This window comes from Enterobacter cloacae complex sp. IR5418 (assembly GCF_049238105.1).
Taxonomy (GTDB): Bacteria; Pseudomonadota; Gammaproteobacteria; order Enterobacterales; family Enterobacteriaceae; genus Enterobacter; species Enterobacter hormaechei.
Genome location: NZ_JBMKHS010000014.1, coordinates 57,672 through 103,551, shown reverse-complemented (window position 1 = coordinate 103,551; position 45,880 = coordinate 57,672). Strand labels below are relative to the sequence as shown.

Sequence of the window (45,880 nt, the reverse complement as noted above, 5' to 3'; positions counted from 1 at the left end):
TTTCCTCTTTCAGAGTCAACCCGTTATTTCAGGATTTTTTCTCTTCAACCGACCGGGTTGTCTGTGAAGTGATTCACATCCGCCGTGTCGATGGAGGCGCATTATAGGGAGTTCACGAGCGACCGCAACAGAAAAGTTGCAAAAAAATGACTGACTGCTGTATTCCCCAGCAAAACCCCGCTTTATACCTTTTTACGCACAGACTTATCCACAATTCATTGACGATCCCGGTGTGATCCACCCAATTGAACACTATACTAGCGGCAAATATTTCTCTCGCGGGCCAACCTCATGACGACACAACGACTTCAACGTGACTGGCGTATCCCAACCGCCGGGCTGACCGTGCTGGTGTTACTTATGGCAGGTTTTGCGCTGCATACGCACTGGAATGCTTTTATTCAGTGGTGCCTCGCCACCCAGATCACCCTACACCGATATCTGGTGATGTATCTCCTGCAACTTAATAATCATCAGTACAGCGGTGGGCTGTGGTTGTTAACCGGTGCGTTTCTTTATGGTGTACTCCATGCCGTTGGACCGGGACACGGCAAATTTATCGTCGCCACTTATCTCACCACCAATAAAGAGAGCCAGCTCGCGGCGCGCGTCGTACCGTTTATCGGTAGCCTGATGCAGGGCGTCAGCGCGATCCTCTTTGTCTTTATCCTGGCGGTTGGCTTAAACCTCGCGTCAGGGGATATCAGCACCAGCCGTTGGTATGTCGAGAAAATCAGCGCCGTACTGATTGCCGCCTTCGGTGCGTTTATCATTTATCAGGCGCTCAGCAGCCTGCGCCCACGCAAAATGGCGATTAACGCCATCAAGCCGCTTCACCAGCATAATGAACAGTGTGGCTGCGGCCATCACGGCGTTGGGGTGGATCTAACCAGAAGCGACTGGAAAACCCGCCTGGGCGTGGTGCTGGCCATTGGCGCGCGCCCGTGCAGCGGGGCAATTATGATCCTGATGTTCTCGAATGCGCTCGGCATTATTAGCTGGGGGATAGCTGCGGTGATGACAATGTCGCTGGGCACGGCGCTGTCGATTATGGGGCTGTCGCTGGCGGTACGTTACGCGCGTGAACGCACAGTAGCCTGGTTTGGTGGCGGCACGTCTCTGAACTGGGTAATGCCGATGGTCAAAATTGCCGGAGGGGTTGTTCTGATCCTGTTCGCGACGGTCCTGTTCCTGACGGTGATCCCCGTCAGCGCGGGCGGCGACTATATCGCCGCAGGATGCTAATAAAAGAAAACCCGCCAGCGGCGGGTTTTTTATCATTCGTTGATTCGCGGATGCTGATCAACAAGGCGAGAACGTTTTTTCTGAAGCGCCTCAATCTCTGCGTCAATATCTTCAATCTTCTGCTCTACATTATCGTAGTGCTCACGCAGGATCTCTTTCGCTTCCTGAATATCAGACGCCGCAGGCGTTGCCCCTTTCAGCGGACGATTCGCCGTCTCCTTCATGGTAATACCGGTAATCAGGCCGATCACCGCAATGACCATCAGATAGTAAGCAGGCATCATCAGGTTCTGCGTGCTCTCCACCAGTGAAGCAGCAAGCGTCGGCGTCAGGCCCGCAATCAGTACGGAGATATTAAAGGCCGCGGCCAGCGCGCTGTAGCGAATATGCGTCGGGAACATTGCCGGCAGCGTAGAAGCCATCACCCCGATAAAGCAGTTGAGGATCACCGCCAGCATCAGCAGACCGGCGAAAATCAGCCCCAGCACGTTACTGTTAATCAGAATAAAGGCCGGGATTGCCAGTGCGAACAGGGCGACGCTGCCAAGAATAATGAATGGCTTACGGCCAAAGCGGTCGCTCAGCAGACCCATAATCGGCTGCACAAACAGCATACCTACCATGATGGCGATAATAATCAGCACGCCGTGGTCTTCCGAGTAGTGCAGGTTATGCGACAGGTAGCTCGGCATATAGGTCAACAGCATGTAATAGGTGACGTTGGTGGAAATCACCAGACCAATACAGGTCAGCAGGCTGCGCCAGTGTTTAGTCGCGATCTCTTTAAACGACACTTTCGGGCCATCCTGCAACCCTTCACGGTCACCCTGCTCCAGCTTATCAACGTGCTGCTGGAACGCAGGCGTCTCTTCCAGGGCGTGACGCAGGTAAAGGCCAATAATGCCCAGCGGCAGCGCCAGGAAGAATGGAATACGCCAGCCCCAGTCAAGGAAGTTCTCTTCACCCACGACGGTTGAGATCAGAACGACAATCCCTGCACCCATGACGAACCCGGCAATCGAGCCAAAGTCCAGCCAGCTGCCCATAAAGCCGCGTTTACGGTCCGGAGAATATTCGGCGACAAATATCGATGCGCCGGTATATTCGCCGCCAACCGAGAAGCCCTGCGCCATCTTACAGATCAACAGCAGAATCGGCGCCCATATACCAATGGTCGCATACGACGGAATAAGGCCGATACAGAATGTACTTATCGACATGATGACAATGGTAATAGCCAGGATTTTCTGGCGACCATATTTATCACCCAACATGCCGAAGAAAAGACCACCGAGAGGGCGAATCAGGAAGGGAACAGAGAACGTACCCAGCGCGGCAATCATCTGCAAGCTGGGATCGGCACCGGGGAAGAACACTTTACCAAGTGCATAGGCCACAAAGCCATAAACACCAAAATCGAACCACTCCATCGCATTACCGAGCGAGGCCGCTGTAATCGCTTTGCGCAGTTTCGCGTCATCAATAATGGTGACATCGCGCAGCGTGATGGGTTTTACTTTTTTCCTTCTAAGCATAGCTTTCCTCGTAGACTCAGCCCCGTCCGTTTCACAGCGCCTTTTGCAAGCTGTGAACCAGAAATTCGCTCCATGCGAATCTCCTTATTCAAGCGTAGCAGGTTTACTTACATTGACGTTTTACCTCAATACAACCGAACCTGTTGACGCCTGTCTGGGCAGTTAAAGACCTTTTTACCCTACCAGCGTTTATATATGTGATCAACTTCACATATATTTTTCCTGTTTGTAAGTTGCCTTCAGCTTTTGTCAATTCACGATAAATAAGCTCATTCTCAATACCCCTTATCAAACCGATTTTAACGCCCGTTATTATTCCGCTCAAAACAAAAAAGAATCACATTTCTTCACACGGAATTTACACAAAATTTAATTATTAACAGTGAGAAATCCTGTTTACATTCAATATGTGACGAAGATAACTAAAACACTGTTTTATTTTGATTGAATCACAATTCCAAAGATCGCATGATAAATCCGAACACGATATCCCAGCGGCTTTCAAATGAAGGGAAACTGAACGTCAGAATTTCGCTTTACAGCATAAGTAACGAATCTATTGGTTCCGTTAAAAGGCAATCCATTGAATTTGCTGATCTAATTTTTAAGATTTCCGCCAGCCACGCGGGCGAGATGTGAGGGTTAATGATGAAAATTAAAGCTACAATAGAACGCATCCCTGGCGGGATGATGCTGGTCCCGCTGGTACTTGGTGCGATATTAAATACGCTGGCACCGAATACCGGTGCTTATTTTGGCGGTTTTACAAAAGGTATGATTACCGGAACGGTACCGATTCTGGCAGTCTGGTTCTTTTGCATCGGTGCGTCTATTAACTTGCGTGCAACAGGTACGGTATTACGTAAATCAGGGACGCTGGTCATTACCAAAATAGCGGTCGCCTGGGTTGTTGCCATGATCTGCGCGATGTTCATTCCGGAGAATGGAATTCAGACCGGTTTCTTCGCCGGATTATCCGTTCTGGCCATAGTCTCAGCAATGGATATGACCAACGGCGGTCTCTATGCCAGCCTGATGAATCAATATGGCACCAAAGAAGAATCAGGCGCATTCGTGCTGATGTCCCTGGAGTCGGGTCCGCTGATGACCATGTTGATTCTGGGGTCTGCTGGCCTTGCCTCCTTTGAACCGCACCACTTTGTCGGGGCGATCCTGCCGTTCCTGATTGGTTTTGCGCTGGGCAACCTCGATCACGATCTGCGCGATTTCTTCAGCAAAGCCACCCCGGTACTGATCCCGTTCTTCGGCTTCGCGCTGGGCAATACCATCAACCTGAACGTGATTCTCGAAACCGGCCTGCTGGGTATTGTGCTGGGTGTTGCCGTCATCGTCATCACGGGTATTCCGCTGATTATTGCAGACCGCGTCATCGGGGGCGGCAACGGAACCGCGGGTGTAGCCGCCTCTTCGGCCGCAGGTGCTGCGGTAGCCAACCCGGTGATTATCGCCCAGATTAACCCGGCCTTTGAACCCGTGGCCGCTTCCGCTACGGCTCTGGTTGCCGCCAGCGTGATTGTGACGGCAATTCTGGTCCCCATCATCACGGCACTGTACGCCAGACGCTTTGGGCATGTGCCTGAGTCCCGGACAGAACCTGAAGCGGTCGAAATGCACCACTAACCTGTTCGCCCCCTCCTTAAAACGAGGGGGCAATCACGCACCAAACATCTCTTCCACCATGCCATCTACCAGCCGTTTTGCCGAACAGAGCCTCGGCATCCCCAGCGCGACCGTTTGCCAGCTCTGCGTCACTGACCAGCTCACCGGATGTTTATCCGCCTGACACCAGTCCCCCAGCCAGCCCAGCATATCTTTATAATCAATCAGACCGGGAGAGGAGGGCGTCGTCAGCCACTGATGATAAAAATGCCGGGTCGTGGGAGAAGCATTAATCCCCTGTGCCAGATAGTTTGCGGCCATGCTGCGCAGATTGTCTTTCAGCATGGCCGCGACGTCACTGTTCGCCAGACGACAGGCATCGCCAAAAGCGCCCCAGCGCAACTCTTCCAGCGCAATAAAGCAGCGGCCAGCCAGCGACCAGCCGTCATACTGCCCGGCTCGCCAGCGGGTAAAAATTTGCTCGCTGTGCTCACCCGCCTGCACCGTAAGGCCGCGCTGCGCGAGCGCTTTCTCTTTATAAGCGGCACGCTGGTTGAAATGCACGGAGAGCGCCTCGTACTGTTGCAATAATCCGGGAGGGTGTGGGATGCGTGGGTTAACCTGCTGGCGCAGGGCTACCAGCTTATCGGTCATACGGGTCAGCGCAAGGTGTCCGGGGTCAAGCATCCCGGCCAGTTTCTCCGCCAGCCCCAGCCGTAGCGCTGCATTTTCGTTGAGCATTCCCGCCATTGCCCACGGCCGCAGCCGGGTCTGCGTAATGATCTCCTGCGTCAAACGCTCACGAAATTGCAGCTGCTGTGGCCCCAGGAGGGAGTGACGTGCAGCATCCGCCCCCTGGACCAAATCGACCATAAATTTTGGATGAATACACTCCAGCGTCCGCCCGGGACCGTCCAGTAGCTGTGTTGTCATGGTTGCTCTGCCGCGAATAAGGTTTGAATATCATCGCGTAACAGTCGGGTATCTTCCTGAATCCACGCCGCAGTGGTCATACTTTGCTTCAACAACTGGCTAAGCGCCCGGGTTGAATGCTCATTCTGCTGCCGCACGGCAAGGCTATCACGCAAGCTTTCCTGTAACCCGGTCAGGCATAACGAAAACTCTGCAAAGAACGTTGCCATACCTGCCGTAACAGAGACATCGACCTGCGCGGCCAAAGCTTTACGAATTTGATCGCAAAACTGATCGGTATGATGCGTAAATTTGCCATGAAGTTGAGCGATGTCGATGACATAGCGTGTGCGCGTCACCACATACTCTTCCCAGCCCCAGCCAGGATTATTGAGCCAGCGCGAGACGGTATCACGTACGCTGCCCGCCCCTGCTGGCTGACTGGCAGGAGGAGTGTCCTGCACAATGGCATCATTAAATAAACTGCGGGTATTGAAATTAAGCTGGTTTGCCTGGAACGCCGGGAAGCTAATCCGCGCCCGAAATCCGGCATGACTAAGCTGTTCCTTGATTCGCGTCTCGATGGGGCGCATCGCCTCATTCAACGATCGGGCGAGCGTAGACTCCAGTTGATCGAAACGTAACGCCAGCTCCCGGCCAATTCTGCTCTGCGCACTCAGCAAAATCTGTTCGCATGACGATCGGATCTTGCTCAGGACAATCTGCGCCTGCCCTTCATCGTCAAGCACCAGCTGCTGGATCGTATCCGCGTCGTCTGTACGCAAACTGGATGGCTCGCGCCCTGCTAAATCAAGAATAAACGGACGGCTGAAAATGTCGCCCAGCGCCTGGTGAAGTTCACCTTTCTGGCGAAGCAGGAATGAGTCCGTTGCGTTGAGCGCCTCTTCAACTTCATGTTGAACCTCATCGCTCACCACGCTTTGCCGCTGACGCAGCATCGTCATATCCTCTTCCAGACGCGCAATATTCAGTTCCAGCTCATCAAAAGCGACCGTCAGTCCCTGATGGCGAAAATCCAGGTATTCTCTGGCATTTTGCGCATAGTTCAGCAGCTTATGTGATGCCGACCGCAGAGCGAACAGCGAAGCGTTGGCGTAAGCCGCGTAAATCAGTTTGCGGATGGGCTGTTCAAACAGCGAATCCTCCCACAGCAGATCCGCCGCATGGCGAATATGGTCAATATCGTCCAGGTCGGCCGTTCGCCAGCGGCGACCCAGCGCGGCCTCGGCAAAATCCTGTACCCAACGCTGATCCTGATGATCGGGAAGCCGCCCATGGACGTTCATCTCATAGCGGGCGCGGTTTGCCAGATAAGCCCACATGGAAGAGACCGGATAAATTTGCCCCGGCGAAATATTCCCTTTCATCAGCGTGCCGGAAATCATCGCCCGCACCTGCTCTTCATCATCGCTGTTACGATCTTTCTGATCGAATTTATTGACCAGGGCGTAAAGCGGCACGGATTTCCCCGCCGCCGAAATTGCCTGACGAACCTCCGCATCAGAAATAGATTTAAGCTGGGTATAGTCCATCACCGCCAGCACGGCGGAGGCGCGCGCCAGCTGCTCGCTGAGCATTTTTTGCAGGTGCGGCTGCCCAGCCTCGTTCGGCCCCGGCGTGTCGAGCAGCGTCAGTTGCCCCAGGTGCGCGTCCAGACCGGCGAGATGCACAAACTCCACCTCAATCACCGGAATATGTTCAATCGCGGCATACTCAGAGAATGGAAACTCCACGCCCAGCGCCTGAGAAAGCCGCACCAGATCGTTCAGGCTTTTCAGACAATGAAAGATGGGCTCCGCGCCCAGGTGATGTTTTTCAAACGCCTCACCTCTTTCGATGCGCTCCAGCAGCGTAGTCATGTCCTTGTCTATTTCCAGTCGCCGCGCCAGCTTACCGCGATCTTTTTCGCACAGTTTTTTTTGCAACTGAGCAATCAGGGTATCAATGGGCGCAACGTGCAAAAAATGCAGCACCGGCTCCTTCTGGCCCGGCGTATGGCGGATCAGCGTGGGAAGCGCCGTCATCGGACGATTGCGGTTCGGCAGCACTTCAGTGCCCACAATCGCATTAATGGTGGTCGATTTTCCCGCTTTCATGGTACCCACAATCGCCAGTACCATTTCGAGCCGGGTTATTTTGCGTAATTCGTTATTCAGCATCGCCTGCTGAGCATCGACTCCCCGCGCGCTAAAATGTAATGGCAAAACGTTGTTATTAACGCTGCTCATGGCAGCGGCTGTGCTATCCAGCTTTGCAATCGGCATCGATTTTAATGAATCAAGATTGTTCAGTGCGAGCTGTAACAAACGTTCAGCTTCCTGGCTTAATTCAAATATGGTCTGTGTGTGCATGATAAAAGCCTTCCCTTAACGCAAATTTATTACTTTTATTAAGCCACGATGTTTTAATTATACTTTTCAGGCTTATATGATCACGTATGGAAAACATGTTCATTTAATACAACTGATTGAAGCCAATGAGAATTTAACAACCGCCCTCGTAATGCGTGTAAAACAACCCCTGGCCAGAAAGCCAAAAGTGAATAGACAAAACGCATTTTCAGGAAACATCAGGATATATCATCGTTATTTACCCACCAAAAAAGAGAGGTATTCCCTGGCACCAAAAGATGTATAGCATCAGAGGGGATAGATAAATAACGGCTTGTTCCTTCACCTTATCCGAAATGGCACAGCGTAGCAATTTGCGGTAATAAAATATTCGATACATTTAACATGATGACGATCGCTACCGTTCAGGGCACAACCCTCCCTTAATTCATTGACCGTTCGTGTCATCGCTTGCGCTTTTATGCGCTATTTTTATAAAACAATATCACCGACAAATGTGGGGATTTGCGTTATACTCGCTGCCTTTTTCGGCACACTGCCGTCATTTAGCTGGCGTTTTCCAGCGTGTTAACACTTTTGAGGATACCAACATGCAACTTCCACACTGCCCGAAATGCAATTCTGAATACACTTATGAAGACAATGGCATGTTCGTTTGCCCGGAATGCGCCCATGAATGGAACGATGCGGAGCCTGCGCAGGACAGCGATACGCTGATCGTGAAAGACGCGAACGGCAACCTGCTGGCAGACGGCGACAGCGTTACCGTTGTGAAAGATCTGAAGGTAAAAGGCAGCTCCTCCATGCTGAAGATCGGCACGAAAGTCAAAAATATCCGTCTGGTTGAAGGCGATCATAATATCGACTGCAAAATTGACGGCTTCGGTCCGATGAAACTGAAATCTGAGTTCGTGAAAAAGAACTGATTGACCCGCCCGGTGACGCTTCGCTTACCGGGCGTCCGGGAACTACACTTAACGGGCTTTTCTTACGTGAGGTAAAGATTATGCCGTTAAGTCCCTATATCTCTTTCGCTGGCAACTGTGCGGAGGCTACCGCCTTCTATCAGCAGGCCGTCGGCGCAGAACTCCTCTACAAAATCACCTTCGGCGAAATGCCTAAAGACGAAAACAGCGAAGAAGGCTGTCCGTCAGGCATGAACTTCCCGGATTCCGCCATCGCCCACTCGAACGTCCGCATTGCTGGCAGCGATATCATGATGAGCGACGGTCTGCCGCCCGGCAGCAGCGCGCAATACGCAGGCTTCACGCTGGTGCTCGACACACAGGACGTGAATGAAGGCAAACGCTGGTTCGACAACCTCTCTGATGGCGGCAATATCGAAATGGCCTGGCAGGAGACTTTCTGGGCGCACGGATTCGGTAAAGTCACCGACAAATACGGTGTGCCGTGGATGATTAACGTCGTTAAATCGTAGGCCGGTTAAGCGCAGCGCATCCGGCAACAGCGCCCGGTGGCGCTGCGCTGACCGTGCCTACGGTGATTGTCATCAAACTCACCTCAACTCTTCAAACTCCCGCAACCAACACTTAACCTGAATGTCATATTGATGCGCCAGCATGAGGCCACATTTATCGTGAGGCCCGGCACATGCAAACTGTCATTCGCGTCGAGAAACTGAGCAAAACCTTCCATCACAACAAGGCGCTGCATGCCGTTGATCTGACCGTCCAGCAGGGCGAAATGGTGGCGCTGTTGGGGCCGTCTGGTTCAGGTAAATCCACCCTTCTTCGTCACTTAAGCGGCCTGATTACCTGCGACACAACGCCGGAAAGCCGCGTCGAACTGCTGGGTAACACCGTGCAACACGCGGGCCGTCTGGCGAGCGATATTCGCAAAAGCCGCGCTCAGACGGGCTATATCTTTCAGCAGTTCAACCTGGTAAACCGCCTGACCGTGCTCGAGAACGTGCTGATTGGCGCGCTCGGCAGCACCCCGTTCTGGCGCACCTGCCTGCGCTGGTTCTCCCCATCCCAGAAGCAGGAAGCCTTACAGGCGCTGACCCGCGTCGGCATGGCGCATTTTGCCCACCAGCGCGTCTCCACGCTGTCCGGCGGACAGCAGCAGCGTGTCGCCATCGCCCGCGCCCTGATGCAGAAAGCCAAAATCATTCTGGCCGACGAACCTATCGCCTCGCTGGATCCGGAGTCCGCCCGCATCGTGATGGAAACCCTGCGCGACATCAACCAGAACGATGGCATCACCGTGGTAGTGACGCTGCACCAGGTAGATTACGCCCTGCGCTACTGCGAGCGCATCGTCGCCCTGCGTCAGGGCCATGTGTTCTTTGATGGCGCAAGCCACCAGTTTGATAACGAACGTTTTGATCATCTCTACCGCAGCGTAAACCGCGTCGAAGAACGCGCGCAGGCTGCTTAACGTCCCCATAACGAGGAATGGACATGAACTACAAAGCCGTTGCCGCGCTGGCCTTCACCAGCATGTTCAGCATCAGCACGCTGTTAAGCCCGGCCCACGCCGAGGAGCAGGAAAAAGCGCTGAACTTTGGCATTATTTCAACGGAATCACAGCAAAACCTGAAGCCGCAGTGGGAACCGTTCCTGAAAGATATGGAAACCAAACTGGGGATCAAAGTGAACGCGTTCTTCGCTCCGGACTACGCGGGCATCATCCAGGGAATGCGCTTCAACAAAGTGGACATCGCATGGTACGGCAACCTCTCTGCGATGGAAGCAGTGGATCGTGCCAACGGTCAGGTCTTTGCCCAGACCGTTGCGGCAGACGGCTCCCCGGGCTACTGGAGCGTACTGATCGTTAACAAAGACAGCCCGATCAACAACCTCAACGACATGCTCGCCAGACGCAAAGAGCTGACCTTTGGTAATGGCGATCCGAATTCTACGTCTGGCTTCCTTGTACCGGGTTACTACGTCTTCGCGAAAAACAACGCCTCCGCCAGCGACTTCAAACGCACGGTCAACGCCAGTCACGAAACCAACGCCCTGGCCGTGGCGAATAAACAGGTGGATGTTGCCACCAACAACACCGAAAACCTCGACAAGCTGAAGACCTCCGCGCCGGACAAGCTCAAGGAAATCAAGGTGATCTGGAAATCGCCGCTGATCCCGGGCGACCCAATCGTGTGGCGTAAAAATCTCTCCGAGAGCACCAAGGACAAGGTCTACGACTTCTTTATGAACTACGGCAAAACGCCGGAAGAGAAAGCGGTTCTGACGCGTCTGGGCTGGGCACCGTTCCGCGCATCCAGCGATTTGCAGCTGGTGCCGATTCGCCAGCTGGCGCTGTTTAAGCAGATGCAGGGCGTGAAGGACAACAAAGGTCTGAAGGAAGAAGAGAAGACCAGCAAAGTGTCGGAAATTCAGGCGCAGCTGGACGATCTCGACCGCCTGACCGCCGCGCTGGGCGCCATGACCAGCGTGAACAAAGCGGTGCAGTAACTTAAGTCCCCTCTCCCTTGAGGGAGAGGGTTAGGGTGAGGGGGAAATGCGCACGCTGATGCCCTCACCCCGGCCCTCTCCCACAGGGAGAGGGAGAACAGATCGTAGGCCGGATAAGCGTAGCGCCATCCGGCACACAAAGAGCCACGGAGTAAAACATGCAAACCATCACCCTCCCGCCGCCAAAGCGCAGCTGGTTCTCGCTCATAAGCTGGGCCATCCTGCTGGCGGTGCTGGTCATCTCCTGGAAAGGCGCGGAAATGGATCCGCTGCTGCTCGTCAAAGATTCCGGCAACATGGCGACCTTCGCCGCCGACTTCTTCCCGCCGGACTTCAGCCAGTGGCCGGATTACCTCAGCGAAATGGCGATCACTCTGCAAATTGCCGTCTGGGGCACCGCCCTTGCTGTCGTTCTCTCCATTCCGTTTGGCCTGATGAGCGCCGAGAACATCGTACCGTGGTGGGTTTACCAGCCGATGCGTCGTCTGATGGACGCCTGCCGCGCCATCAACGAGATGGTGTTCGCCATGCTGTTCGTGGTCGCCGTCGGCCTGGGTCCGTTCGCGGGCGTGATGGCGCTGTTCATCCACACCACCGGCGTGCTCTCCAAGCTACTCTCCGAAGCGGTTGAGGCCATCGAGCCTGGCCCGGTGGAAGGCATCCGCGCAACCGGGGCCAACAAAATCGAAGAGATCCTCTACGGCGTCCTGCCGCAGGTGATGCCGCTGCTCATTTCCTACTCCCTGTATCGCTTCGAGTCTAACGTTCGCTCCGCCACCGTGGTCGGCATGGTCGGCGCAGGCGGGATTGGCGTCACCCTGTGGGAAGCGATTCGCGGTTTCCAGTTCCAGCAAACCTGCGCCCTGATGGTGCTCATCATCATCACCGTCAGCCTGCTGGATTTCCTCTCTCAACGTTTGCGTAAGCACTTCATCTGAGAAGCGAGGCTTTGATTTGTATGCACTTATCCAGACATCCGACCAGTTACCCCACCCGCTGGCAAGAGATTGCGGCAAAGCTCGAAGTGGAGCTGCGCACGCACTACCGCTGCGGCGACTACCTGCCTGCCGAACAGCAGCTTGCCGACCGGTACGAAGTGAACCGCCACACCCTGCGACGCGCCATTGACCAGCTGGTCGAGCGCGGCTGGGTCCAGCGCCGTCAGGGCGTGGGCGTGCTGGTGCTGATGCGCCCGTTCGACTACCCGCTCAACGCTCAGGCGCGTTTTAGCCAGAACCTGCTCGATCAGGGTAGCCATCCCACCAGCGAAAAGCTGCTCTCGGTATTGCGCCCGGCCTCCCGCCACGTGGCGGACGCGCTGGGGATCCAGGAGGGTGACAACGTCGTACATCTGCGCACGTTGCGCCGGGTGAACGGCGTGGCGGTTTGTCAGATCGACCACTACTTCGCGGACCTCACCCTCTGGCCCGTGCTGCAACATTTCGCCAGCGGTTCCCTGCATGATTTTCTTCAGGACGCGACGGGCATCGCGCTCAAACGCACCCAGACGCGCATCAGCGCCCGCCGCGCGCAGGCAAAAGAGAGCAAGGTGCTGGAAATTCCCAACATGGCCCCGCTGCTCTGCGTGCGCACCCTCAACCACCGTGACGGCGAGGTCAACGCAACGGAATACTCCGTCAGCCTGACCCGCGCCGACATGATTGAATTTACCATGGAGCACTGAATGCACTTCGACACTGCCACTCGTCAGCGCTGGATGCGCGTGCTGGCCCACAGCCAGCCTGCTGCGCTGGCTGCCCGCATGAACGCGCTCGGCCTGACGCCGGACTACGACACGATCCGCGCGCCGGAGATCGGCCTGGTGCAGATCCAGGCACGCATGGGCGGCACCGGCGAGCGCTTCTTCGCTGGCGATGCCACCCTCACCCGCGCGGTGATCCGCCTGAACAGCGGCACGCTGGGCTACGGCTACGTGCTGGGCCGCGACAAAGCGCACGCCGAGCGCTGCGCAGCGATCGACGCGCTTTTACAGGAACCGCCACATTTTCAGACGTTAATGGAAACCCTTATTGCCCCGCTGGAAGCTGACCGCGCCGCACGCCTTGCCGCGCGTCAGGCCGAAGTGAATACCAGCCGGGTCGATTTCTTTACGCTCGTTCGCGGAGACAACGCATGACGCTTCAACCTGCTTTTACCCTGGCCGTCCAGGACGCCCAACAGAGTTTTCGTCGCCTGCTGAAAGCCATGAGCGAGCCGGGCGTGATTGTCTCCCTGCATCAGCTTTCACAGGGCTGGCTGCCGCTAAACCTGGCGACCACCAGCGTGCTGCTGACCCTGGCCGACAACGACACCCCGGTGTGGCTGTCAGGCGCATTGCTGAACGATATCGCCAGCCAGAACCTGCGCTTTCACACCAGCGCGCCGCTGGTCGAACAGCCCCAGCAGGCGGTTTTCGCCGTGGCCGACGAGCAGATCAGCCATGAACAGCTTAACGCCCTGAGCGAAGGCAGCGCCGTCGCACCGGAAACCAGCGCCACGCTGATCCTGCAAGTCTCCAGCCTGAGCGGTGGCCGCATGTTGCGCCTGACGGGGGCTGGCATCGCCGACGAGCGGATGGTCGCGCCCCAGTTGCCGGAGTGCATCATTCATGAGCTGACCGAGCGTCCGCATCCGTTCCCGCTCGGTATCGACCTGATCCTGACCTGCGGCGAACGCCTGCTGGCGATCCCGCGGACCACTCACGTGGAGGTGTGCTGATGTACGTTGCCGTCAAAGGGGGCGAGAAGGCGATCGCCGCCGCCCATGCCTTGCAGGAGCACAGACGTCGGGGGGATGACGCCCTTCCCGAGCTAAGCGTCGCCCAGATTGAACAGCAGTTAAACCTGGCCGTCGACCGCGTGATGACCGAAGGCGGCATCGCGGACCGCGAGCTGGCGGCGCTGGCGCTGAAGCAGGCCAGCGGCGATAACGTGGAAGCCATCTTCCTGCTGCGCGCTTACCGCACTACGCTGGCGAAGCTGGCGGTGAGCGAGCCGGTGAACACGGCGGAAATGCGATTAGAGCGCCGTATTTCTGCGGTTTATAAAGACATCCCCGGCGGCCAGCTGCTTGGCCCAACCTACGACTACACCCATCGCCTGCTGGACTTCACTCTGCTGGCGAACGGTGAAGCGCCGCAGCTCAACACTTCAGACGCCGAACACGACGCCTCTCCGCACGTCTTTAGCCTGCTGGCCAACCAGGGGCTGGCGAAGGCGGAAGAGGACACCGGCAGCACACCGGATGACATCACCCGCACGCCGCCGGTCTATCCCTGTTCGCGCTCGTCCCGCCTGCAACAGCTGATGCGCGGCGACGAAGGCTATCTTCTGGCACTCGCCTACTCCACCCAGCGCGGCTACGGGCGCAACCACCCGTTCGCGGCGGAGATCCGCAGCGGTTATCTCGATATCGAAATCGTGCCGGAAGAGCTGGGTTTTGCGGTAAACGTCGGCGAACTCTTGATGACAGAGTGTGAAATGGTTAACGGGTTTGTCGCGCCAGAGAATGAAGCTCCGCACTTTACCCGCGGCTACGGGCTGGTGTACGGCCTGAGCGAGCGCAAGGCGATGGCGATGGCATTGGTTGACCGCGCGCTCCAGGCGCCGGACTACGGCGAGCCAGTTTCCGGCCCGGCACAGGACGAAGAGTTCGTGCTGGCCCACGCGGATAACGTCGAGGCCGCGGGCTTTGTCTCGCACCTCAAGCTGCCCCACTACGTCGATTTCCAGGCTGAACTGGAACTGCTGAAACGCCTGCAACGGGAGCGCGCTAATGGCTAACTTAAGCGGCTACAACTTTGCCTATCTGGACGAGCAAACCAAACGCATGATCCGCCGCGCCATCTTAAAAGCGGTGGCTATTCCGGGCTATCAGGTGCCGTTTGGTGGTCGTGAAATGCCAATGCCCTACGGCTGGGGCACCGGCGGCATTCAGATCACCGCCAGCGTGATTGGCGAAGCGGACGTGCTGAAGGTCATTGACCAGGGCGCGGACGACACCACCAACGCCGTGTCGATCCGCAACTTCTTTAAGCGCGTGACGGGCGTCAACACCACCGAGAAAACCGAAGACGCGACGCTGATCCAGACCCGTCACCGCATCCCGGAAACCCCGCTGACGGAAGATCAGATTTTGATTTTCCAGGTGCCGATCCCGGAGCCGCTGCGCTTTATCGAGCCGCGCGAAACCGAAACCCGCACCATGCACGCGCTGGAGGAGTACGGGATCATGCAGGTCAAACTGTATGAGGACATCGCCCGTTTCGGCCATATTGCCACCACCTACGCCTACCCGGTGAAGGTCAACGGGCGCTACGTAATGGATCCGTCGCCCATCCCGAAATTCGATAACCCGAAGATGGACATGATGCCCGCCCTGCAACTCTTTGGCGCCGGACGTGAAAAACGCATCTACGCCGTCCCGCCGTATACCCGTGTGGAGAGCCTCGATTTCGACGATCACCCGTTTACGGTGCAGGAGTGGGACGAGCCGTGCGCCATCTGTGGCTCGAAGCACAGCTATCTGGATGAAGTGGTGCTGGACGACACGGGCAAGCGGATGTTTGTCTGCTCCGACACCGATTACTGCCGCCAACAGAGCGAGGCGAACAGCCAATGAAACCGCTGCTTTCAGTTGATAACCTGACTCACCTTTATGCGCCGGGCAAAGGCTTTAGCGACGTGTCGTTTGAGCTGTGGCCGGGCGAAGTGCTGGGCATTGTCGGCGAGTCCGGCTCCGGCAAAACCACCCTGCTGAAATCCATCTCCGCGCGCCTGACGCCGCAGAACGGCGACATTTTATATGAGGGCGTGTCGCTGTATGGCATGAGCGAAGCCGAACGCCGCCGCCTGCTGCGCACCGAGTGGGGCGTGGTGCATCAGCATCCGATGGACGGCCTGCGTCGCCACGTCTCAGCGGGAGGCAATATCGGCGAGCGACTGATGGCCACCGGTGCGCGCCATTACGGCAACATCCGCGCTACCGCGCAACACTGGCTGGAAGAAGTTGAAATCCCCGCCTCGCGCATTGACGACCTGCCCACCACCTTCTCCGGCGGTATGCAGCAGCGTTTACAGATTGCCCGCAATCTCGTTACCCATCCGAAGCTGGTGTTTATGGATGAACCGACCGGCGGGCTGGACGTCTCCGTGCAGGCGCGCCTGCTCGACCTGCTGCGCGGCCTGGTGGTGGAGCTGAACCTCGCGGTGGTGATTGTCACCCATGATTTAGGCGTTGCGCGCCTGCTGGCGGACCGCCTGCTGGTAATGAAGCAGGGTCAGGTGGTGGAAAGTGGGCTGACCGACCGCGTGCTCGACGACCCGCATCATCCGTATACCCAGTTGCTGGTGTCGTCCGTATTGCAGAACTGATGCTTCTTTGCCGAGTGGCGGCTCCGCCTTACCCGGCCTACAGGTGCGCTATTCGTAGGCCGGGTAAGCGAAGCGCCACCCGGCAACCCAAACCCACGAGGCCAAAATGATCCACGTTGAAAATGTCAGTAAGACCTTTGTGCTCCACCAGCAAAACGGCGTACGCCTGTCGGTATTGCAAAACGCCTCGTTAGAGGTGAATCAGGGCGAATGCGTGGTGCTGCACGGCCACTCCGGCAGCGGGAAATCCACCCTGCTGCGCTCCCTGTATGCCAACTATCTGCCAGACGAAGGCCATATCCATATTCGCCATAACAATGAATGGGTTGATCTGGTGCAGGCCCCCGCGCGCAAGGTGCTGGAAGTGCGCCGTACAACGATCGGTTGGGTCAGCCAGTTCCTGCGGGTGATCCCGCGGATCTCCGCCCTGGACGTGGTCATGCAACCCCTGCTGGATCTCGGCGTACCGCGCGAAACCTGCGCCTCTAAAGCCGCCAGCCTGCTGACGCGCCTCAACGTACCGGAGCGTCTGTGGCACCTCGCCCCGTCGACCTTTTCCGGCGGCGAACAGCAGCGCGTCAACATCGCCCGCGGGTTTATCGTCGACTACCCGATTTTACTCCTGGATGAACCCACCGCCTCGCTCGACAGTAAAAACAGCGCAGCGGTGATGGATCTGATCGAACAGGCCAAAGCGCGCGGCGCGGCGATCGTCGGGATCTTCCACGACGAAACCGTACGCAGCCGCGTGGCAGACAGACTGCACCCGATGGGGACACACGTATGATTATCAATAACGTCAGGCTGGTGCTGGAAAACGAGGTGGTTGGCGGCTCAATCGAGATCCAGGACGGCGTCATCCGCGCCTTTGCCGAAACCCAGAGCCGCTCACCGGAAGCGATGGACGGCGAAGGCGGCTGGCTGCTGCCGGGGCTGATTGAGCTGCATACCGATAACCTCGATAAATTCTTCACCCCGCGCCCGAAGGTCGACTGGCCCGCGCATTCAGCCATGAGCAGCCACGACGCGCTGATGGTCGCCAGCGGCATCACCACGGTGCTGGACGCGGTGGCGATCGGCGACGTGCGCGACGGCGGCGACCGTCTTGAGAACCTGGAGAAGATGATCAACGCCGTGGAGGAGACGCAAAAGCGCGGTCTCAACCGCGCCGAGCACCGTCTGCACCTGCGCTGCGAGCTGCCGCACCACACCACCCTGCCGCTGTTTGAAAAGCTGGTGGGCCGCGAGCCGGTCTCGCTGGTCTCCCTGATGGACCACTCGCCGGGGCAGCGCCAGTTCGCCAACATTGAAAAGTATCGTGAATACTATCAGGGCAAATACGCGCTCAACGATGCCGAGATGGCACGCTACGAGGAAGAACAGCTTCAGCTTGCGGCGCGGTGGTCGCAGCCGAATCGCCTCTCCATTGCCGCGATGTGCCGTGACCGCAACATTGCCCTGGCCAGCCATGATGACGCCACGCACGACCATGTTCGTGAATCCCACCAGCTTGGCAGCGTGATCGCTGAATTTCCCACCACGTTCGAGGCGGCAGAGGCATCCCGCAAGCATGGCATGAACGTGCTGATGGGAGCGCCGAACATCGTGCGCGGCGGGTCGCACTCCGGCAACGTGGCGGCAAGCAAGCTCGCCTCCCTCGGCCTGCTGGATATCCTTTCGTCCGACTACTACCCCGCCAGCCTGCTGGACGCGGCGTTCCGGGTGGCGGACGACGAAGGCAACCGCTTCACGCTGCCGCAGGCGATCCGTCTGGTGACGAAAAACCCGGCCAGCGCGCTTAATCTTCACGATCGCGGTGAAATTGCCGAGGGGAAACGGGCCGATCTGGTGCTGGCGCACCGTAAGGGCGAGCACGTACATATCGACCACGTCTGGCGTCAGGGAAAAAGGGCGTTCTGATGGGAAGACTCATCTGGTTAATGGGCCCGTCCGGCTCCGGGAAGGACAGCCTGCTGTCGGCGTTACGGCAGCGGGAACATACACAGCTGCTGGTGGCGCACCGCTATATCACGCGCGATGCTAACGCCGGGAGTGAGAACCATATCGCCCTGAGCGAGCAGGAGTTTTTTACCCGCGCCGGACAAAACCTGCTGGCGCTAAGCTGGCATGCCAACGGCTACTACTATGGCGTCGGCATTGAGATCGACCTCTGGCTGCACGCGGGGTTCGACGTACTGGTTAACGGCTCGCGGGCGCATCTCCCGCAGGCTCGCGCCCGGTACGAAGCGGCGCTGCTCCCGGTCTGTTTGCAGGTTTCTCCGGACGTTCTGCGTAGCAGGCTGCAAACGCGGGGGCGCGAAAACGCGCGCGAGATCGACCAGCGCCTGGAACGCGCGGCGCGCTACACCCCGTCGGGTTGTCACGTCCTCAATAACGATGGAAGTTTGCTACAGTCAGTCGAGACCTTTTTATCGCTTATTCGCCAGAAGGAGAAACAGCATGCCTGACTGCCAGCTTCGCCCCGCCACCGCCGACGATGCGCCGATCGTTTACGCTCTGATCTGCGAACTTAAGCAGGCAGAGTTCGATCATCAGGCGTTTCACGCCGGATATCTGGCCAACTTGCAGGATCACAATATGCGCTACCAGCTGGCCGAGCTGGACGGGCAGATCATCGGTATGATCGGCCTGCATATGCAGTTTCACCTGCACCACGCCCGCTGGATCGGCGAGATCCAGGAGCTGGTGGTGATGCCGCAGGCGCGCGGATTGAAAGTGGGTAGCCAGCTGCTGGCCTGGGCAGAGGAGATCGCGCGTCAGGCTGGTGCCGAGCTGACCGAACTGTCCACCAGCGTGAAGCGCGTGGACGCACACCGTTTTTATGTTCGTGAAGGGTATACGCAGAGCCATTTTCGCTTCACCAAACCGCTGTAGAGGTGCGTTATGAGTCTGACGATCACGCTGACAGGAACCGGAGGGGCGCAGCTGGTGCCGGTGTTTGGCTGCGACTGTGCGGCGTGCCGACGGGCACGTTTGCAGGAAAATTATCGCCGTCGCCCCTGTAGCGCGGCGGTCAAATTCAACGATGCGGTCACCTTGCTGGACGCGGGTATTCCCCACCTGATGGACGACTGGCCCGCGGGGAGTTTCAGGCAGTTTTTGCTCACCCATTATCATATGGATCACGTTCAGGGGCTGTTCCCCCTGCGCTGGGGCGTGGGGGCGACCATTCCGGTTTACGGTCCGCCGGACGACGCAGGCTGTGACGACCTGTTCAAACATCCGGGTCTTCTGGATTTCAGCCACACGGTCGAGCCATTCGTGATGTTTGAACTTCAGGGCTTGCGGGTTACGCCGCTGCCGCTCAATCATTCAAAGCTGACCTTCGGCTATCTGCTGGAGTCCGCCCACAGCCGCGTCGCGTGGCTTTCTGATACCGCCGGGCTACCGGATAAAACGGTGACGTTTCTGCTTAACAACCAGCCGCAGGCGATGATTATCGACTGTAGCCATGAACCACGCCCGGAGACGCCGCGCAACCATTGCGATTTGAATACGGTGATTGCGCTGAATAAGGTGATTGGCTGTCCGCAGGTGATCCTGACGCACATCAGCCATCAGTTTGACGTGTGGATGATGGAGAACCCGCTGCCGTCCGGCATTGAAGCGGGCTATGACGGGATGGTGCTGGTGCTGGATTAGGTTTTGCCGGGTGGCGGCTGCGCCTTACCCGGCCTGTGCGTTACGATACCGGGGTTTACTACCGATCGTAATCGTCCTCTAACCGGCGCTCATCCTCTTCTAAGCGACGACGATCGTCATCCAGCTGGCGCTGACGCTCGTCTAAACGCTGGCGTCGATCTTCTAACTGCCGACGACGATCGTCGTACTGTCGACTGTCGGTTTGACGGCTGCGATCGTAACGATCGTCGTCATCGTCATTACGGCTGCTGCCGGGGTTATAGGCGTCGTTGATCGCCTGCTGAATATTGCCAATGGCATCATCAATCACATCGGCATGCGCCAGTTGGCTGGTTAAAGTCAGCAGACCTAATAACAGAGCGGTAGAGTAACGTTTCATAAGGCCAGACTCGCAGGTGAACTGGCCTTAAAGTAATGAATGGCTGTTCGCTGGGGTAGCGGAGGAATCTCAAATTACCATCACCTTACGCAGCGCCTGCGCCAGCTGTGCGCGGGTGAACGGCTTTCGCAGTAACTGAACCTCCGGCAGCTGCGGGTTATGCGCCGGACGTAAATCCTGCCCGCTGATCAGCAGAACCGGCAACTGCGGATAGTGGCTGCGCACATGGTCGATGACCTCCGCACCGCTCAGGCCGCCCGGCAACATCAGGTCGCTGATAAACATGCCGATATCCGGCGACGCGTCCAGCATGTTTAGCGCCTGCTCGCCGTTTTCGGCTTCAAGCGTCAGGTAGCCAAGCTGGTGCAGTTGCTCGCACAGGGTCTGACGCACACCCGCCTCATCTTCCAGAACCAGCACAAGCAGCTCACTTTCTGCCGGGGCCGTGGTCACCAGCACAGCATCATCGGAGAACGCGGGCAGCGTCGAGCGCGGCAGCTGGAGCCGCACGGTGGTTCCCTGCCCTGGCGCGCTTTCGATCTCAACGCGACCACCCGACTGGCGCACAAAGCCGTACACCATCGACAGCCCTAACCCGCTGCCGCTGCCGGTCTGTTTGGTGGTGAAGAACGGTTCAAAGACCTGCGATTTCACCTCCTGCGACATCCCGCAGCCGTGGTCAATCACCTCCAGCGCCACCATATCCTGTCTTCGCCCGTCGCTGCGGGTCACGCGCTGGTTCCAGGTGCGGATTTTAATCACACCGTTCTGCCCCTCCATTGCATCGCGCGCGTTCATTACCAGGTTGATAATGGCGTTTTCCAGCTGGCTGACGTCGATCCATGCGGGCCATGCCGGGGTTTGCGCTTCAATATCCAGCGTCAGCGTGGCGGGAAGCGAGTGCCGCATCAGCTCGCTCAGGTTCTCCAGCAGCGGCTTCATCTCTACCGCATGTGGATGCAGGGCCTGCTTGCGCGAGAAAGCCAGCAGGCGCTGGGTGAGCATGGCGCCGCGTTCCGCGGCTTTTAACGCACGGGTGATGCGCGGCGCGTCCGGTGATGATGAATCGGTCAGCTCCAGACTGCCGATAATCACCGCCAGCAGGTTATTAAAATCATGCGCCAGCCCGCCCGTCAGTTGCCCTACCGCCTTCATTTTTTGGCTGTGCAGTAGCGCCTCCTCCAGCCCCTGACGTTCGATGCGGTCGATCTCCATCTGCGTGGTTTTCTGTTTCAGCAGGCGCGTTGTGTGTTCAAGCGAGGCGGTGTTGCGGGCAAAAACGTTAAACGCGCGCGCCAGTTCCCCCAGCTCATCACGCCGCTGTAGCGCGGGCACCGACACATCCTGCTCGCCGTGAGCGAGACGCGACATTGCCCTTGAGATAGCCGTCAGGTTGGAGCCAAGATTACGGTAAATATACCAGCAGGCACAGCCGGTGATGATCAGCGCCAGCACCGCGAAAACGCTGATAAACACGCTGATGGACCGCAGCTCCTGGTGGCTTTGGCCGGTACGCAGCCGGGAGGCCTGTGCCACCTGTTCGACATACTGATTAATGTCGCGGTTTAATATCGCCACCAGCGCCTTGATGTGGAACATATACCAGCTGATGGACAGATCGCTCTCCTCCAGCTGCTTCGACAGTGGCGCGAGCTTGCGCAGCTCATCATTAAAATCCGGAAGCACCTGGTTGACCACCGGTTGCAGGGCGCTCGCGGGTAACCCCGCTTTTACTGCATCCAGTTGCTGCACCGTGGCGCGCGGTGAAGGGGTATCGATAGCGGCAACGATCAGCCTGTCCATCTCTGCAAGCTGCCTGGCATCTGGCACATTGCTCGCGTAACGGCGGTTGATATCCTGCAAATGACGCAGATAGCTTTGGCTTTGATACAGCGCGCTGAGTAGCGCGTTACGCTCCAGATGCCGTTTTTGCCCGCGTTCCAGCATGCCCGTCACGCTCTGCTGTAACTCATTGCTCCTGCGAATAATACGCGCCACCAGCGCTGGCTCCAGCTGTGCCAGCGGCGCATCGGCAAGCTGCTCCAGCGAGTGGCGCAGCGCCATCTGCGTCTGTTTCAGCCGTTCGGCTTCGCCTTTGTACTCCAGCGCACCGACCACCTGCGACAGCCGCACCGCCGCCGTTGCCACATTCGCGGTATCACGGGCGAGGTTCATGCTGCCGGTCATGTCATCCAGCGTTTGCTGTTGGACCTGCTCCTGGATCTGGCTGGCGTGACGAAAGCCGAGCACCGCCACGCCGCTGACCATCAGCGTTACCGCCACCACCAGCAGGTTAAATATCAGCAGGCGACCGCGGGCGCTGGTGAAGAACGGGGGGCGTGAAGACATGTTGACTCCGTAACTGTGATCCACATTCGCTATTCATAACTATGACAAATATGAACAGCTTCTGACATTTTGCATTTACGCGCCTGTGATGAAGTGCAGATATCGACATTCACAGGAGATCCGCCATGAGCAGAACCCCGGTTTTAGAGATGCGCCACATTGCCAAAACCTTTGGCAATTTCCACGCGCTCAAGGGTGTGGATTTGACGGTTTTCCCCGGTGAGATCCACGCGCTGATGGGAGAAAACGGCGCCGGGAAAAGCACGCTGATGAAGATCCTCGCAGGCGCGTATACCGCCAGCAGCGGCGAGATCCTCATCGACGGTCAGCCGTTTCACATCAAAGGCCCGAAAGATGCGCTGGCCGCAGGTATTACCCTGATTTACCAGGAGATGCAGCTTGCTCCGAACCTGACCGTGGCGGAAAACATTTTTCTTGGCAGCGAGCTGTCGCGCGGCGGGCTGGTGCAGCGCAAAGAGATGGCCGCCCAGGCGCAGGCGGTGATTGACCGCCTCGGCGCGCAGTTCAGCGCCACCGACCTGGTCATGAAGCTGACCATCGCCGAACAGCAGCAGGTGGAGATCGCCCGCGCACTGCACCGCAACAGCCGCATTCTGGTGATGGACGAACCCACCGCCGCCCTCTCCTCCCGCGAAACCCACCGCCTGTTCGAACTGATTTTGCGCCTGCGCGATGAAGGGATGGCGATTATCTACATCAGCCACCGCATGGCGGAAGTGTATGAACTCTCTGACCGCGTCAGCGTGCTGCGCGACGGGCAATACGTCGGCAGCCTGACGCGCGATAAGCTCAACGCGTCAGAACTGGTGCGCATGATGGTGGGCCGTCCGTTAAGCGATCTGTTTAACAAAGAGCGCGATATTCCGCTCGGCAGCCCGCGTCTTAACGTGCACCACCTCACGGATGGCAAAAAAGTACAGCCGTGCAGTTTGCAGGTGCGCTCCGGCGAAATCGTCGGGCTGGCGGGGCTGGTCGGGGCCGGGCGTTCCGAGCTGGCGCAGCTGATTTTCGGCGTGCGCAAAGCTACCGGCGGCATGATTGAGGTGGACGGCGAACCGGTGGTGATCCACTCCCCGCGCGCGGCCATTGAAAACGGCATCGGTTTTCTTACCGAGAACCGCAAGGAGCAGGGGCTGTTTCTGGAGCTGGCGGCGCAGGAGAACATCACCATGGCGACGCTGGAGCGCGACGCCACCTTCGGCTGGCTGAACCGCAAAAAAGCGCAGTCCATTTCCGATGACGCCATCGCCCTGCTCAACATCCGCGTGCCCCATTCTCAGGTGCGGGCGGGCGGACTTTCGGGCGGCAACCAGCAAAAGCTGCTGATCTCCCGCTGGGTGGCGATTGGCCCGCGCATTCTGATTCTGGACGAGCCGACGCGTGGGGTGGACGTCGGCGCGAAAAGCGAGATCTACCGCATCATGAACCAGATGGCGCGCAAGGGCGTGGCGATTATGATGATCTCCAGCGAACTGCCGGAAGTGGTGGGGATGAGCGACCGGGTGTACGTGATGCGGGAAGGCAGTATTGCGGGCGAGCTTCACGGGCGCGACATCTCTCAGGAAAACATTATGACGCTGGCAACCGGCGTAAACGACACACATCATCAGGCGGTGCAATCATGACAACTCCAACCCATCCGCAGCAGGTGGCGAAATCCGCCTCCGCCAAAAAAATGCTGATGAGCGATCTGATGCAAACGATCGGCATTTTGCCGATTTTAATCCTGATTGTGGCGGTATTTGGCTTTATCGCCCCCAACTTCTTCACCGAAAGCAACCTGCTGAACATTACCCGACAGGCGTCAATCAACATCGTACTGGCGGCCGGGATGACCTTCATCATCTTAACCGGCGGGATTGACCTCTCCGTTGGCTCGATTCTGGGCACCACGGCGGTGGCGGCGATGGTGGTGTCGCTCATTCCTGAATTTGCCATGCTCTCCATTCCGGCGGCGTTGATGCTCGGCATGGTGCTGGGCCTGTTCAACGGCGCGCTGGTGGCCTTCGCCGGGCTGCCGCCGTTTATCGTCACGCTCGGCACCTATACGGCGCTGCGCGGCGCGGCCTACCTGCTGGCGGACGGCACCACGGTGATTAACTCCAACATCAGCTTCGAGTGGATCGGTAATAACTATCTTGGCCCCGTACCGTGGCTGGTGGTGATAGCCCTGGCGGTGATTGTGGTGTGCTGGTTTATTCTGCGTCGCACCACCCTCGGCGTTCATATCTACGCGGTCGGCGGCAATATGCAGGCGGCACGCTTAACCGGCATCAAGGTCTGGCTGGTGCTGCTGTTTGTCTACGGCATGAGCGGCCTGCTCTCGGGCTTAGGCGGGGTGATGAGCGCCTCGCGCCTCTACAGCGCCAACGGCAACCTCGGCACGGGTTACGAGCTGGATGCGATTGCGGCGGTGATCCTCGGCGGCACCAGCTTCGTCGGCGGGATCGGCACGATCACCGGCACGCTGGTCGGGGCATTGATCATCGCCACCCTCAACAACGGCATGACGCTGATGGGCGTCTCCTACTTCTGGCAGCTGGTGATCAAAGGGGCGGTGATCATCATTGCGGTGCTGATCGACAAATACCGTACCCGACACCATCAAAGTGCATAACAACAATACCCTACGTGAGGAATACAGCATGAGATTGAAGCCCTTAGTGACCGCGCTCTGTGCTGGCGCGCTGCTGGCCGCAACCCCGTTTGCGCAGGCAAAAGATCTGAAGTCCATCGGCGTGACGGTGGGAGACCTGGCTAACCCGTTCTTCGTGCAGATCACCAAAGGCGCCGAGCTGGAAGCGCGCAAGCTGGCGGGCGATAACGTCAAAGTGACGCTGGTCTCCAGCGGGTACGATCTGGGCCAGCAGGTGTCGCAGATCGATAACTTTATCGCCGCGAAGGTGGACATGATCATCCTCAACGCCGCGGATTCCAAAGGGATCGGCCCGGCGGTGAAGCGCGCTAAAGAGGCGGGGATCGTGGTCGTCGCGGTGGACGTGGCGGCCGAAGGGGCCGATGCGACCATCACCTCCGATAACACCCAGGCGGGGGAGGTGGCCTGTAAGTACATTACCGACCGCCTGAAAGGTAAAGGCAACGTGGTGATCATCAACGGACCGCCGGTGTCTGCGGTGCAGAACCGCGTGGAAGGCTGTCAGACCGAGTTTAAACGCCATCCGGACATCAAGGTGCTCTCGGACAACCAGAACGCCAAAGGCAGCCGTGAAGGCGGGCTGGAAGTGATGACCTCCCTGCTGGCGGCCAATCCGAAGATCGACGGCGTATTCGCAATTAACGATCCGACCGCGATCGGCGCCGATCTGGCGGCGAAACAGGCCCAGCGCAACGAGTTCTTTATTGTCGGCGTGGACGGTTCCCCGGACGGTGAAGAGGCGCTGAAGCGCGAAAACTCCCTGTTTGTGGCGACCCCGGCGCAGGATCCGCAGGTAATGGCGGCGAAGGCGGTGGAGATCGGCTATGACATTCTTCAAGGCAAACCCGCGCCGAAAGAGCCAGTGCTGATCCCGGTGACGATGATCGATAAAAAGAACGTCGGCACGTATAAGGGGTGGACGGTTAAATAACACCCCTCACCCTAACCCTCTCCCCAAAGGGGAGAGGGCTGGGGTGAGGGGTACATTTTGCATGTAACTTAAGGAGTCCCCATGAAACGCTCCGACATCAATGAAATCCTCGGCCACACGCGGCAATTTTTTTCGATGCACGACGTGCATCTCCCCCCGTTTGCCAGCTTTCCGCCCACAAAATGGCAGCAGCTTGACCAGGCCGCATGGCAGGAGGTGTTTGACCTCAGGCTTGGCTGGGACGTGACGGCGTTTGGCGGTAACAATTTTGCCGCACAGGGGCTAACGCTGTTCACCCTGCGCAACGGATCCCCCAACGGGGTGCCCTATGAAAAAGGCTACGCCGAAAAAATCATGCACGTTCGCGACGGCCAGGTGACGCCGATGCATTTCCACTGGCGCAAGCGGGAAGACATCATTAACCGGGGCGGCGGGAATCTGATTATTGAGTTATGGAATGCCGGGATGCATGAGGAGACCGAAAACACTGACGTGACCGTTACCGTTGACGGCTGTCGTCAGACGCACGCACCCGGTAGCCATCTGCGCCTCACGCCAGGGGAGAGCATCTGCCTGACGCCCGGCCTGTATCACAGCTTCTGGGGAGAACGCGGCTTTGGTGATGTGCTGGTGGGCGAAGTGTCGTCGGTGAATGACGACGAGCACGACAACCACTTTTTACAGCCCATTGCCCGCTATAACGACATAGAAGAAGACGAACCGGCGGTGCTGGTGCTGTGCAACGAGTACACCCTCTTTCGAATATAAGGAGTGAACGATGCCACTGATTTCTCTTGCCGACGGTCTGGCACACGCCAGGGAACACCGCTACGCCCTGGGCGCATTTAACGTGCTCGACTCCCATTTTCTCCGCGCGCTGTTTGCCGCCGCAAAGCAGGAACGCGCGCCGTTTATCATTAACATCGCGGAAGTGCATTTTAAGTACGTATCGCTGGAGTCACTGGTGGAAGCGGTGAAATTCGAAGCCGCCCGTCACGATATTCCCGTGGTGCTGAACCTCGACCATGGCCTGCATTTCGAGGCGGTGGTGCGCGCCCTGCGCTTAGGATTTAGCTCGGTGATGTTCGACGGCTCGACGCTGAGCTATGAGGAAAACATCCGCCAGACCCGGGAAGTGGTGAAGATGTGCCACGCGGTGGGCGTCTCGGTGGAGGCGGAGCTGGGTGCGGTCGGCGGGGATGAGGGCGGCGCGCTGTACGGGCATGCGGATGAAGCGTTCTTTACCGACCCGCAGCTGGCGCGCGAGTTTGTCGACTCAACCGGTATCGACGCGCTGGCGGTCGCCATCGGTAACGCGCACGGCAAATACAAAGGCGAGCCGAAGCTTGATTTCCCGCGGCTGGACGCTATTCGTCAGCAGACGGGCCTGCCGCTGGTTTTACACGGCGGCTCTGGCATCAGCGATGCTGATTTCCGCCGCGCCATCGAGCTGGGTATTCATAAAATCAATTTTTACACCGGCATGTCGCAGGCCGCACTCGCCGCCGTCGAGCAGCGCATGGCGAACCGCCAGGCGCTGTACGATGAGTTTGCCGAACTGCTGCTGGGCATTGAAGAGGCGATTACCGATACGGTCGCGGAGCAGATGCGCATCTTCGGCAGCGCGGGGCAGGCATAATGGAACGCAAAGGGATCATCGCCGCAGGCAATATGCTGGTGGATCATGTTCACCAGATCGTACAGTGGCCGGAACGCGGCTGGCTGGCGGAAATCACCCACAGCGAACGCTCAACCGGCGGTGCGCCGCTCAACGTTCTGCTGACGCTGGCGAAAATGCACGTCGGCCTGCCGTTGCAGGCGGTGGGGCTGATTGGGGAAGACGGCGACGGAGACTATATTCTGGCGATGCTCGACCAGTATCACGTCAACCGCCAGCGGGTGCAGCGCACGACGTTCGCCCCGACCTCTATGTCGCAGGTGATGACCGACCCCAGCGGACAGCGCACCTTTTTCCACTCGCCGGGTGCTAACCGCCTGTTGGATCTTCCCGCCTTCGATCGTTTAGACGGATCGCTGAAGATCTTCCATCTCGGCTACCTGCTGCTGCTCGACAGCCTGGACATGCCGGATGAGGAGTTTGGCACCCGCAGCGCGCGGCTGCTGGCACAGATGCGCGATCAGGGGTATGAAACCTCGCTCGATCTGGTGTCCCGCAAGGGCGACCCGCGCTATCAGCCGCTGGTGCTCCCTGCCCTGCGCCATCTTGATTATCTGGTGATTAACGAACTGGAAGCCGGTGAGTTCAGCGGGCTTGAGATCCGCGACGACCACGATGCGCTGAACATGGCTCATATCGCCGACGCTGCCGCACAGCTGTTGGCGGCAGGCGTGCGGCAGCGGGTGGTGATCCACTGCCCGGAAGGGGCATGGGGTGAAGCGCCAGGTGAAGAAGGGCAATGGGTTCCGTCGTGGAGGCTGGAGCAGAACGAAATTATCGGCAGCGTCGGCGCGGGCGACGCGTTTTGCGCGGGCTTTTTATACGGCTGCCACGAATCTCTGCCGCTGACGGAGAGTATTTATCTGGCGCACGCCTGCGCGCGGGCCAGCCTGCTGGCGGCCAATGCAATTGACGGCGCGAAAACGCTGGCCGAGCTTCAGGCGTTTATTCAGGAGAACGGTCAGGCGGCTTTCTCATGATGGGAAACGTCCGCGGCAAAAACATAGCCCAGACCGCGAATGGTTTTGATCAACAGAGGCTGGTGCGGATTGACCTCAATTTTTCGCCGCAGCCGCATGATCAACACGTCGATCGTGCGGTCAAAGACTTCGGCGCTTTCGCTGTGGGTCAGCTCCAGCAGCTGTTCACGGCTCAGTACCCGGCGGGCGTTTTGCGTTAATGCCAGCAGCAGGCCGTATTCGCCCTGGGTTAACGGCACGGTGTTACGCTGCGGATCGCTCAGCTCGCAGCGGGTGGTATCCAGTGTCCAGCCGTTAAAGGCAATACCTTCAACGCGCGGCGCGGCAGGCTCCGCGTCCAGTGCGCCGGTACGACGTAGCACCGCCTTAACGCGGGCGACCACCACGCGCGGATTGAACGGTTTTCCGATGTAATCATCAGCGCCCATTTCCAGCCCGACGACCACATCTGATTCACTTCCCAGCCCCGTCAGCATCACCACCGGTAGCGCCGGACGCCGCTTTTGCAGTTGCAGCAAAACCTGTAATCCATTGATATCCGGCAGCATCATGTCCAGCAGGACCAGCGCAATTCCGGGATCCTGCTGGACACGGTTTACCGCGTCCTGACCGGTGTGACACGTCAGCACGGTAAAGACGTGCTCGCTGAGCACATCCTGTAGCAGTTCGCAGACTGCGACATCATCATCAACCACCAGAATCGCCGGTTTCATCGCATGCTTCCGTCAGGGAATTATGTTAAGTCTGAACCATTCTGCCGTCGGCTCCAGCCGAATTGTTTTTTACGTGACGGAAATTCAAGCCATGTCACATCCCCTGCCCTTTCGACACGTCAATTTTGACGATTGGCTGTTTTTCGTCAGGGTTTTGCCTCGCAAAGGGTCGTAAAGTCAGGAAATACCCATACTAAAAACATGGCATAGAAGCTGCATATTGGGCAGGTAAGAACTGTTTAACTGGAGCAAAGTGATGAAAAAAGTCGTCACGGTTTGCCCGTATTGTGCCTCAGGTTGCAAGATCCACCTGGTGGTCGATAACGGCAAAATCGTCCGGGCGGAAGCGGCGCAGGGTAAAACCAATCAGGGCACGCTGTGCCTGAAAGGGTATTACGGCTGGGATTTTATTAACGATACCCAAATCCTCACGCCGCGCCTGAAAACCCCCATGATCCGCCGCGAGCGCGGCGGCAAGCTGGAAGCCGTCTCCTGGAATGAAGCGCTGGATTATGTCGCCACGCGCCTGAGCGCCATCAAGGCCAAGTATGGCCCGGATGCGATTCAGACTACCGGCTCCTCACGCGGAACCGGGAATGAAACCAACTATGTGATGCAAAAATTCGCGCGCGCCGTTATTGGTACCAATAACGTCGACTGCTGCGCTCGCGTCTGACACGGCCCATCGGTTGCAGGTCTGCACCAGTCGGTCGGTAACGGCGCAATGAGTAATGCCATCAACGAGATAGATAACACCGATCTGGTGTTCATCTTTGGCTATAACCCGGCGGATTCTCACCCTATCGTCGCGAATCACGTTATTCGCGCCAAACAGAACGGGGCGAAAATCATCGTCTGCGATCCGCGCAAAATCGAAACCGCGCGCATTGCGGATATGCACATCGCACTGAAAAACGGCTCGAATATCGCGCTGTTGAATGCGATGGGGCACGTCATTATTGAGGAGAACCTGTACGACCAGGCATTTGTCGCGAGCCGGACGGAAGGGTTTGAAGAGTATCGGAAAATCGTCGAAGGCTACACGCCGGAGTCGGTAGAGGCGATAACCGGCGTCAGCGCGCAGGAGATCCGCCAGGCGGCGCGGATGTACGCCGGGGCGAAAACCGCCGCCATCCTGTGGGGCATGGGCGTGACCCAGTTCTACCAGGGCGTGGAAACCGTGCGCTCGCTCACCAGCCTCGCGATGCTGACCGGGAATCTGGGTAAAGCGCATGTCGGCGTGAACCCGGTGCGGGGTCAGAATAACGTGCAGGGCGCGTGCGACATGGGCGCGCTGCCGGACACCTATCCGGGCTACCAGTACGTCAAATTCCCGGAAAACCGCGAGAAATTCGCGAAGGCCTGGGGCGTGGAGAGCCTGCCGGAACACACCGGATATCGCATCAGCGAGCTGCCGCACCGCGCGGCGCACGGTGAAGTGCGTGCGGCCTACATCATGGGTGAAGATCCGCTCCAGACCGACGCCGAGCTGTCTGCGGTGCGCAAAGGCTTTGAGGATCTGGAGCTGGTGATTGTCCAGGACATCTTCATGACCAAAACCGCGGCGGCGGCGGATGTGATTCTGCCATCGACCTCCTGGGGCGAGCATGAAGGTGTCTATACGGCAGCAGACCGCGGCTTCCAGCGCTTCTTTAAAGCGGTCGAGCCGAAGTGGGATCTGAAAACCGACTGGCAGATCATCAGCGAAATCGCCACCCGCATGGGCTACCCGATGCACTACAACAACACCCAGGAGATCTGGGACGAGTTGCGACATCTGTGCCCGGACTTTTATGGGGCAACCTATGAAAAAATGGGTGAGCTGGGCTACATCCAGTGGCCGTGCCGGGATGAGTCAGAGGCCGACCAGGGGACGTCATACCTCTTTAAAGAGAAGTTCGACACCCCGAACGGACTGGCGCAGTTCTTTACCTGCGACTGGGTTGCGCCAATCGACAAACTCACCGACGAGTATCCGATGGTGCTCTCCACCGTGCGCGAAGTGGGCCACTACTCCTGTCGTTCCATGACCGGCAACTGCGCCGCGCTGGCGGCGCTGGCGGATGAACCGGGCTACGCGCAGATCTACACCGCCGATGCCGAACGGCTCGGTATTGAAGATGAAGCGCTGGTGTGGGTGAACTCGCGTAAAGGCCGCATCATTACGCGTGCACAGGTCAGCGACCGTCCGAACAAAGGGGCGGTCTACATGACCTACCAGTGGTGGATTGGCGCCTGTAACGAGCTGGTGACGGAGAACTTAAGCCCGATAACCAAAACGCCGGAGTATAAATACTGCGCCGTAAACGTAGAGCCAATCGCGGATCAACACGCTGCGGAACAGTATGTGATCGACGAATATAACAAGCTGAAAGCCCGCCTGCGTGAAAGCGCAATGGGGTGATGCTGTTATTTAATCGCTGACTCAATGGGGTGAAATATTCACCCCATTTTTATTTCTGGCATCGCTATTAATTATATCTATATATATTTCTGAAGGCGTCTCGCAGAAAAAATGTAATTCACGCGAAAATAAATTACATCTTTGCATTTTAATTCAGAGGGATAAGATAAGCGGCGGGTGCTTAAGACTTTCTGTCTTGAGCATTGTTGAGGGACAGAAAGTGGAAAGCCCCGGGAAATTTGCATTTACCCGAGGCTACCCCTCAACAACCAACAGGTTGAGAGTAGCCTCTTATTCTTTTTTTCACAAGGAGTAAAAGGCATGACGCCATTAAAAACTGAGCTGGGCATGGTCTTTATTATTTGCCTGACGATAGTGATCTTTACCTTTATTACTCGCGGTAAGTTATGTGAGTTTTCAATAAAGGGTGAACATCAGGAGGTGGCGGCGAAATTAGCCTGTCACGCAGGCTAACCTCTTCGGGCGGAACAGCGGTTCCGCCCGGCTTGTAGGATGCTGAGGTCTTAACGCACCCGTTTTTTTCTTCTGTCGCCGCGATTATACTGCGCGGCATGTACCCAGATGATAAGAATCCATGAAACCCATTTTTCTGTTGTTGTTATTTTTCACCGCGTTTACCCATGCCGATGAGATAGGCAGCCAGTATAAAAAGCAGGCTGAATCGGGCGATGCGCGCGCGCAGTATTATCTTGCTGATACGTACTTCAGCTCCGGTGACAGAAAGCAGGCCGCGCTGTGGGCCGAGAAAGCCGCGAAAGGCGGTGATGTCGACGCCATGGGGTTGCTATCGCAGATCCTCTTTACGCAGGGGGATTACGCTCAGGCTAAAGCGCTGGCGCAGCAGGCCACTATCGCAGGCAGCAAGCGCGGCACGATTATGCTGGCGCGCATTCTGGTGAATACGGAGGCGGGTAAAACCGACTACCCGCAGGCCATCACACTGCTGCAATCAGCGACCGAAGATATCGATAGCGACTCGGCGGTAGATGCGCAACAGCTGCTTGGGCTGATCTATGCCAACGGCGTTGAAGTCCCTCAGGATGACGTGCAGGCCGCGGCGTGGTTCAAGCGAAGCTCGGCCCTTTCCCGGACGGGCTATGCGGAATACTGGGCAGGAATGCTGTTCAGGCAGGGTGAGAAAGGCTTTATTACACCGAATAAACAGAAAGCGCTTTACTGGTTAAACCTGAGCTGTACCGAAGGGTTTGATACCGGGTGTGAAGAGTTTGATGCGTTAAGCGGGGAGTAAAATCCCCTCACCCTAACCCTCTCCCCAAAGGGGAGAGGGAAAATAGTTACATCACTGGTCAGCCGTTTTATCAAAACGACCCAGCACCTCACGTTCATACGCCAGCGCTTTTTTACGGTCGAACTTGTGTTCCCACTTGGAGATAACCAGCACCGCCAGCGCATTCCCCACCACGTTCAGCGCGGTACGCGCCATATCGAGGATACGGTCCACACCGGCGATAAACGCCAGGCCTTCCAGCGGAATACCGACGCTGCCCAGCGTCGCCAGCAGCACCACGAAGGAGACGCCCGGCACGCCTGCAATACCTTTGGACGTCACCATCAGGGTCAGCACCAGCACGATCTCCTGCCACAGCGACAGGTCAATGCCGTACAGCTGCGCGATAAAGATAGCGGCGATACTCTGGTACAGCGTTGAACCATCCAGGTTAAAGGAGTAGCCGGTTGGCACCACAAAGCTGGTGATGGACGCCGGTGCACCGTAGGCCTCCATCTTCTCAATGATACGCGGCAGCACGCTCTCGGAGCTTGCCGTGGAGTACGCCAGAATCAGCTCATCTTTCAGGATGCGGATCAGGATCCAGATGCTCAGCCCGCACAGGCGCGCCACAATGCCCAGCACCACCAGCGCGAAGAACAGGATGGCAAAGTGCACCAGAATTACCAGCTTCGCCAGCGGCCACAGGGAAGCAAAACCGAAGTTCGCCACGGTCACGGCAATCAACGCGAATACCCCGACCGGCGCATAGCGCATCACCATGTGGGTCACTTTAAACATGGTTTCGGAGACAGAGCGGAACACGGTGACCAGCGGTTCACGGTGCGTCGCAGGCAGGGAAGAAAGCCCCAGACCAAACAGCACCGAGAAGAAGATGATCGGCAGCATCTCGCCCTTCGCCATGGACGCGATAATGTTGGTCGGCACCAGCGACAGGATAGTGCCCATCAGACCGTGCGCATGGCTCTGCACGTCTGCGGTGGTGCTTTGGTATTTCGAAATATCCACCGTCGCCAGCTGCGACATATCGATCCCGGCCCCTGGCTGGAACACATTCGCCAGAGTGATGCCAAGAATGATGGCAACCGTGGTGATCACTTCGAAATAAAGAATGGTTTTCACACCGATGCGGCCTAACTGTTTCGCATCACCTACCCCGGCAATACCGACCACCAGCGTCGAGATCACAATCGGCACAACAATCATCTTGATCAGATGAATAAAGATGTCCCCTGCCGGAGAGAGCAGGTTCGCAATCAGCCACTCGCGGCTGTCGCTATGATAATGGAGATAACTGCCCAGCATAATGCCCAGCACAAGGGCCAGCAGGATCTGCCAGGCCAGGCTGACTTTCAAATTTTTCATAAAAACTGACTTCCTCAATGAATCTCCGCACCATCAAAACTGCATGAATATGGAGACATACTGAAAGGGTATGAATTGTGTTGCGTTGGTTTATGGGATTTTTTAACGCGGCGTATGAGTATCATTTGCACGGCATGCTGCGCAAGCCTTAAAGAACAAGGCATTTCACTGCAAAAAAGGTCAGTGACGGTAATTTATAACAATTCGCATAAATAACCATTTGTTATACAAAATATTTTCACTTCAAAAAAGTGAATAATTCTTCTGGTGAATTATTTACCTTCAAAGATTCATTCGCTCAATTTTCATACTCTTCAGACAATGCGTGATCTGTCGCCCAAATACTAAACAAAGCTTGTAAAGCCCCTACTATTAACGTTTTTGCGACATATTATTAACATCTTACAAGGAGAAAAAAAGCCATGAGCCAAATACACAAACACGACATTCCCGCAAACATTGCGGACCGTTGCCTGATAAGCCCGGAGCAGTACCAGGAGAAGTATCAGCAATCCATTTCCAGCCCTGACGCGTTCTGGGGTGAACAGGGTCACATCCTCGACTGGATCAAACCTTATCAGAAGGTCAAGAACACCTCTTTCGCGCCGGGCAATGTCTCCATTAAATGGTATGAAGACGGCACGCTGAACCTGGCGGCGAACTGCCTGGACCGTCATCTTGCCGAACGCGGCAACGAAACGGCCATTATCTGGGAAGGCGACGATGCCTCTCAGAGCAAACACATCTCCTATAAAGAACTGCATCGCGACGTCTGCCGCTTCGCCAACGTGCTGCTGGCCCAGGGCATCAAAAAAGGCGACGTGGTGGCGATCTATATGCCGATGGTGCCGGAAGCTGCGGTGGCTATGCTGGCCTGCGCGCGCATCGGTGCGATCCACTCCGTTATCTTCGGCGGCTTTTCTCCTGAAGCGGTTGCCGGGCGCATCGTTGACTCGAATTCGAAGCTGGTGATCACCGCTGACGAAGGCGTGCGCGCCGGGCGCGGCATTCCGCTGAAGAAAAACGTCGATGAAGCGCTGAAAAACCCGAACGTAACATCCATCAATAACGTCATTGTCCTCAAGCGCACAGGCGGCAAGATTGACTGGCACGAGGGGCGAGACCTGTGGTGGAGCGATCTGATTGAGAACGCCAGCGACCAGCATCAGCCGGAAGAGATGAACGCGGAAGATCCGCTGTTTATCCTTTATACCTCCGGCTCCACCGGCAAGCCGAAAGGCGTACTGCACACCACCGGCGGCTATCTGGTTTACGCAGCCACCACCTTTAAATACGTCTTCGACTACCATCCGGGCGACATCTACTGGTGCACCGCCGACGTGGGCTGGGTCACCGGTCACAGCTACCTGCTGTATGGCCCGCTGGCCTGCGGCGCAACGACGCTGATGTTTGAAGGCGTACCGAACTGGCCAACGCCAGCGCGTATGTGTCAGGTGGTCGACAAGCACCAGGTCAACATTCTCTACACCGCGCCAACGGCAATCCGTGCGCTGATGGCGGAGGGCGATAAGGCCATCGAAGGGACCGACCGCTCTTCCCTGCGCATCCTCGGTTCCGTGGGTGAGCCGATCAACCCGGAAGCCTGGGAGTGGTACTGGAAGAAAATCGGTAACGAGAAATGCCCGGTGATGGACACCTGGTGGCAGACCGAAACCGGCGGCTTCATGATCACCCCGATGCCGGGCGCGACACAGCTGAAGGCCGGTTCGGCCACCCGTCCGTTCTTCGGCGTGCAGCCTGCGCTGGTGGATAACGAAGGCAACCCGCAGGAAGGAGCCACCGAGGGCAACCTGGTGATCGTCGATTCCTGGCCGGGCCAGGCGCGTACCCTGTTCGGTGACCACGAGCGGTTCGAGCAGACCTACTTCTCGACCTTCAAAAACATGTACTTCAGCGGCGACGGCGCGCGCCGGGACGAAGACGGTTATTACTGGATCACCGGGCGCGTGGACGACGTGCTGAACGTCTCCGGCCACCGTCTGGGCACGGCGGAGATTGAGTCCGCGCTGGTGTCGCATCCGAAGATTGCCGAAGCGGCGGTTGTCGGCATTCCGCACAACATCAAAGGTCAGGCGATCTACGCCTACGTCACGCTGAACCACGGCGAAGAGCCGTCGCCAGAGCTGTATACCGAGGTGCGCAACTGGGTACGTAAAGAGATTGGCCCGCTTGCCACGCCGGACGTGCTGCACTGGACCGACTCGCTGCCGAAAACCCGCTCCGGGAAAATTATGCGTCGTATTCTGCGCAAAATCGCGGCGGGCGACACCAGTAACCTCGGTGATACCTCAACGCTTGCGGATCCTGGCGTGGTGGACAAACTGCTCGAAGAGAAGCAGGCCATCGCAATGCCTTCATAATTTTTTCTCCCTCTCCCCCTGGGAGAGGGCCGGGGTGAGGGCATCAGACCGCACCTTCCTCCCCTCACCCTAACCCTCTCCCCAAAGGGGAGAGGGGATAAAACAAACCAACCTTACTTCTGGAGACTCTGTGATGAATAACGATATTTGTCAGCAGATAGAGAATAGTGCGCACTACAGGGAGCTCGTCGATAAACGGCAACGGTTTGCCTTCATCCTTTCCATCATCATGCTGGTGATTTACGTCGGCTTTATTATGCTCATCGCCTTTGCTCCGCAGTGGCTCGGTACACCGCTGCACGCGGGAACCAGCGTCACGCGCGGCATTCCGATTGGCATTGGCGTGATTGTGATTTCGTTTGTGCTGACGGGTGTGTACGTCTGGCGCGCCAACGGTGAATTCGATCGTCTTAATAAAGAAGTTCTGCGCGAGGTAAAAGCATCATGAAGCGAGTCCTGACGGCGCTAGCCGCCACACTTCCCTTTGCCGCACACGCGGCAGATGCCATTACCGGCGAAGTCCAGCGCCAGCCTACCAACTGGCAGGCGATTATCATGTTCCTGATTTTCGTGGTGCTGACGCTCTATATCACATACTGGGCGTCGAAACGCGTACGCTCCCGTAACGATTACTACACCGCGGGCGGCAACATTACCGGCTTTCAGAACGGGCTGGCGATTGCGGGGGACTTTATGTCCGCCGCCTCGTTCCTCGGGATCTCCGCGCTGGTTTACACCTCCGGCTATGACGGCCTGATCTACTCCCTCGGCTTCCTCGTGGGGTGGCCGATCATTCTGTTCCTGATTGCCGAGCGCCTGCGTAACCTTGGCCGCTACACCTTTGCGGACGTGGCTTCATACCGCCTGAAACAAGGCCCTATCCGCATGCTCTCTGCCTGCGGTTCGCTGGTGGTCGTGGCCCTTTACCTGATTGCCCAGATGGTGGGAGCAGGCAAGCTGATCGAGCTGCTGTTCGGCCTGAACTACCACGTCGCGGTGGTGCTGGTAGGGGTGCTGATGGTGATGTACGTCCTGTTCGGCGGTATGCTGGCAACGACCTGGGTGCAGATCATCAAAGCCGTACTGCTGCTGTTCGGCGCGAGCTTTATGGCCTTTATGGTGATGAAGCACGTCGGCTTTAGCTTCAATAATCTGTTTACCGAAGCCATGTCAGTACACCCGAAAGGGGAAGCGATCATGAGCCCGGGCGGGCTGGTGAAAGACCCGATATCCGCGCTCTCGCTCGGCCTCGGCCTGATGTTCGGTACCGCTGGCCTGCCGCACATTCTGATGCGCTTCTTTACGGTGTCAGATGCGCGTGAAGCGCGTAAGAGCGTCTTCTACGCCACCGGCTTTATGGGTTACTTCTATATCCTGACCTTTATCATCGGCTTCGGCGCAATCATGCTGGTGGGGGCGAACCCGGCGTTTAAAGACGCGGCGGGCGCGCTGATTGGCGGTAACAACATGGCGGCGGTGCACCTGGCCGACGCGGTGGGCGGCAACCTGTTCCTCGGCTTTATCTCTGCCGTGGCCTTCGCCACCATCCTCGCGGTGGTCGCCGGGCTGACGCTGGCAGGCGCGTCTGCGGTATCGCATGACTTCTACGCCAACGTTTTCCGCAAAGGCGCGAGCGAACGCGATGAGCTGAAGGTCTCCAAAATCACCGTGCTGGTGCTGGGCGTTGTGGCGATTCTGTTAGGCATTCTGTTCGAGAAGCAGAACATCGCCTTTATGGTGGGGCTGGCCTTCTCAATTGCGGCAAGCTGTAACTTCCCAATCATTCTGCTCTCCATGTACTGGTCCAAACTGACCACCCGTGGGGCGATGATTGGCGGCTGGCTGGGCCTGCTGACGGCGGTAATTCTGATGATCCTCGGCCCGACCATCTGGGTGCAGATCCTCGGTCACGAAAGCGCCATCTTCCCTTACGAGTACCCGGCGCTGTTCTCCATTGCCGTGGCGTTTATCGGGATCTGGATCTTCTCGGCCACCGACAATTCGCCGGAGGGTAACCTGGAGCGTGAGAAATTCCGCGCCCAGTTTATCCGTTCACAGACCGGCCTGGGCGTTGAGCAGGGCCGCGCGCACTAAGCCTTTTCTCCCCGGTCGCTCTGGCCGGGGAGCTTAAAACATCACCCACGCCACCAGCGGCGCAATCAGCACCATCGTGATGCCCGAGAGCATCATCACCAGGCTTGCGACAACGCCCTCCTGCTGTCCCAGCTCATACGAACGTGCCGTCCCCGCCCCGTGCGACGCCGCGCCAAATCCCGCCCCTTTCGCCATCCCTTCGCGAATGGAAAGCCGCAGGAACAGCACATCCCCCACCGCCATGCCGAAGACGCCCGTCACCACCACAAACAGCGCCACCAGATCCGGCTGCCCGCCGAGCGGTTTTGCAGCCGCCAGCGCAAACGGGGTGGTCACCGAACGCACCGCCAGGCTGCGCTGAATTTCATCCGACAGCGTAAACAGCCGCGCCAGCCAGACCGAGCTGCACACCGCCACCACCGTGGCGGTAATCACGCCCGCGCTAAGCGACATCCAGTGGCGTTTGATAATAGCGAGATTGTCATAAACGGGGACGGCGAAGGCGATGGTCGCCGGACCGAGCAGCCACAACAGCCAGTGGGACTCACCGATATAGTTCTGCCAGGAGATATGACCGAAGACCAGCATCAGCACCAGCAGGATCGGCGTAAAGACCAGCGGCATCAGCGGGAGCGCGCGAAAACGGCGATACAGGCGCTTGTTGGCAAAGTAGATGACGACGGTCGCAATCAGGCACAGCACGCTTATCTGAAAGTTAGTCATGCGTCTGCCTGCTGATTTCAAAGCGATACACTTTATCCACCACCCAGGCGGTGGCACCCAGCACCATCAGCGTGCTCAGGGCAATAACCGCAAAGATGCGCCAGCCGTCAACCATCAGCAGCTGCGCATAGTTCACCACCGCCACCACCGCAGGAACAAAGAACAACAGCATCTCCGCCAGCAGCCAGCGCGCCCCGGCGCGGACCCAGCGAAGGGGGATCACGCGGCACAGGATGAGCGTCAGCATCAGCACCATGCCGACAAGGTTGGCAGGCAGCGGAAGATGCAGCCAGCCGACAAGATATTCCGCGAAAACAAACAGTCCCGCGTAGAGCAGTACCTGAACCGGTACCTGGAGTCGTTGCACAACGGCAGGCGTAACACGGCTTAACGCCACGGCCATGGGGGTTTTCCTCAGAAATGAGACGAGGCGCCAGTATAGTGAGCGCACGGTATGGACTGAAATGAATTAAAATCATCGAAGGTATAGTTTCGAGGAATAATCATGGACATAAGAACGCTGCGCTATTTTGTCGAGGTGGTTCGCCAGCAAAGTTTTACCCGCGCAGCGGAGAAGTTGTTCGTTACCCAGCCGACCATTAGCAAGATGCTGAAAAACCTGGAAGATGAGCTGAACTGTACCCTGCTGATCCGCGACGGACGCAAGCTGCTGCTGACCGATACCGGGCGCGTGGTGTTCGAGCGCGGGCTGGCCATTCTGGCGGAGTTCCGCCAGCTGGAGGCCGAGCTTGGTGACATCAACCACCTGACCAAAGGGCTGCTGCGGCTCGGCATTCCGCCGATGGTCGGTATGATGATGGCCGGGCCGATCAGCCTGTTTCGCCAGCGCTATCCCGGCGTTGAGCTAAAAATTTCTGAATTTGGTGGCCTGACCGTGCAGCAGGCGGTGATGAACGGTGAACTGGACGTGGCGATGACCGCCCTTCCCGTGGAGGAGGAGAGCGGCCTGGCGACGCTACCACTGTTCAGCCACCCGCTGTGCGTACTGGTGCCCCGCTCCGGCGACTGGCTGAAAACAGACTCGGTGAAGCCCGAGCTTCTCGGCGAGCATCCCCTGCTGATTTACAACGAAGACTTCGCCTTAAGTCGCCAGCTGATGGCGCTGTTTAACCAGCACAACGTGAAGCCGCGCATTGCGGTACGCAGCGGCCAGTGGGATTTTCTGGCGGCGATGGTACAGGCGGGCGTGGGGATTGCCATTCTGCCGCAGCCGATCTGCGAGCGGCTGGATAAAAACACGCTGCGCTGGATCCCGCTGGAGAGTGACCTGCACTGGCAGTTAGGAATGATATGGCGTGAAGGTGTCTATCTTTCGCACAGCGCAGAGGCGTGGCTGCAATGTTGTGAGGGGTTTTGGGTGCGATCTGAATAGTGCCGGGTGGCGGCTTCGCCTTACCCGGCCTACGGTTCAAACGTAGGCCCGGTAAGCGCAGCGCCACCGGGCAATTACAGCACTACTGATTCTCTATTAACAACGCTTCCAGCAGATCCAGATCGTGCAGCAGCTTTTGCAGCGTCTCGTTGCTGATCTGTCGCGTGGCGCGCAGGTGATACAGCTCGGCACGCTCGGAGCGCAGCGCCGCCAGGCGGAAACGGCGTTCGAGGTTCTCTTCCTGCAACGAACTCTCCACGTCGTTACGTCCGTCGGCACGACGACGTAAATTACCGATCACGCGTGAACTGACTTCCTTCAGCAGCTGGTTATCAATGTTCTCTTCGGCATCGGCGGCCAGACGCTCCTCCATCTTCTCGATGGCGACAATCGCCACTTCCGCCGTCGCCGCGCGGGCAATCCGCTCTTCTTTGTGCTGTTGCGAGGAGTCACCCGCGTCAATATGTTGCAGCAGAATCGGCAACATAATCACGCCGACAAACAGCGAGAAGAGGATCACGCCCGCCGCCAGGAATACCAGCTCGTAGCGCGCCGGGAAGACGTCGCCCGTCGGCAGCAGCAGCGGAATGGAGAGCACACCAGCGAGGGTAATCGCCCCGCGTACGCCCGCGAAAGAGGCAATCAGCAGCTCACGCGTGGTCCAGGAGCCGAACTCCATCGGCTTTTTCGTCAGGAAGCGAACGCTGAACTTTTTCATCGTCCACAGCCAGCCGAAACGCACCAGCATCAGCGCCATGTAGATCAGCACGATATCGGTAAACAGCATCCAGACTTCAACGTTTGGATCCGCCTCCGCTGCAATCAGCGACGATTCCATAATGCCCGGCAGTTGCAGGCCCAACAGCAGGAACACCATGCCGTTAAACACAAACTCAAGCATTGCCCAGGTGCTGTTCGCACGCAGGCGCATCGCCAGCGGCGCGCGGCGCATGACGCCGGAGCGGGTGATGGTCATCCCTGCCGCGACCGCTGCCAGAATGCCCGACACGCCGATGTGTTCGGCAATCAGATAAGAGGCAAACGGCAGCAGGAACAGCAGGACGATCTGCGTCGCCGGTTCATCGCCCCCCCAGCGGCTGAGGAAGCGCAGCGAGCGTCCGTACAGCCAGCTCACCACGAAGCCCGCAAGGATACCGCCAATCGCCACCTTGAAGAATTCCAGCGTTGCGCCGCCGATGGTAAAGACCATGGTGCCCATGGCAACTGCCACGGCAAACTTCAGGGCCACCAGACCGGAGGCGTCGTTCATCAGCGCCTCGCCCTGCAAAATGCCCATAATTTTCTTTGGAATGCGCCCTTCGCCCACAATGCCGGACAGCGCCACGGCGTCGGTAGGCGACAGCACGGCGGCCAGCGCAAAAGCGGGTATAAGCGGGATCCCCGGTACGGCCCAGTAGATCAGGAAACCAATCCCAACCACGGTGACGACTACCAGCGCCAGCGCCAGACCGAAGATCTCGCGCCCGTGCTCAAGGAATTCGCGCGTGGGGGTTTTCCAGCCATCGGCAAACAGCAGCGGCGGGATAAACAGCACGAGGAACAGTTCCGGATCGAACTCCACGTGCAGACCGAACGTCGGCCACGCCAGCAGCGCACCGATAGCTATTTGCATTAAAGGCAGGGGGACCTGGAAGGGCAGTACGCGTGTAACCACCCCGGATAACGAGACCACAAGGGTCATGATGAGTATTGTGAAGAAAATTTCCATGCGTTCCCTGTTTGCTGTGTTTCTTATATGCCAAACCTGAGGCGTCGTGCCTCTTATTCTATCCTCTCCAGAGTAACGTAAAAGACAACGGGATGAGTCCTGAAAATAAAAACGGGCGGCCTGAGCCACCCGTTTTCGCATCAATGGATAACTTAGATTGCCCAGCCGCCCGCGTAGAACGCGACCAGCGCAACGGCGATCACCACGGTGCCAATGTTCAGCTTGCGCCACTCACCGGAGACCAGACGGCCAATCACCAGCGAGGCGAAACCGATCATGATGCCGGTCACGATGTTACAGGTCAGCACGATAAATACCGCGGTGATCAGTCCGGACATCGCATCCACGAAGTCCGCAAAGTCGATTTTCGCCACGTTGCTCAGCATCAGCAGGCCGACGTACATCAGCGCTGGCGCGGTCGCGTACGCCGGGACCAGGTAAGAGAGCGGAGAGAGGAACAGGATCAGCAGGAACAGCACGCCGACGGTGATGGCCGTCAGGCCGGTTTTACCGCCTGCCGCCGTACCCGCTGCGGATTCGATATACACCGCCGCAGGCGCCGCACCCACCAGACCAGAGAAGACGCTGCTCAGGGAGTCGGTAGTCAACGCTTTGCCGCCGTCGATGATCTGGCCGTCTTTATCCAGCAGGTTAGCCTGCCCCGCCACCGCGCGGATGGTACCGGTGGCGTCAAACACCGCGGTCATTACCAGCGCCAGCACGCTTGGCAGGATCACCGGGTTCAGCGCGCCCACAATATCCAGGCTGCCAATCAGGGAGTTGCCTTTGTCATCGCTCAGGGACGGCATGGCGAAAATCCCGGAGAAATGAACGGTCGGGTCGAAGATCAGGCCGACGATGGACACGCCGATAATGGTCAGCAGAATGCCGCCCGGCACTTTCAGTTTTTCCAGGCCGATAATCACCGCCAGACCCACCAGCGACATGATCACCGGGAAGCTCGCGAAGTTACCCAGCGCAACCGGCAGGCCATCCAGCGGGTTTTTGATAACCAGACCCACGCCGTTTGCGGCAATGAGCAGCAGGAACAGGCCAATACCGATGCCGGTACCGTGCGCCACGCCCTGCGGCAGGTTGCGCAAAATCCAGCTACGGATGCCAGTCGCAGAGATGACGGTGAACAGTACACCCATCAGGAACACCGCGCCGAGCGCTACCGGGACGCTAATATGCTGGCCCAGCACCAGGCTGAAGGCGGTAAACGCGGTCAGGGAGATGGCGCAACCGATCGCCAGCGGCAGGTTCGCCCACAGGCCCATCACAATCGAACCCACACCCGCAACCAGGCAGGTGGCAACGAAGACCGCCGCTGGCGGGAAACCCGCTTTGCCGAGCATGCCCGGCACCACAATGACGGAGTACACCATCGCCAGAAATGTGGTCAGACCGGCGACAACTTCCTGGCGCACGGTGCTGCCGCGGGCAGAAATTTTAAACATGGCGTCAAGTGAACCGCCGGTACGCGCAGATGGCGTAGACATAGAAAACATCCCCTGAAAATTTTTATTGAAAGTCCGTAAGCGTGGTGGAGACTCCACTGCCAGCGAAACGTCAAATCCTTGTGCTGCGTTTGCGACGAAAGGGGCGTCACAAAAAAAGCAAACGTTTAGCTCCGCGCTTACAAAACGGCTGGTCAAATGTAGGCAAACGATTATCTAGCCTAATACCCGCCCTTTTCAACTGAACTTTCTCGTTTTTCGCTAAAATTGCCTCGTGACGATGAAGAATTAAGCAGAGGATGCGCAAACGTTATCGTCCATGCGCAATTTCGTTACATTTCACCCCTCGCCGGGGATCGTCAGCGGGCCGCCTTTCGCAAGCGTGGTCTGCCACCCCGGGCGCGCTTCCACTCTCTTTTTCCACGCCGCTATGTGGTCGAGATTGTCGACGCCGCCCCTCGCCAGCAGGGCGAAGAGGGGAAAACTCATCTGAATATCAGCCATGGTCAGCGTGTCGCCGGCAAACCAGCTGTTTTCGGCGAGATGATCGTTAATAAAGCGCGCATGCGTTTCCAGCTGGCGGTTGAGATACGCTTTTTGCACGCCCTGTCCCAGCGCCTTACCCAGCGTGCGCAGGCCAAACGGGACGGGGGGTTTACCGAGGCTGTTGAACACCAGCTTCATTAACAGCAGCGGCATCAGAGATCCTTCGGCGTAATGGAGCCAGAAGCGATACTGCACTTTATGGGCAGGATCTAACGGTTTGAATTGTGACGCCGGATCGTACGTTTCCTGAAGATATTCAAGGATCGCGCCTGATTCGGCCAGAACCAGTCCGTTATCTTCCAGTACCGGGGATTTTCCCAGCGGATGGACTTTTTTGAGCGCGTCTGGCGCGAGCATGGTTTTTTCGCGCTGATAGCGCACAATCTCATACGTCAGACCCAGCTCTTCCAGCGCCCAGAGGACGCGATGTGAACGAGACTGATTAAGGTGGTGGACCGTTAGCATGATGTTCTCCGGTGATTCATACTTTTTAACTATAGAAAACTGAACAACTTCACGAAAAAAATTCGGCTAAAATCTCATCATCTCCGGTGGCAAAAACGACGGCCGGGCATAGAATTAAAGTGTCAGTACAAACCGGAACCTCCTCCACAAGCTCGACACGAGGGGTACTGATGTCGGGGGAAAC

The 45,880-nt window shown here is 57.6% G+C and carries 43 protein-coding genes; 31 read left to right on the top strand and 12 right to left on the bottom strand.

The window, feature by feature from the left end; translation table 11 throughout:
* The first annotated feature begins 291 nt into the window (after nt 1-291).
* Entirely contained in the window at nt 292-1,245 is a 954-nt protein-coding gene (locus ACOTX7_RS13115; RefSeq protein WP_047354116.1) for a nickel/cobalt transporter, read from the top strand.
* A 32-nt stretch (nt 1,246-1,277) separates the two neighbouring features.
* On the opposite strand, the gene proP is transcribed toward ACOTX7_RS13115, so the two are convergent.
* Nucleotides 1,278-2,780 (bottom strand): glycine betaine/L-proline transporter ProP, encoded by a 1,503-nt coding sequence (gene proP, locus ACOTX7_RS13110; RefSeq protein WP_006810425.1) that lies wholly within the window; start codon nt 2,778-2,780, stop codon nt 1,278-1,280.
* Nucleotides 2,781-3,428: 648 nt separating this feature from the next.
* On the opposite strand from proP, the gene kdgT reads away from it, so the two are divergent.
* Complete coding sequence (gene kdgT, locus ACOTX7_RS13105; RefSeq protein ID WP_032673701.1) at nt 3,429-4,421, top strand: 2-keto-3-deoxygluconate transporter; 993 nt, start codon at nt 3,429-3,431, stop codon at nt 4,419-4,421.
* A gap of 33 nt (nt 4,422-4,454) precedes the next feature.
* On the opposite strand, the gene ACOTX7_RS13100 is transcribed toward kdgT, so the two are convergent.
* A complete protein-coding gene (locus ACOTX7_RS13100) occupies nt 4,455-5,333 on the bottom strand; it encodes a diguanylate cyclase regulator RdcB family protein (RefSeq protein WP_006810428.1) in 879 nt (292 codons plus the stop codon).
* On the bottom strand, nt 5,330-7,684 hold the full coding sequence (gene crfC / locus ACOTX7_RS13095; RefSeq protein ID WP_221256800.1) for a clamp-binding protein CrfC: 2,355 nt from the start codon (nt 7,682-7,684) through the stop codon (nt 5,330-5,332). Before crfC ends, ACOTX7_RS13100 begins: the two co-directional genes overlap by 4 nt.
* 590 nt (nt 7,685-8,274) lie before the next feature.
* Here crfC and ACOTX7_RS13090 point away from each other — a divergent pair.
* The 16 genes from ACOTX7_RS13090 (at nt 8,275) to phnP (ending at nt 20,159) form a co-directional block, all read left to right on the top strand.
* Nucleotides 8,275-8,610: a zinc ribbon domain-containing protein YjdM gene (locus ACOTX7_RS13090; protein ID WP_006810430.1), complete on the top strand. Its 336-nt coding sequence runs from the start codon at nt 8,275-8,277 to the stop codon at nt 8,608-8,610.
* Between the two features lie 80 nt (nt 8,611-8,690).
* A complete protein-coding gene (gene yjdN, locus ACOTX7_RS13085) occupies nt 8,691-9,122 on the top strand; it encodes a VOC family metalloprotein YjdN (RefSeq protein WP_047354118.1) in 432 nt (143 codons plus the stop codon).
* A 173-nt stretch (nt 9,123-9,295) separates the two neighbouring features.
* On the top strand, nt 9,296-10,084 hold the full coding sequence (gene phnC / locus ACOTX7_RS13080; protein WP_221256799.1) for a phosphonate ABC transporter ATP-binding protein: 789 nt from the start codon (nt 9,296-9,298) through the stop codon (nt 10,082-10,084).
* Nucleotides 10,085-10,107: 23 nt separating this feature from the next.
* Nucleotides 10,108-11,124 (top strand): phosphonate ABC transporter substrate-binding protein, encoded by a 1,017-nt coding sequence (gene phnD / locus ACOTX7_RS13075; RefSeq protein WP_047354119.1) that lies wholly within the window; start codon nt 10,108-10,110, stop codon nt 11,122-11,124.
* A 158-nt stretch (nt 11,125-11,282) separates the two neighbouring features.
* Nucleotides 11,283-12,062 (top strand): phosphonate ABC transporter, permease protein PhnE, encoded by a 780-nt coding sequence (gene phnE / locus ACOTX7_RS13070; protein WP_006810433.1) that lies wholly within the window; start codon nt 11,283-11,285, stop codon nt 12,060-12,062.
* A gap of 20 nt (nt 12,063-12,082) precedes the next feature.
* The gene (phnF, locus tag ACOTX7_RS13065; RefSeq protein WP_205922819.1) at nt 12,083-12,808 is read left to right on the top strand and encodes a phosphonate metabolism transcriptional regulator PhnF; all 726 of its coding nucleotides are present in this window, start codon (nt 12,083-12,085) and stop codon (nt 12,806-12,808) included.
* A complete protein-coding gene (phnG, locus tag ACOTX7_RS13060; RefSeq protein ID WP_205922820.1) occupies nt 12,809-13,261 on the top strand; it encodes a phosphonate C-P lyase system protein PhnG in 453 nt (150 codons plus the stop codon). It abuts the gene before it with no gap.
* The gene (gene phnH / locus ACOTX7_RS13055; protein WP_047354122.1) at nt 13,258-13,842 is read left to right on the top strand and encodes a phosphonate C-P lyase system protein PhnH; all 585 of its coding nucleotides are present in this window, start codon (nt 13,258-13,260) and stop codon (nt 13,840-13,842) included. The genes phnG and phnH overlap by 4 nt, the downstream gene beginning before the upstream one ends.
* Nucleotides 13,842-14,906 (top strand): carbon-phosphorus lyase complex subunit PhnI, encoded by a 1,065-nt coding sequence (locus tag ACOTX7_RS13050; protein WP_221256797.1) that lies wholly within the window; start codon nt 13,842-13,844, stop codon nt 14,904-14,906. Before phnH ends, ACOTX7_RS13050 begins: the two co-directional genes overlap by 1 nt.
* Entirely contained in the window at nt 14,899-15,744 is an 846-nt protein-coding gene (phnJ, locus tag ACOTX7_RS13045; RefSeq protein ID WP_006810438.1) for an alpha-D-ribose 1-methylphosphonate 5-phosphate C-P-lyase PhnJ, read from the top strand. The genes ACOTX7_RS13050 and phnJ overlap by 8 nt, the downstream gene beginning before the upstream one ends.
* Entirely contained in the window at nt 15,741-16,496 is a 756-nt protein-coding gene (phnK, locus tag ACOTX7_RS13040; protein WP_221256796.1) for a phosphonate C-P lyase system protein PhnK, read from the top strand. The genes phnJ and phnK overlap by 4 nt, the downstream gene beginning before the upstream one ends.
* Nucleotides 16,497-16,602: 106 nt before the next feature.
* A complete protein-coding gene (gene phnL / locus ACOTX7_RS13035) occupies nt 16,603-17,283 on the top strand; it encodes a phosphonate C-P lyase system protein PhnL (protein ID WP_047354125.1) in 681 nt (226 codons plus the stop codon).
* Nucleotides 17,280-18,416, top strand: coding sequence for an alpha-D-ribose 1-methylphosphonate 5-triphosphate diphosphatase (gene phnM / locus ACOTX7_RS13030; RefSeq protein WP_221256795.1), 1,137 nt, complete (start codon nt 17,280-17,282; stop codon nt 18,414-18,416). Before phnL ends, phnM begins: the two co-directional genes overlap by 4 nt.
* Nucleotides 18,413-18,964 (top strand): ribose 1,5-bisphosphokinase, encoded by a 552-nt coding sequence (gene phnN, locus ACOTX7_RS13025; protein ID WP_214592572.1) that lies wholly within the window; start codon nt 18,413-18,415, stop codon nt 18,962-18,964. Before phnM ends, phnN begins: the two co-directional genes overlap by 4 nt.
* Entirely contained in the window at nt 18,957-19,391 is a 435-nt protein-coding gene (gene phnO / locus ACOTX7_RS13020; RefSeq protein ID WP_006810443.1) for an aminoalkylphosphonate N-acetyltransferase, read from the top strand. The genes phnN and phnO overlap by 8 nt, the downstream gene beginning before the upstream one ends.
* Before the next feature lie 9 nt (nt 19,392-19,400).
* Nucleotides 19,401-20,159: a phosphonate metabolism protein PhnP gene (phnP, locus tag ACOTX7_RS13015; protein ID WP_000059797.1), complete on the top strand. Its 759-nt coding sequence runs from the start codon at nt 19,401-19,403 to the stop codon at nt 20,157-20,159.
* Nucleotides 20,160-20,217: 58 nt separating this feature from the next.
* Here phnP and yjdP read toward each other — a convergent pair whose 3' ends face one another.
* Together yjdP and ACOTX7_RS13005 are read right to left on the bottom strand one after the other, a co-directional pair.
* A complete protein-coding gene (gene yjdP, locus ACOTX7_RS13010) occupies nt 20,218-20,538 on the bottom strand; it encodes a DDRRRQL repeat protein YjdP (protein ID WP_006810445.1) in 321 nt (106 codons plus the stop codon).
* Nucleotides 20,539-20,607: 69 nt separating this feature from the next.
* Nucleotides 20,608-22,887 carry an ATP-binding protein gene (locus ACOTX7_RS13005; RefSeq protein ID WP_221813575.1) on the bottom strand — a complete coding sequence of 760 codons (2,280 nt, stop codon included), beginning with the start codon at nt 22,885-22,887 and terminating at the stop codon, nt 20,608-20,610.
* 125 nt (nt 22,888-23,012) lie between these two features.
* Between ACOTX7_RS13005 and ACOTX7_RS13000 the strand changes: the two genes are divergently transcribed.
* The 6 genes from ACOTX7_RS13000 to ACOTX7_RS12975 all read left to right on the top strand — a co-directional run bounded on the left by ACOTX7_RS13000 (nt 23,013) and on the right by ACOTX7_RS12975 (nt 29,153).
* On the top strand, nt 23,013-24,533 hold the full coding sequence (locus ACOTX7_RS13000) for a sugar ABC transporter ATP-binding protein (protein ID WP_221256793.1): 1,521 nt from the start codon (nt 23,013-23,015) through the stop codon (nt 24,531-24,533).
* Nucleotides 24,530-25,525 carry an ABC transporter permease subunit gene (locus ACOTX7_RS12995; RefSeq protein ID WP_006810448.1) on the top strand — a complete coding sequence of 332 codons (996 nt, stop codon included), beginning with the start codon at nt 24,530-24,532 and terminating at the stop codon, nt 25,523-25,525. The genes ACOTX7_RS13000 and ACOTX7_RS12995 overlap by 4 nt, the downstream gene beginning before the upstream one ends.
* A gap of 28 nt (nt 25,526-25,553) precedes the next feature.
* The gene (locus ACOTX7_RS12990) at nt 25,554-26,495 is read left to right on the top strand and encodes an ABC transporter substrate-binding protein (RefSeq protein WP_221256792.1); all 942 of its coding nucleotides are present in this window, start codon (nt 25,554-25,556) and stop codon (nt 26,493-26,495) included.
* An 81-nt stretch (nt 26,496-26,576) separates the two neighbouring features.
* Entirely contained in the window at nt 26,577-27,263 is a 687-nt protein-coding gene (locus tag ACOTX7_RS12985) for a D-lyxose/D-mannose family sugar isomerase (protein ID WP_221256791.1), read from the top strand.
* Nucleotides 27,264-27,273: 10 nt separating this feature from the next.
* A complete protein-coding gene (locus ACOTX7_RS12980; RefSeq protein ID WP_221256790.1) occupies nt 27,274-28,134 on the top strand; it encodes a ketose 1,6-bisphosphate aldolase in 861 nt (286 codons plus the stop codon).
* Nucleotides 28,134-29,153, top strand: a complete 1,020-nt coding sequence (locus ACOTX7_RS12975; RefSeq protein ID WP_006810452.1) for a carbohydrate kinase family protein — start codon at nt 28,134-28,136, stop codon at nt 29,151-29,153. Before ACOTX7_RS12980 ends, ACOTX7_RS12975 begins: the two co-directional genes overlap by 1 nt.
* Here the strand turns inward: ACOTX7_RS12975 and ACOTX7_RS12970 are convergent.
* On the bottom strand, nt 29,135-29,866 hold the full coding sequence (locus ACOTX7_RS12970; RefSeq protein WP_205922830.1) for a response regulator: 732 nt from the start codon (nt 29,864-29,866) through the stop codon (nt 29,135-29,137). The genes ACOTX7_RS12975 and ACOTX7_RS12970 overlap by 19 nt on opposite strands.
* 256 nt (nt 29,867-30,122) lie before the next feature.
* Here ACOTX7_RS12970 and fdhF point away from each other — a divergent pair, with 256 nt between their 5' ends.
* The 3 genes from fdhF to ACOTX7_RS12955 all read left to right on the top strand — a co-directional run bounded on the left by fdhF (nt 30,123) and on the right by ACOTX7_RS12955 (nt 33,540).
* Entirely contained in the window at nt 30,123-32,270 is a 2,148-nt protein-coding gene (gene fdhF / locus ACOTX7_RS12965; RefSeq protein ID WP_221256789.1) for a formate dehydrogenase subunit alpha, read from the top strand.
* A 321-nt stretch (nt 32,271-32,591) separates the two neighbouring features.
* Nucleotides 32,592-32,744, top strand: a complete 153-nt coding sequence (locus ACOTX7_RS12960; RefSeq protein ID WP_221257196.1) for a Hok/Gef family protein — start codon at nt 32,592-32,594, stop codon at nt 32,742-32,744.
* A gap of 121 nt (nt 32,745-32,865) precedes the next feature.
* Complete coding sequence (locus ACOTX7_RS12955) at nt 32,866-33,540, top strand: tetratricopeptide repeat protein (protein ID WP_221256788.1); 675 nt, start codon at nt 32,866-32,868, stop codon at nt 33,538-33,540.
* A gap of 51 nt (nt 33,541-33,591) precedes the next feature.
* Here ACOTX7_RS12955 and gltP read toward each other — a convergent pair whose 3' ends face one another.
* A complete protein-coding gene (gene gltP, locus ACOTX7_RS12950; RefSeq protein ID WP_006810458.1) occupies nt 33,592-34,905 on the bottom strand; it encodes a glutamate/aspartate:proton symporter GltP in 1,314 nt (437 codons plus the stop codon).
* Between the two features lie 422 nt (nt 34,906-35,327).
* On the opposite strand from gltP, the gene acs reads away from it, so the two are divergent.
* The 3 genes from acs to actP all read left to right on the top strand — a co-directional run bounded on the left by acs (nt 35,328) and on the right by actP (nt 39,380).
* Nucleotides 35,328-37,286, top strand: coding sequence for an acetate--CoA ligase (gene acs / locus ACOTX7_RS12945; protein ID WP_047354134.1), 1,959 nt, complete (start codon nt 35,328-35,330; stop codon nt 37,284-37,286).
* A gap of 133 nt (nt 37,287-37,419) precedes the next feature.
* Nucleotides 37,420-37,734, top strand: a complete 315-nt coding sequence (locus tag ACOTX7_RS12940) for a DUF485 domain-containing protein (protein WP_047354135.1) — start codon at nt 37,420-37,422, stop codon at nt 37,732-37,734.
* A complete protein-coding gene (gene actP / locus ACOTX7_RS12935) occupies nt 37,731-39,380 on the top strand; it encodes a cation/acetate symporter ActP (protein ID WP_221256787.1) in 1,650 nt (549 codons plus the stop codon). The genes ACOTX7_RS12940 and actP overlap by 4 nt, the downstream gene beginning before the upstream one ends.
* Nucleotides 39,381-39,413: 33 nt before the next feature.
* Here actP and ACOTX7_RS12930 read toward each other — a convergent pair whose 3' ends face one another.
* Entirely contained in the window at nt 39,414-40,103 is a 690-nt protein-coding gene (locus ACOTX7_RS12930) for an LrgB family protein (RefSeq protein WP_205922833.1), read from the bottom strand.
* Complete coding sequence (locus ACOTX7_RS12925; RefSeq protein ID WP_125358852.1) at nt 40,096-40,506, bottom strand: CidA/LrgA family protein; 411 nt, start codon at nt 40,504-40,506, stop codon at nt 40,096-40,098. Before ACOTX7_RS12925 ends, ACOTX7_RS12930 begins: the two co-directional genes overlap by 8 nt.
* A gap of 102 nt (nt 40,507-40,608) precedes the next feature.
* Here ACOTX7_RS12925 and ACOTX7_RS12920 point away from each other — a divergent pair, with 102 nt between their 5' ends.
* Nucleotides 40,609-41,496 carry a LysR family transcriptional regulator gene (locus ACOTX7_RS12920; RefSeq protein ID WP_221813576.1) on the top strand — a complete coding sequence of 296 codons (888 nt, stop codon included), beginning with the start codon at nt 40,609-40,611 and terminating at the stop codon, nt 41,494-41,496.
* An 82-nt stretch (nt 41,497-41,578) separates the two neighbouring features.
* Here ACOTX7_RS12920 and ACOTX7_RS12915 read toward each other — a convergent pair whose 3' ends face one another.
* From ACOTX7_RS12915 to ACOTX7_RS12905, 3 genes are all read right to left on the bottom strand, one after another.
* On the bottom strand, nt 41,579-43,225 hold the full coding sequence (locus ACOTX7_RS12915; RefSeq protein WP_006810465.1) for a Na+/H+ antiporter: 1,647 nt from the start codon (nt 43,223-43,225) through the stop codon (nt 41,579-41,581).
* A 152-nt stretch (nt 43,226-43,377) separates the two neighbouring features.
* Nucleotides 43,378-44,727, bottom strand: a complete 1,350-nt coding sequence (ghxP, locus tag ACOTX7_RS12910) for a guanine/hypoxanthine transporter GhxP (RefSeq protein ID WP_006810466.1) — start codon at nt 44,725-44,727, stop codon at nt 43,378-43,380.
* A gap of 297 nt (nt 44,728-45,024) precedes the next feature.
* The gene (locus ACOTX7_RS12905) at nt 45,025-45,696 is read right to left on the bottom strand and encodes a glutathione S-transferase family protein (RefSeq protein WP_006810467.1); all 672 of its coding nucleotides are present in this window, start codon (nt 45,694-45,696) and stop codon (nt 45,025-45,027) included.
* Nucleotides 45,697-45,880 lie beyond the last annotated feature (184 nt).

Bases quoted from the DNA above. Each gene is read 5' to 3' on its own strand.
- phnF (WP_205922819.1), top strand. From the start codon at position 12,083: ATGCACTTATCCAGACATCCGACCAGTTACCCCACCCGCTGGCAAGAG.
- phnO (WP_006810443.1), top strand. From the start codon at position 18,957: ATGCCTGACTGCCAGCTTCGCCCCGCCACCGCCGACGATGCGCCGATC.
- ACOTX7_RS12995 (WP_006810448.1), top strand. From the start codon at position 24,530: ATGACAACTCCAACCCATCCGCAGCAGGTGGCGAAATCCGCCTCCGCC.
- ACOTX7_RS12915 (WP_006810465.1), bottom strand. From the start codon at position 43,225: ATGGAAATTTTCTTCACAATACTCATCATGACCCTTGTGGTCTCGTTA.
- ACOTX7_RS13115 (WP_047354116.1), top strand. From the start codon at position 292: ATGACGACACAACGACTTCAACGTGACTGGCGTATCCCAACCGCCGGG.
- phnE (WP_006810433.1), top strand. From the start codon at position 11,283: ATGCAAACCATCACCCTCCCGCCGCCAAAGCGCAGCTGGTTCTCGCTC.
- ACOTX7_RS12990 (WP_221256792.1), top strand. From the start codon at position 25,554: ATGAGATTGAAGCCCTTAGTGACCGCGCTCTGTGCTGGCGCGCTGCTG.
- crfC (WP_221256800.1), bottom strand. From the start codon at position 7,684: ATGCACACACAGACCATATTTGAATTAAGCCAGGAAGCTGAACGTTTG.
- phnG (WP_205922820.1), top strand. From the start codon at position 12,809: ATGCACTTCGACACTGCCACTCGTCAGCGCTGGATGCGCGTGCTGGCC.
- ACOTX7_RS12920 (WP_221813576.1), top strand. From the start codon at position 40,609: ATGGACATAAGAACGCTGCGCTATTTTGTCGAGGTGGTTCGCCAGCAA.
- actP (WP_221256787.1), top strand. From the start codon at position 37,731: ATGAAGCGAGTCCTGACGGCGCTAGCCGCCACACTTCCCTTTGCCGCA.
- gltP (WP_006810458.1), bottom strand. From the start codon at position 34,905: ATGAAAAATTTGAAAGTCAGCCTGGCCTGGCAGATCCTGCTGGCCCTT.
- ghxP (WP_006810466.1), bottom strand. From the start codon at position 44,727: ATGTCTACGCCATCTGCGCGTACCGGCGGTTCACTTGACGCCATGTTT.
- phnD (WP_047354119.1), top strand. From the start codon at position 10,108: ATGAACTACAAAGCCGTTGCCGCGCTGGCCTTCACCAGCATGTTCAGC.
- ACOTX7_RS12940 (WP_047354135.1), top strand. From the start codon at position 37,420: ATGAATAACGATATTTGTCAGCAGATAGAGAATAGTGCGCACTACAGG.
- ACOTX7_RS12955 (WP_221256788.1), top strand. From the start codon at position 32,866: ATGAAACCCATTTTTCTGTTGTTGTTATTTTTCACCGCGTTTACCCAT.
- ACOTX7_RS12975 (WP_006810452.1), top strand. From the start codon at position 28,134: ATGGAACGCAAAGGGATCATCGCCGCAGGCAATATGCTGGTGGATCAT.
- phnL (WP_047354125.1), top strand. From the start codon at position 16,603: ATGATCCACGTTGAAAATGTCAGTAAGACCTTTGTGCTCCACCAGCAA.
- ACOTX7_RS13000 (WP_221256793.1), top strand. From the start codon at position 23,013: ATGAGCAGAACCCCGGTTTTAGAGATGCGCCACATTGCCAAAACCTTT.
- kdgT (WP_032673701.1), top strand. From the start codon at position 3,429: ATGAAAATTAAAGCTACAATAGAACGCATCCCTGGCGGGATGATGCTG.
- ACOTX7_RS12970 (WP_205922830.1), bottom strand. From the start codon at position 29,866: ATGAAACCGGCGATTCTGGTGGTTGATGATGATGTCGCAGTCTGCGAA.
- ACOTX7_RS12925 (WP_125358852.1), bottom strand. From the start codon at position 40,506: ATGGCCGTGGCGTTAAGCCGTGTTACGCCTGCCGTTGTGCAACGACTC.
- ACOTX7_RS12960 (WP_221257196.1), top strand. From the start codon at position 32,592: ATGACGCCATTAAAAACTGAGCTGGGCATGGTCTTTATTATTTGCCTG.
- phnH (WP_047354122.1), top strand. From the start codon at position 13,258: ATGACGCTTCAACCTGCTTTTACCCTGGCCGTCCAGGACGCCCAACAG.
- ACOTX7_RS13100 (WP_006810428.1), bottom strand. From the start codon at position 5,333: ATGACAACACAGCTACTGGACGGTCCCGGGCGGACGCTGGAGTGTATT.
- yjdP (WP_006810445.1), bottom strand. From the start codon at position 20,538: ATGAAACGTTACTCTACCGCTCTGTTATTAGGTCTGCTGACTTTAACC.
- ACOTX7_RS12930 (WP_205922833.1), bottom strand. From the start codon at position 40,103: ATGACTAACTTTCAGATAAGCGTGCTGTGCCTGATTGCGACCGTCGTC.
- ACOTX7_RS12905 (WP_006810467.1), bottom strand. From the start codon at position 45,696: ATGCTAACGGTCCACCACCTTAATCAGTCTCGTTCACATCGCGTCCTC.
- ACOTX7_RS13050 (WP_221256797.1), top strand. From the start codon at position 13,842: ATGTACGTTGCCGTCAAAGGGGGCGAGAAGGCGATCGCCGCCGCCCAT.
- ACOTX7_RS13090 (WP_006810430.1), top strand. From the start codon at position 8,275: ATGCAACTTCCACACTGCCCGAAATGCAATTCTGAATACACTTATGAA.
- ACOTX7_RS13005 (WP_221813575.1), bottom strand. From the start codon at position 22,887: ATGTCTTCACGCCCCCCGTTCTTCACCAGCGCCCGCGGTCGCCTGCTG.
- ACOTX7_RS12980 (WP_221256790.1), top strand. From the start codon at position 27,274: ATGCCACTGATTTCTCTTGCCGACGGTCTGGCACACGCCAGGGAACAC.
- phnM (WP_221256795.1), top strand. From the start codon at position 17,280: ATGATTATCAATAACGTCAGGCTGGTGCTGGAAAACGAGGTGGTTGGC.
- yjdN (WP_047354118.1), top strand. From the start codon at position 8,691: ATGCCGTTAAGTCCCTATATCTCTTTCGCTGGCAACTGTGCGGAGGCT.
- phnK (WP_221256796.1), top strand. From the start codon at position 15,741: ATGAAACCGCTGCTTTCAGTTGATAACCTGACTCACCTTTATGCGCCG.
- phnP (WP_000059797.1), top strand. From the start codon at position 19,401: ATGAGTCTGACGATCACGCTGACAGGAACCGGAGGGGCGCAGCTGGTG.
- acs (WP_047354134.1), top strand. From the start codon at position 35,328: ATGAGCCAAATACACAAACACGACATTCCCGCAAACATTGCGGACCGT.
- ACOTX7_RS12985 (WP_221256791.1), top strand. From the start codon at position 26,577: ATGAAACGCTCCGACATCAATGAAATCCTCGGCCACACGCGGCAATTT.
- phnJ (WP_006810438.1), top strand. From the start codon at position 14,899: ATGGCTAACTTAAGCGGCTACAACTTTGCCTATCTGGACGAGCAAACC.
- proP (WP_006810425.1), bottom strand. From the start codon at position 2,780: ATGCTTAGAAGGAAAAAAGTAAAACCCATCACGCTGCGCGATGTCACC.
- phnC (WP_221256799.1), top strand. From the start codon at position 9,296: ATGCAAACTGTCATTCGCGTCGAGAAACTGAGCAAAACCTTCCATCAC.